This is a genomic window from Streptomyces tibetensis (assembly GCF_007655005.1).
Classification (GTDB): domain Bacteria; phylum Actinomycetota; class Actinomycetes; order Streptomycetales; family Streptomycetaceae; genus Streptomyces; species Streptomyces tibetensis.
On record NZ_SZVW01000017.1, the window covers coordinates 1 to 57,671 of the forward strand.

The following is a 57,671-nucleotide window of genomic DNA, read 5'->3' on the forward strand; positions in this document are numbered from 1 at the left end:
CCCCCGGCGGGGGATCCCCGGCCGCGACGAGGCCCGTCTCGTACGCACAGATCACGGCCTGGATCCGGTCCCTGAGGCCCAGCTTCGCGAGCACGTTGCCGACGTGCGTCTTCACCGTGTGGTCGCTGACCACCAGCTCTGCGGCGATCTCGGCGTTCGACAGGCCCCGTGCGAGCAGCAGCAGCGTCTCGTGCTCCCGGGCGGTCAGGACGTCCAGCCGGGGATCGGGCCGGCGGTTGCGGGCGGCGGCGGGCCGGGTGTACTGCTCCACCAGGCGCCGGGCGACGGAGGGGGCGAGCAGCGAGTCGCCCCGGGCGACGACCCGCACGGCGTGCACGAGGTCGTCCCGGCGGACGTCCTTCAGCAGGAAGCCGCTCGCGCCCGCGTGCAGCGCGTCGTACACGTACTCGTCGGAGTCGAAGGTCGTGAGCATCACCGTCCGGCAGTCACCGGACCCGCTGATCGTGCGGCAGGCCTCGATGCCGTCCACGCGGGGCATCCTGACGTCGAGCAGCGCCACGTCGGGTGCGAACCGCCGTACCGCGTCGACGGCCTCGCCGCCGTCGGCCGCTTCGGCGACGACCTCGATGTCCGGCTGTGCGTCCAGGATCATCGCGAAGCCGCTGCGTACGAGTTCCTGGTCGTCGGCGACGACGACACGGATCGTCATCGCCCCGCCTCCGCCGCCGCGTTGGGCACGGGAATCCGCACCCGCACCCCGAACCCCCGCCCGTCCGCGCCGGGCCCCGTGTCCGCGCTGCCCCCGTGCGCCGCCGCCCGCTCCCGCATCCCGGCGAGCCCGTGCCCGCCCCGCCGGGACACCCCTCGCGGCCCTTTCCCGTCATCGATCACTGAGACCCCTAACTCGCTTGTCATGTAGGACAATTCAACATGCACCGTCCGTGCGTCCGCATGCTTGAGGGTGTTGGTCAGGGCCTCCTGGACCACCCGGAAGACGGTGGCCCCGACGCCCTCCGGAACGGGCCGGACGTCCCCGACGGCCCGGTACGTCACGTCGAGCCCGCTCCCGCGCACCCGGTCCAGGAGGCCGGGCAGGGCGGCGAGTCCGGGCTGCGGCTCGCGCGGGGTGGCGGAACCGGGCTCGTCGGCGCCTTCCCGCAGCACACCCAGCATGTTCCGCAACTGGGCCATGGCGTCCCGCCCGGTCGCGGAGATGGCGTCGAAGGCGGCCACGGCCCGCTCGGGCGCGGCACGTACCGCCACCGGTCCGGCCTCGGCCTGCACGATCATCAGGCTCACGGCGTGGGAGAGGATGTCGTGCATCTCCCGTGCGATCCGGGCCCGTTCGCGTGCGGCGGCCTGTTCGGCCTCGACGCGGTGGGCCCGCTGCCGGGCGTCGGTCAGCCGCCCGGACACGTAGGCGGCGGCGAACACGAAGAGCGAGAAGGTCAGTTCACGGGCCGACCGGGTGTTGAGCCACACCCCCACCGGCACGGCGACCAGCAGCACGGCGCCGGCGACGAGCCGTTTGCGCGCCGAGGACAGCGCGGCGATCGTGTGGACGACGACGAGCCCGGTGTACGGCAGCGGCTGCCCGGGCCCGTCCAGGGTGAACCGGTACAGGGCGCTCGTGGCCAGCACCGCGAACAGCACGGCGACGGGCGCGCGCCGCCGCCAGACCAGGGGTACGACGGTGAGGGTGCTCAGCCCGTAGGCGCCCCAGGTCGCCGGTGGCAGCCCGGGCGCGCGCGGGACGAGGAACGGCATGGTCATCGCAGCCTGCACCAGGAGCGCGAGGCCGATGTCGACCAGAAGCGGGTGGGCCGTCGCCAGGGCCCTGCCCCGCTCCCACCACCCGCGCCATTGCCCTCGTATGCCCATGGCGGCGTACGCCTCCCCTCGCGTGCGGCCCGACTCCCGAAACCGTAACGGGGGCGATGGCCTCACGCGCCGGAAGGACAAGCCCTGTTTCAGGGCGAGTCAGGCGGTGTCCACGCCGCGACCAGGTTCACCAGCCCCGGGAAACGGGCGTTCAGGTCGTCCACCCGGACGTGGCTGCGGCGTTCCAGGCCGTACTGGCGCTGGCGGGTGACGCCGGCCTCGCGCAGCGCCTTGAAGTGGTGGGTGAGGGAGGACTTGGGGCGGTCGAGGCCGAACCAGCCGCAGGAGTGGTCGAACGCCTCCGACTCGAGCAGGAGTTTGCGCACGATCCGCAGCCGCAACGGGTCGCTCAGCGCGCCCAGCACGGTCTCCAGCCGCAGCTCCCCGACCGCCGGCTCGGGCAGCGGATCCGGCAGGTTCTCCGGCTCCGGCACCACCTTGACGACCGGCGCCCGTCGAACCGTCGCAGACATGGCCAGCTCCCTTTCACCCAGATCCTATGTACGAGTTCAATCGTACTGCATGCTAAGTTCGAATGGACTCGTACTTAGCTCGCCGGAGGGAGCACCCATGCCGCAGAGCCGGACCCTGTCCGCCGGGACGGTGGACGAACAGCAGGCCGCACCACCGGAGCCGGCCACGCCCGCGCCACCGGAGCCGCCCTCGGCCCGCGCCCCCACCTGGTGGGTGTGGCTGGCGGCCTGGCCGGTCACCGCCGTCTTCGTGCTGTCCAACGCGGCGACCCCGCTGTACGTGCTGTGGCAGCACGACATCGGGTTCTCCAAGGGCACCCTGACCGTCGTCTTCGCGTCCTACATCGTCGGACTGCTCGGCTCGCTGCTCGTGTCGGGCGTCGTCTCCGACCGGCTGGGACGCAAGTCCGTGCTGCTGCCCGCCCTCGCGCTCGCCCTGGCCGCCTGCGCGATCTTTGCGACCGCCACGACGGTCGCCGCACTGATCGTCGCCCGGCTGTTCACCGGCATCGCCGTCGGCGCGGTCGTCTCCGCCGGCATGGCCGCCGTGACGGACGTGGCGGGCCCCGAGCGCAAGCGGCTGGCCGCGCTGCTGGCCTCCTGCGCGATGGTCTTCGGCGCCGGCCTCGGCCCGCTGCTGGCCGGCCTGCTGTCCGAGACGCTCCCGGCCCCCACCGCCACCGTCTTCGTCGTCGAGGCGGTCCTGCTGTTCACGGCCGTCCTCGCCGTGCTGCGCATGCCGGTACGCCGTCCCGCCGCCCGCGGCAAGGGCGCCTGGGTGCGCGTGCCCGACGTCCCGAACGGCAACGGCATCCACCTCACCCTCGGCATCGCGGTGTTCGCCCCCGGCATCACCGCCACGTCCTTCGTGCTGTCGCTGGGCCCCACCCTGCTGACCGAACTGCTCGGCACCACCAGCCGGATCGTCGCCGGAGCCATGGCGTTCGTCATGTTCCTCGCCGCCACCGGCGTCCAGTTCGCCGTGCGGAAGCTGCCCCGGCGCACCATCCTGACCGCCGGTGCGATCAGCACCACCCTCGGCATGGCCGCGCTGATCGCCGCCGTGCACGCCTCGTCGGTCGTGCTGCTCGTCGCCTCCGCCCTGCTCGCCGGGGCCGGCCAGGGCATGGGCCAGCTCGGCGGTCTGTCCCTGCTCAACTCCACCGTTCCGGCGCAGCGCCTCGCCGAGGCCAACGCCGCGCTGAACGTGGGCGGTTACATCCCGGCCGGCCTGCTTCCGGTGTCCACGGGCTACCTCATGGACGCGGTGGGGCTACCGACCGGCGCGACCCTCTTCGGCACCGTCCTGATGGGCCTGGCCGTCGTCGGCGGCCTCGTCGTCCTCTCCGGCCACCGCCGGCTGCCCGAGCCGGCGTGACGGGTTTCGGCGACCTCGTCGCGGGCGTGCGCCCCCTCACGCCCCGGCTGCCCGGAAGGTGACCTCCCGGCGGACGGCCTCGTCGATCTCCTCGACGGTCAGCAGCGGCGTCGCCCGGGTGCGGACGGTCCCGCTGGCCTTGACGGTGAGGCTGACGGCGGCCATGGAGACGCTGTCGGGGAAGTCGACGATCATCACGACGTCGTCGTCCCCGAAGGCGAAGTACATCGCCTCGACCCGCCCCCCGAGCCCGCTGACGACCTGCTCCACGGCGGCCCGGCGCCCACTGCCTCCTTCTCCGAGCAGGCCCTTGGTGCCTTCGGTGGTGTAACCGGCCTGAATGAGGAACTTCGGCATGACCGTGTGCCGCCCATCGCTTGTCGGGTGTGCGGTATGCCTTCCCGGCGCGTCGGCGGTCGTCCTGCACGCCGGGCCCACATTCACCCGTTGGCAGCCCTCGGGACGTCCCCTCGCACCGGTCCTGCCTCATGCCCGCGGATACGGGAACCGGCCGTCGGGGAACGCACCGCTTCGCAACTGCTGGCGTGACCTCGACCGTCGGGGTTTTCAGGACGTCCATATTCCGCGAATGAATATTCGAACCGACTTCGTTTTTCCTTCCCTTCCGTCCCTGGTGGAACATCCGTTCTCGCAAGGAGCGGAAGGGCCTGTCGAAATTCCGCCCGGCTGCGCACGTGTTTATTTCAGGTCGTTGTTCTCCGGGGTATCCGGGAAACCGTTCCGGCATATCTACGATCGCTGGCTATGACCGACTTACCTCGGGACGACTCCGCCGCCCGCGCCCGCTGGCAGACCTGCCTCGAGCTGGCCCGCGAACTCCTCCTCGTCGGGCCGGACGGGGAGGACCTCAAGCTCGACTACCTGCACACCTTGATCGACACGGGCCGCCTCGGCCCCACCCGCCACCCGCGCAAGAAGATACTCGTCGTCGGTGCCGGAATCACCGGACTCGTCGCCGGGCGACTGCTCAAGGACGCCGGCCACGACGTCACGATTCTGGAGGCCAACGCCAGTCGCGTCGGCGGGCGAATAAAAACCTTTCGCACCACCGGACACCATCGGCCTTTCGACGACCCCGCCCAGTACGCCGAAGCCGGTGCGATGCGGCTGCCGGACTTCCACCCGCTCGTTCTCGCCCTGGTCGACAAACTCGGCCTCGGTCGCCGCCAGTTCTACAACGTGGACATCGATCCGGAAACCGGCAGCGGCCCCGATGTCGCGCCGCCCCCGGTGACGTACACGTCCCCCACCGGCCGGACATGGACCTACGGCGACGACAGCCCCGAATTCCGCGAGCCCGGCAAGCGCGGAAACTCCTGGATCCGCACCAACCGCGTCCAGGTCAGGCGCTCCGACTACGCGAGCAGGCCCGAGCGGATCAACGAGGGCTTCCACCTCACCGGCGACGAAGTGCGCGCCCCCGTCGTGAAGATGGTCGACGAGGCACTGGAGACCGTGCGCGACCACTACTCCGACGTCGTCGACGGCAAGCGCGTCAACAAGCCGTACGCCGAGTGGGTCCAGGGCTGGGCCCGGGTGATCCGGGACTTCGACGGCTACTCCATGGGCGGCTTCCTGCGCGACCACGCCGGCCTCAGCGACGAGGCGATCGAGGCCGTCGGGACCCTGGAGAACATGTCCTCGCGGCTGCACCTGTCGTTCTTCCACAGCTTCCTCAGCCGCAGCGACATCGACCCCGGCGTCCGCTACTGGGAGATCCCCGGCGGCAGCTGGCGCCTCCCGCACGCCCTGCACCAGGGCCTGCGCGAGGAGGTGCGGCTCGGGCACCGCATGATCCGGCTGGAGTACCACGACCCCAGCCGCGACACCGACCCGGAGGGCACCGGCGTCGTCGGACCCGACGGCTGGGGTGTGGCCGTGCAGACCGTCGCCGAGGACGATCCACAGGCCCCGCCCCGGCTGTGGACGGCGGACCTGGCGATCGTCACCGTCCCCTTCTCCGCCCTGCGCTTCGTGGAGATCGTCCCGTCGATGTCGTACAAGAAGCGCCGCGCGATCATCGAGACCCACTACGACCAGGCCACCAAGGTGCTGCTGGAGTTCAGCCACCGGTGGTGGGAGTTCACCGAGGACGACTGGCGAGAGGAGCTGGACCGGATCTCGCCGGGGCTGTACGAGTACTACCGGCAGACCGGTCCGGGTCTGACACTCGCCGAGACGGACAGCGGGCCCCTCCTCACCTTCTCCGGCGGGACCACCGAACTGCTCGGAGCCGCCGTCAAGGACGGCAGCGTCACCGGGGAGATGCGGGAGCTGAACGGCAGCCTGCCGCTGCGCGGCCCGGCCGCCCGCCCCGCCACCCACTGCTTCGGCGGAGGCTCGGCCGCCGACAACCCCAACCGGTTCATGTACTACCCGTCGCACCGGGTCGAGGGCAGTACGGGCGGTGTCCTCCTCGCCTCCTACTGCTGGTCCGACGACGCCGCCCGCTGGGACTCCATGCGCTCCTCCGAGCGCTACGTCTACGCCCTGCGCAACCTCCAGGCCCTGCACGGCCGCCGTATCGAGGTGTTCTTCACCGGGCGCGGCGCCACCAAGAGCTGGGCCCGCGACCCGTACGCCTTCGGCGAGGCCGCCATCTACACCGCGCACCAGATGACCAGCTTCCACCTGGACGTCTCCCGGCCCGAGGGCCCGGTGCACTTCGCCGGCGAGCACACCTCCCTCAAGCACGCCTGGGTCGAGGGCGCCCTGGAGAGCGCGGTCCGCGCCGCCCTCGCCGTCCACCGTGCCCCCGCCGTCACCACCCCGGGTGCGGAAAGGGAGGGGTCGTGATCGCGATCAGCCCGCCGTGCACGGTCGCCCGCTATCTCGCACTCAGGCTGGCCGAGCTGGGCATCACCCACCTGTTCGGCGTGCCCGGCAACCACCTCGGCCCGTTCCTGACGACCCTGCGGGCCGAGGGCGACATCGAGTGGGTCGGCACCCCGACGGAGGGCGGCGCGGGCCAGGCCGCCGACGCCTTCGCCCGGATCCACGGCGTGGGGGCGGTGGCCGTCACCTACAGCGTCGGGGCGTTCAACCTCCTCAACGCCTGCGGAGGCGCCTACGTCGAGCAGGTCCCGCTGATCGCCGTCAACGCCTCACCGCCCTACGAGCAGTGGCAGAACCACCGCGCCCTCGGCCTGCTCACCTCGCACATGAGCCCCCGCGCCGAGAGCAACCTGGAGGCCTACCGGCAGGTGACCGTCGACGCGCAGGTCATCTCCAACCCGGGGCTCGCCCCGGGCCAGATCGACGCGGCGCTCACCGCGTGCCTCTCCGAGCGCAGGCCCGTCTACCTGGAGGTCATGGAGGACCTCTGGGACGAGCCCTGCCCCGAACCCGAGACGCCGCTGGTGCGCCGCGACCGGCCGTTCGGCACACGCAACCAGCCCATGCTGGACAGCGCCGTCCAGGCGGTCCTCACCCTCGTCGAGGAGCATCCGGGCCCGGACGGCAGGCCCCGCCCGATCGTCTGGGCCGGCGAGGAGATCGACCGGTTCCGGCTCGCCGGACAGCTCACCGACCTGGTGGAGGCCACCGGGGTGCCGTTCTGCACCACCGTCGGCGCCAAGGCCGTCGTCGACGAGGACCTGCCGCAGTTCCACGGCGTCTACAACGGCCGTGCCAGCCACCCGGACGTGCACGGCGTCTTCATGGACTGGGCCACCTGCCGGATCGGCCTCGGCGCCTGGTCCACGTCGAAGAACCTGGGCGGAGAGCAGTCCGTGGGCGGCGACTGGGTGATGGCCGCGCACGGCGGCGTCAGCGCCGGCACCACGTACTTCCCCGACGTGCGGCTCGAACAGCTGCTGCCCGCCCTCCAGGACGCACTGGTCAAGGCATACGGCTCCGGGGGCCTGGCGGCCGACTACTACGCCGAGTCCCACGCCCACCACGGCCCGCGCGGCCACCGCCCGGCGGCCCTGGAGCACCACCGCGCCTCGCTCCGCGCCGCCCGCTCCGGCCACCGGCGCTCCGAACACCTGACCTACGACGGCGTCTTCGACCGGATCAACCACTTCCTGAACCACGAGAGCGCGGACGACTGGACGGTCGTCTCCGACGCGGCGTTCTCCCTCATCGGCTCGATGAACCTGTCCCTGCCCGCGGGCGGGTTCCTCTCCCAGGTCAGCTGGCTGTCCATCGGCTGGTCGGTCGGCGCGGCCACCGGAGCGGCCCTCGCCCCCGAGCGCGCGGACGCCCGCCCCATGGTGTTCGTCGGGGACGGCGCCTTCCAGGAGACCTGCCAGGAGCTCTCCACCCACACCCGGCTCGGGCTCCGTTCGGTGGTGTTCGTCATGGACAACGGCCACTTCTACGGCATCGAGCAGATGCTGGTGCACCCGTCGTACTACGCGGACCGGGACCGCGAACCGGACCACTACAACGTCCTCCACCCCTGGCACTACGACCGCCTCGCGGACGTCTTCACCGGCCGGGACACCCCCGCCAACGGGGTGGCCATCGCGCGCACGGCGGACCTGGACGACCTCCTGGACCGCCTCGCCGACCCGGCCGACCCGCTCAACGCCGGACCGCTGCTGGTCCGGGTCCGTCTGCACCGGCACGACTATCCGAGGGCCATGGCCTACAAGGTCCCCCACGAGAAGGAGCAGTCGCATGGCTGATCTCAACGTCCTGATCGCGTTCGACGCGGCGACGATCGTCGAGCGGAACCCGGGCGCGTCCCGCAACCCCGACGCGCCGACCCAGGTCGACCAGAGCCTGATCTACATGACGACCCGCCACGACCACATCGTCGGCACGTCCGGTGCCGAGCTGAACCTGCGGGCCGAGCCGGGCGACAGCATCCGGTGGCGCGAGACGACCCTCTCCCTCGGCAGCGACTACAAGGCCCTGCTCTACCGGTACGTCAGCAGCGACCCCCAGCACCAGCTCATCCGCACCCCGGAGATCGAGGTCGTCGACGGCGTCTACCCCCTGCCGAAGGAGGGCACGGAAGGCAGGCCGGAATTCGAGACCCAGCGCTACGCGGACCACTACTGGCGCACGACCGTCAAGAGGCCCGGCAAGGTCGTGTACCACTTCTCCTTCCAGATCCTCGACCGCCACCGGCAGTTGCGGGGCTATTTCCAGTGGGACCCCTTCATCACGATCGAAGAGGCCTGACGTCTCCGGGCGGCTGACGTCTTTGGCCGCATGACGTCTGAGGGTGCCTGACGTCTCCGGTCGTCTGACGTCTCCGGCTGCGGGGAGAGGGCAGGGGCGCAGCGGCTAGGCTTGATCCCGTGGAGCTCCTGCACCTGCGCTATTTCCTCGCCGTCGCCCAAGAGCTGAACTTCTCCACCGCGGCCCGCAAACTGCACATGGCGGCCTCCCCGTTGAGCCGGCGGATCAAGGACCTGGAGAACGAGGTCGGGCACCGGCTGTTCGACCGGGACACCCATCACGTACGGCTCACCGCGGCCGGCAACGCGCTGCTGCCGATCGCCCGCGGGGTGCTGGAACAGGTCGACTCCATCCGGTGGCGGCTGGACGAGACGGCCCGGCCGCAGCGCACCACCCTGCTGCTCGGCGTGCCCACCGGCGTCCATCCCGACCTGCGGGAACGGATGGGCGCCTTCGCCGAGCGGGTGGGCGAACGGTTCGAGATCAAGCGCTGGCCCGGCGGTACCGACCGGCTCGTCGAGGCGGTGTGCGACGGCAGACTGGCGCTGAGCCTGGCCAGGCTCCCGGTCGGCGCCGACCCGGCGCTGGAACAGCTGCCGGTGATGTCGGAGCGGCTCGGCGCGGTCGTGCCCCGGGACCGGTTCGAGGGGCGCGAGTCCGTCGCCCTCGCGGAACTGGCGGAGCTCGCCTACGCGGGCTCCCCGACGGCGGTGACCAACGCCTACTTCCGCGGCCTCGACCAGCAGCTCGCCGAACTCGGCATCAAGAAGCGCATCGAATTGGGCAGCGCCACGTTCGAGGGAATCTCCGAAATAGTGTCCAGCGGTCTGGCGTTCTCCATTTCCATGCTGGATTCCAGAAGTCCGGTCCAGAATTACCGTCTCGACAATGTCGCCATCCTTCCCTTCTCCGATTTCCACCCTCGTCTGGAGACCGGGCTGATCTGGCGCAAGGACCGGGCGGACGGCGGTGACCTGCAAGAAGTCGTGGCGGTGGCCCGCGAGGTCTTCGCCGCGCCGCTCCACTCATAACCACGCTCGTAACCACATCCATAACCACCCCAAAACCTCCACGAAAAGCGGTATGACCACTGCGGTCATACCGCTTTTCGTTATTCGGTCACACCGTTCGTTTCCATTCGGAGACCCGCCGCGCTAACTTAGTTTCTAGATACACACACATGGCGAGCGAAGGAGTGAAGAAACCGATGACGGACAGCACCGACACCGTCGCCGGCCCGCTGCAGGGCGTCCGCGTGATCGACCTCTCGACCGTGGTGATGGGCCCCTACGCCGCCCAGATCCTCGGTGACCTGGGCGCCGACGTGATCAAGATCGAGTCGCCGGCCGACACCGTACGCGTGGGCCACTACAAGACCACCCCGGGCATGACCCCGCTGAACCTCAACGTCAACCGCAACAAGCGCAGCGTCGCCCTCAACCTCAAGGACGACACCGACCGCGAGCGCGCACTGCGGCTGATCGACACCGCGGACGTGCTGATCACCAACATGCGCCCCGGCGCCCTGCACCGCCTGGGCCTGTCCTACGAGGACATCGCCGCCCGCAACCCCGGCCTCGTCTACGCACACGCCCAGGGCTTCCGCAGCGACTCGGACCGGGCCGGGAACGCCGCGTACGACGAGACCGTGCAGGCCGCCTCCGGCCTGGTCGACATCGCCGACCGGGCACTCGGCGAGCCCGTCTACCTGCCGACCATCATCGGCGACAAGGTCTCCTCGCTGACCATCGCCTACAGCGTGCTGGCCGCCCTGCTGCACCGGAACAACACCGGCCAGGGCCAGCTCATCGAGATCCCGATGACCGACACCCTGATCGCGTTCAACCTGGTCGAGCACCTCGCGGGACACACCCACGTGCCCGAGACCGGCCCCACCGGCTTCGCCCTGTCGATGCTGAAGGGCCACAAGGCCGTGCGCACCAAGGACGGCCTGGCCTGCGTCATGCCGTACAACCCGCACAACTACCGGGACTTCTTCACCGCCGCCGGACGCCCGGACCTCGCCGAGGACCCGCGCGTGAACGGCGACGCCATCGACAGCGCCGACCACGAGGACCTGGCCGAGCTGCTGGCGACCTGCGCCACGGCACTGACCACCGACGAGTGGGCCGAGGTGTGCGCCAAGCACAGCATCCCGATGGCCCCGGTGCTGGAACTCGACCGCGCCCACGACGACCCCTACGTCCGTGACGGCCACCTGCTCGACAGCGTCGAGCACCCGACCGAGGGCACGGTCCGCACCATCGGCATCCCGCTGCGCTTCTCCGCCACCCCCGGCTCGATCCGCCGCCTCGCGCCGGTCGCGGGCCAGGACACCGAGGACGTCTTCGCCGAACTCGACGCCGCCACCCGCTGATTGCCACAGGAGGACAGTCATGAGCACCCCCACACCTCCCGTCGTGCGCACCGAACGCATCGGCTCCACCCTGCTGATCACCCTCGACCGTCCCGAGGCCCGCAACGCCGTGAACGCGGCGACCGCCACCGCGCTGGCCGCCGCACTCGACGAGCTGGAGGCCGACCCCACCCTGCGGGTCGGCGTCCTGACCGGCGAGGGCGGCACGTTCAGCGCCGGCATGGACCTCAAGGCCGCCCTGCGCGGCGAGTCGCCCGAGGTCGAGGGCCGCGGATTCGGCGGCCTGACCGAATCCCGGCCGGACAAGCCCCTCATCGCCGCCGTGGAGGGCTTCGCCATGGGCGGCGGCTTCGAACTGGCCCTGGCCTGCGACCTGATCGTCGCCGCCGAGGACGCCCGGTTCGGTCTGCCCGAGGTCAAGCGCGGCCTGATCGCCGCGGGCGGCGGAGTCATCCGGCTGCCCCAGCGCATCCCGCACCACCTCGCGATGGAGTTCCTGCTGACCGGCGAGCCCGTCGACGGCCGCCGGGCCGGCGAACTGGGCCTGGCCAACCGGGTCACCGCGAAGGGGCAGGCCGTCGCCGAGGCGCTCCGGCTGGCCGAACGGGTCGCGGAGAACGCCCCGCTCGCCCTCAGGGCCGTCAAGCGCGTCGTGCGCGCCGCCGACGGAGCGTCCGACGAGGAGGCCTTCGCCTTCCAGCGCACCCAGATGAAGACCCTGATGGCCTCGGACGACGTGCGCGAGGGCATGACCGCCTTCGCCGAGCGCCGTCCCGCACAGTGGACCGGGCGGTGAGCCGGACATGAAGGCCGCAGACGTACGACAGCACGTCACCACCCCCCTCGCCGGCCCGGCGTACGCGCCGATGGTGCCGCGGTTCACCGACCGCGAGTACCTCAACGTCGTCTACCGCACCGACCCCGACGCCCTGCGGGCCGTCGTCCCCGAACCCCTGCGGATCGACGAGCCGCTGGTCCGGTTCGAGGTCATGAAGATGGGCGACGTCACCGGATACGGCCCCTACACCGAGGCCGGCCAGGCGATCCCCGTGAGCTTCGAGGGCGAGCAGGGCGAGTACCTGCACACGATGCACCTGGACAACTTCCCGGCGACCGCCTCGGGCCGCGAGGTCTCCGCCTACCCGAAGGTCATCGGCTCCCCGGCGCTCTTCGTCGACTCCGGCGCGCTCGTCGGCACCCTCGACCACGGCAGCCTGCGGGTCGCCACCGCGACCATGGGCTACAAGCACCACGAGCTGGACCGGGCCGAGGCCGAGGCGCAGATCACCGTGCCGACCTTCATGCTCAAGACGATCCCCGGCTACGACGGTCTGCCGCGTGTGCAGGAACTCGTCCGCACCCGCATCACCGACGTCACCGTCAAGGGCGCCTGGACCGGCCCCGCCCGGCTCCAGCTGTTCCAGCACGTGCTCGCCCCGCTGGCCGACCTGCCGGTGCTGGAGGTCGTCTCCGCCAGCCACATCCTCACCGACCTGACGCTGGCAGGCGTCGAGCCGGTCCACGACTACCTGAAGGGAGCCGCGTCATGACCCGCGCCTTCCGCACCGCCGCGGTGATCGGCGCCGGGACCATCGGTCTGTCCTGGGCGACGCTGTTCGCCGCGCACGGCCTGACCGTCCGGGTGAGCGACCCGCGCCCCGACCTCGCCGAGGCCGTGGACGAGGCCCTGACGACGTACGCCCCGCATCTGGCCGCCCGCGGCCTGGACGTCACCGGCCTCGCCGACCGCGTGCACATCGCCGCCGACGTCACCGAGGCCGTCCGGGACGCGGACGTCGTCCAGGAGAACGGCCCCGAGCGGGCCGAGTTCAAGAAGGACCTGTTCGCCACCCTCGCCCGTGAGGCACCCGCGCACGCCCTGCTGCTCAGCTCCTCCTCGGCGATCCCGTCGACCGCGTTCACCGGGGAGCTGTCCGACGAGGCCGCCGCCCGGGTCCTGATCGGCCACCCCTTCAACCCGCCGCACCTGGTCCCGCTCGTCGAGGTCGTCCCCGGGACACGCACCGGCGAGGACGCCGTGCTGGACGCGGTGGACTTCTACACCTCGGTCGGCCGCACTCCGGTCGTCGAGCGCAAGGAGATCCCCGGCTTCGTCGGCAACCGCCTGCAGAACGCCCTCAGCCGCGAGGCCGCGTACCTGGTCCAGGAGGGTGTCGTGACCCCCGAGGACCTCGACAGGGTCGTGATCAATTCGCTGGGCCTGCGCTGGGCGACGGTCGGGCCGTTCCTCGGCGCGCACCTGGGAGGCGGACCCGGCGGTTACCGGCACCTGGTCGAGCACATCGGCAAGTCGATGCAGCAGACGGGGGCGGGGCTCGGCACCCCGTCGCAGAACAAGGAACAAGAGGAAGCACAAGAACGGCTCATCGAAGCCGTGGAAAAGGCCTACGGCTCCTCCACGTACTCGGAACTCACCGGGACGCGCGACCGCAGGCAACTCGCTGTCCTGGCAGCCCTGGACAGCGCGGACAAGGAGGAGAACTGAGATGACCGCCACCATGGAACCGCTCGAGGACCAGCTGACCGCCGACTTCTACCACTACGAGTCGCTGCTGCCGGACGACGAGCGGGGGCTCCTGCTCAGGGCCCGCGCCCTGATGCGCGACGAGGTCAAGCCGCTGGTGAACGAGAACTGGGCCAGGGACCAGTTCCCGAAGGAGCTCCTCGGCCTGTTCCGCGACAGCGGCCTCGCGGGCCTCCCCTACGAGGGCTACGGCGAGCACCGTCCCGCCGTCAGCAATCTGCTCAGCGGCACGATGGCCATGGAGATGGCCCGCACCGACGCCTCGGTGTCCACCTTCTTCGGCGTCCACAACGGCCTTGCCATGTACTCCATCTACTCCGGCGGCGACCAGGAGCAGCGCGACCGCTGGCTGCCGGAGATGGCCGCCATGGACAAGATCGGCGCGTTCGCCATGACCGAGCCGCTCGGTGGGTCCGACGTCGCGGGCGGCATGCGCACCACCGCCAAGCGCGAGGGCGACACCTGGGTCCTGAACGGCGCCAAGAAGTGGATCGGCAACGCCACCTTCGCGGACTACGTCGTGGTGTGGGCGCGCGACCTCGACGACAACCACGTCAAGGGCTTCGTCGTGGAGAAGGGCACGCCCGGCTTCGACCCGGTGAAGATCGAGGGCAAGATCGCCTTCCGGATCGTGGAGAACGCCGAGATCACCCTGACCGACGTCCGGGTGCCGGAGGCCAACCGCCTGCAGAACATCAACTCCTTCCGCGACGTCGCCGAGATCCTTCGTGCGACCCGCGCGGGAGTGGCCTGGCAGGGGCTCGGTGTCATGATCGGCGCCTACGAAGTGGCCCTGGACTACGCCCGGGAGCGCCGCCAGTTCGGCCGCCCGATCGGCGGCTTCCAGCTGGTGCAGGATCTGCTGGTCAAGAGCCTCGGCAACATCACCGCCTCCTGGGGCATGATGGTGCAGCTCGCCCGGCTGCAGGACGCCGGCATCTTCCGCGACGAACACTCCTCCCTGGCCAAGGCGTTCGTCACCTCCCGGATGCGGGAGGTCGTGGCCTGGAGCCGTGAGATCTTCGGCGGCAACGGCATCCTGCTGGACCACGACATCGCCCGCTTCTTCGCCGACGCCGAGGCGATCTACTCCTTCGAGGGCACCCGCGAGATGAACACCCTGATCGTCGGCAAGTCGATCACGGGCCAGAGCGCCTTCGTCTGACCGCCGGCACGCACCAGGACGAATCGACCCCGGGTCTTCACCCGGGGTTTCGTCATGTCGGCCCGGATGCGGCCGGGCCCGCCACGTCGTCGAGTTCGGCGGTGAAGAGGCGGGCCGGATCGAAGCCCATCCCTGTGAAGTGGCCCGCCAGTTCCAGTGACAGGACGCCGTGCAGGCGGGTCAGGCGGGTCCAGATGGCCAGGGCCCGGTCCTCGTTCCTTGACTTGCTCCTCGGGCTGACCCGAGGTCTCGGCAGCGGGCCCGCTGCGGAAGGGGCCGGCGATCGGTGAGGGCCTCGACACCTGGCTGCGCGACCTGAAGGCCACCGCCGAAGCCCGCTCCGGCGGCCGGCCTCACTGGGACACGAGCTTCTCGAAGAAGAACTCGTGCTTGAGGAACGACGTCGCGTGCTCCGCCCCCGGATACGGCGGAATGAGCGGGGACGCCTGAAAGAGCCGCCAGCCGTCCTCCAGGGCGCCGACCCCCGTCCCGTACGGGGGCTCGTCGCTGTCGCCGGTCGTCGGGCGGGTCGCGCCCGTGCCGTCGTAGCGGGCCCAGCCGACGACCCGGGAGTCGAGGGCGGAGTTGTCGAGGTAGAGGACGAGGACCTGCTGCCGGGTGGTGGTCATGCGGTGCTCCCCTGTGCGGTGGGCGCGGCGGTTGCGGCGGTTGCGGTGGGCACGGCGGATGCGCCGGGCCGGTTGGCGATGCGGGTGGCCCAGTGCTCGATGTCGAAGCCGGGGTCGGCGGACAGGGAGCGCCACAGCAGGACCCGGTTGTGGATCTCCAGCCGCCCGGTGGCCTGCTCGTACCAGGGGAAGAAGCGCCCCAACTCCTCGCGCACGGCCGGGGAATCCAGGTCCCGGGTGTCCCACAGCCGCACCTGCGGCACCGTCGGGTTGAAGCGGATCTTGTACATGTGACGGACGGTGTCGCTGTCGTTGCGCCGACCGCCGTGCCAGATGCCGTGGTGGAGCAGGAGCACGGTCCCGGCCGGGCAGGTCAGCCGGGTCTGGCCGCGCAGGTTCTGGTAGCGGCCGGTGTCGGACTCGTTGATGCGGCGCAGATGGCTGCCCGGGACGACGAGCGTGCCGCCCATGTCGGCGGTCACCTCCTGCGGGTAGTACATGAGTTGCACGTCGAACGCGTCGGGCCGCACATCGATGAGGGCGTCGGCGTGCAGCGCCTGGGCACTGCCCTCATGGGGCATGCGGACGTGGACGAAGTGGTGGTCGATCTCCGGATCGGGCCCTACCAGACTCTCCAACGCGCCTGCCACCACCGGCAGTTCGAGGAGCCGGCGGGTGAAGGAAGCCTCGGGGAACGCCGTCGGCACCGGAGTGCCGTACGGCACGGCGGGCAGCGTCCCGGCGGCGAAGAGACCGAGCGCCTCCTCGTTCATCTCCCGGGGCACGACGCCGTCGAGGCGCAGGAAACCGTGGGCCGTGAACCGCGCCACCTCGGCGGAGCTCAGCAGCTGTTTGGTGGTTGACATGACGCAACCGTAGAAGCCTGAGGACCTGCCGTCGTGGGGTGTAATCAGCAATCACTGGTAATTTTCCACCATGCCGACCTTCGTGGAACTGCCCCTCGACCTGCCGCCCGACGTCGTGCACGCGGGCGTGGGCGTGCACGGCTCGGCCGGCCCGCACGAGGTCTTCCGCCTCCCGCACCTGTGGCAGCTCCACCTCTACGGCTACTCCGGCACCCTGGAGTTCGCCGACGCCCGGCATCCGATCCGCCCCGGCCACCTCAGCCTCGTACCGCCCGGCACGGAGGTGCACTTCCACTACGACGCCCCGCGCTGCGAGCACCTGTACGCCCACTTCCGGCTGCCGGGCGACGGGGAGCGGCGCAGGCTCCCGGCGATGCAGGACGCCGGTGCGGAAGCGGCCGGCTTGAGCGCACTGCTGCGCCAGACGATCGCGGCGAGCGCCCAGTCCCCGGCCCGGGCCTCCGCCGAACTGTGGACGGTGCTGTGGCGCGCGACGGGCCTGGCCGAGGCCGCCGTATCGCCCTCCGAGGCCCGGCACCCGGCGCTGCGGGCGGCCATGGCCCATATCGAGGAGCACCTGGCCGACCCGCTGAGCGTTCCCGGGATCGCCCGGGTCGCGGGGGTGTCGCACACGCACCTGACCCGGCTGTTCCGCGAGGGCACCGGGCGCACGGTGGTCGGTTACGTCCGGCGCCGCCGCATGGAGCGCGCCCGTCACCTGCTCGTCGCGTCGACGCTGGCGATCCCGGCCGTCGCGGCGACGGTCGGCATCCCCGACCTCCAGGCCTTCAACAAGACCTGCCGCAAGGAACTCGGCGCGTCCCCGCGGGTCGTGCGGCGGGCCGCGGGGGCATGAGGGACAGCGGGGCACGAGGGCAGCGGGGCGTGAGGGGCAGCGGCCCGTCACCGGATTGCCGGCCGTCACCTTCAGAACTGCTGCGCGATCAACAGGCGTTGGCGTGCGCTAGGATTCTTTACCGAGTCATTACGCTCGGTTGAGCGTGGCCGCGCACAGTCGTTCGGCCGGCTCGGTACGACGACACAGTGGCCGCCCGGTCTCCGGGCCGGCGTGAGGGGGGCGTGACATGAGGCGAGTGGTGCCCGTCCGCGTCCACAACGCCGCCCGTGACGGCGTCCCCGATACCGGCCGCGCCGCATAGCGGTCTTCCTGCGCGTGACGCGTGACGTCCGCCCGTGATGCCTGCCTGAGACGCCTGACCTTCACGGCGTGACATGGCATGTCACACGTACCCCCGGCCGATGACGGCCGGAGCGGAGCGGGCCGCCGATGACGGCCGAGCGGAGCGGACCGCCGACGCCGCACACCGCGTGGCCGGCCCGGGCCCCGTCACACGGCGCACGAGATCACGCCCCTCCCCCCTCTCCTCTCCCCGCCCACCGAGCCGTACCCCCGGGCGCTCACGCCCCTGGCACAGACGCCGCAGACCCGATCACCGGAGGTCAGACGCCCGTGCACGACACCACCGCCATGCTCATCGAACTCGGGGCGATCATCCTCGCCCTGGGGCTCCTGGGACGCCTCGCCGGACGGGTGGGCTTCTCACCGATACCCCTGTACCTGCTGGCCGGGCTCGCCTTCGGCCAGGGCGGCATCCTGCCGCTGCGGGCCAGCGAGGAGTTCGTCGCCACCGGAGCCGAGATAGGCGTCATACTCCTGCTGCTCCTGCTGGGCCTGGAGTACAGCGCCTCCGAACTGGTCACCACGCTGAAGACCCAATATCCCTCCGGGGTCGTCGACTTCGTCCTCAACGCCGCGCCCGGGGCCGTGATGGCGTTCCTGCTCGGCTGGGGGCCGGTGGCCGCCGTCGCCCTGGCCGGGGTCACCTGGATCTCCTCGTCCGGGGTCATCGCCAAGGTGCTGGGCGACCTGGGGCGGCTCGGCAACCGCGAGACGCCGGTCGTCCTCGGTGTGCTGGTCCTGGAGGACCTGGCCATGGCGGTCTATCTGCCGATCCTCACCGCCCTGCTGGCCGGGGCGGGCCTCGCGGGCGGCGCGGTCACGCTGCTGATCTCGCTGGGCACGGTGGGCGCCGTCCTCTACGTGGCGCTGCGGCACGGCCGTCTGGTCAGCCGCGCGGTGTCCTCGGACAGCGCCGAGATGCTGCTGCTGGCCGTCCTCGGTCTGACCCTCCTCGTCGCCGGGCTCGCCCAGCAGTTGCACGTCTCCGCCGCCGTCGGCGCGTTCCTGGTCGGCATCGCCCTGTCCGGCGAGGTCGCCGAGGGCGCCAGCAGCCTCCTCACCCCGCTGCGGGACCTGTTCGCCGCGGTGTTCTTCGTCTTCTTCGGGCTGCACACCGACCCCGCCGCCATCCCGCCCGTGCTGCTGCCCGCGCTCGCCCTGGCCGCCGTCACCACCCTGACGAAGATCGCCACCGGCTGGTGGGCCGCCCGCCGCGCCGGGATCTCGCCCCGGGGCCGCTGGCGCGCGGGCGGCACGCTGGTCGCCCGCGGCGAGTTCTCCATCGTCATCGCCGGACTCGCCGTCGGCGCCGAACCCCGCATCGGCCCCCTGGCCACCGCCTACGTCCTGATCCTGGTCGTCCTCGGCCCGCTCGCCGCCCGCTGGACCGAGCCCCTCGCCCGCCGCGTCGCCCGCCGCCCGGCCCACCGGACACCGACGGCCGAACCGGTCGCCGAGACGCCCAAGGCGACCGCGGCCGCCCGCCCTTGAGCCGGGGAGCTGGTGTCCGGACGCCAAGGCGCCCACGGTTGCACGCCTTTGAGTGGGTGAGCAGCCGTCCAGACGCCCAAGGGAACTGCGGCCGCCCGCCCTTGAGCCGGGGAGCTGGTGTCCGGACGCCAAGGCGCCCACGGTTGCACGCCTTTGAGTGGGTGAGCAGCCGTCCAGACGCCCAAGGGAACTGCGGCCGCCCGCCCTTGAGCCGGGGAGCTGGTGTCCGGACGCCAAGGCGCCCACGGTTGCACGCCTTTGAGTGGGTGAGCGGCCGTCCGGACGCCCAACGCGACCGCGGCCGCCCGCCCTTGAGCCGGGGAGCTGGTGTCCGGACGCCAAGGCGCCCACGGTTGCACGCCTTTGAGTGGGTGAGCGGCCGTCCGGACGCCCAACGCGACCGCAGCCGCCCGCCCTTGAGCCGGGAGCGGCTGTCCGGATTGGCTGTTCTCCCCAGGAGGGCTTGCTGGCACTCTGACGAGCACCCCGGGAGTCGGCAGCGGCCGCCGGGGGAGAATTCCGTCCAGGAGGACCGGAAGGAAGCGCCAGCATGATCGAGTGGAAGCCCCTGGGCACCGGAGCCCGGCCCGTACCCCAGCCCGTGGCCACACCGCTGGTCTGGGCCGGGGCCGGGGCCGGGGCACTGGTGCTGGTCGCGCTCCTCAACACCGCGGTGGGGCCGTACCGGCCCGAACTGGCCCTGCCCGCCCTGTCCGTGCTGGCCGCCCTGCTGGGGCTGTGCGCACGCTTCACGGCCGCTCCCGGAACGGCCCTGTTGTGCTGGCTGTTCCTCAACGGCTTCGCCATACCGCCCGCGGGCGTCCTCACCTGGGCAGGCCATCGCGACACCACCTGGCTGGCCTGCCTGTTCACCGCCGCCCTCATCGGCACGGGTCTGGCCCGCCTCGTCCACGCCCGCGCCGCCTACCGGCGCCTGGTCCCCGGACGCTCGCGCTCCGACTGCGCGGCGGGCGACGGACCGTACGATTCCTGACGCCGGGCCGGCAACCGAAGGGGGATCGGACGTGGGGCGGTTACTCGTCATCGGCGGTGGCGCCGCCGGTACCGCGGCGGCGCTCGCGCTGCACAAGGCCGGGTTCGAGGTCACGGTCTTCGAGGCGCATCCCGACGCGGCCGAGGACATCGGCGCGTTCCTCACCCTGGCGAGCAACGGCATGCGCGCCCTCGCGCAGATCGACGCGGCGGCGGCGGTCACCGCGCTCGGTTTCCCGCTGACCGGGATGCGGATGCTCGACGCCTCGGGCACCGAGCGGGCGTCCAGGCCGCTCGGGGAAGCGGAGGACCCGGTCCTGCGGTTCCGGTGCCTGCGGCGCGGCGACCTCAACGTCGCGCTCCAGGCCGAGGCGGCCCGCAGAGGCATCCCGATCCGGCACGGCGCCCGCCTCGTCTCCGTCCACGAAGGCCCGGACTCCGTCACCGCGCACTTCGCCGACGGCCGCACCGCCACCGGCGACCTGCTCATCGGCGCCGACGGCCTGAACTCCACCGTGCGACGCTCGATCGCCCCCACCGCCCGCCCCCGGTACGCGGGGGAGCAGGTCTTCTACGGCCGCACCGCCGACGCGCCCCGCCTCGCGGCGGACGGCCTCATCACCTTCGTCCGCGGCAAAACCGTCGCCTTCGGCCACACGGCCTCTCCCGCGGGTGAGACGTTCTGGTTCGCCCGCGTCGCCGGAGACCCGCTGTCCCCCGAGGAGTTCGCGAACGGCACACCGGCCCGCCGCCGCGACCTCCTTCTGGCGCTGCTGCGCGAGGACGCCACCCCGGCCGCCGGGATCGTCGCGGCCACGGCCGGGGATGTGCTGGTCACCAACGCCACGGAACTGCCCGGGGGAATGCGCTGGCGCTCCGCGCGCTGCCTGCTCATCGGCGACGCGGCCCACGCGGCCTCCCCGGCCACCGGCCAGGGGGCCTCCATGGCCCTGGAGGACGCCGTCGTCCTGGCCAAGTCCCTGCGCGACGCGCCGGACCGCGACACCGCCCTGACCACCTACGAGACCCTTCGCCGCCCTCGTGTGGAACACAACATCACCGTCAGCGGCGACATCTCCCGTGGCACCCACGCCCGCCCGCCCGCACCGGCGCCCCGCCCCGGTGACGAGGACCTGATCCGGCTGCTGGAGTGGGACCGGTCGCTGACCGACGCGCGCTGAGGCCGGGGGCATGACCGCTCTCCTTCGTCACCGTTGCAACCGGTGTCGACGCGAGGGTATTTCACCTCAACAGCCTTCAAAAAACGCCTCCATGGATGCTGGGCACATTGTGCATCACCCCTTTGACAGGTGACGGACTGCGTGTCACAGTCGGTCGACGCATCAGCCCGTGCACGTCACACCACGGAGGTCCATGTGATCGGCAGGCGCAGTTTCGGCAAGGTTCTGGGAGTGGGCGCGGGCGTGGTGGCCGCGGACCGGCCGGGCCGTGGAGCGCCTCCGCCGCGGCTGCGTCCGCCGCCGCCGTCCCCGGCGCACACCGCGCGTTTTCGCGGATCAGGCAGGTCAGGGCCGGTGTCCTGGACGTCGGCTACGCCGAACTGGGGCCGACCCACGGCCCCGTGGTCATCTGCCTGCACGGCTGGCCTTACGACATCCACAGCTACGTCGACGTCGCCCCGCTGCTGGCCGGGCAGGGGTACCGGGTGATCGTCCCGTACCTGCGCGGCCACGGCACGACGCGCTTCCTGTCCGCACGGACCTTCCGCAACGCCCAGCAGTCGGCGATCGCCATGGACGTCGTCGCGCTGATGGACGCCCTGAAGATCGAGCGGGCGGTGCTGGCCGGCTTCGACTGGGGCTCACGCACCGCCGACATCGTCGCCGCGCTCCGGCCCGAACGCTGCAAGGCCCTGGTGTCGGTGAGCGGCTACCTCGTCACCAACCTGGAGGCCAACCTGAAGCCGCTGGCGCCCAAGGCCGAACTCGCCTGGTGGTACCAGTACTACTTCTCCACCGAGCGGGGCCGGCTCGCCCTGGAGGACAAGGACCTGCGCCACGACCTGACCCGGCTCGTCTGGGACACGGTCTCCCCGACGTGGGACTTCGACGACGCGACCTTCGAGCGCACCGCGGCGGCCTTCGACCACCCCGACTACGCGGCCATCGTGGTCCACAACTACCGCTGGCGGCTGAGCCTCGCCGACGGGGAGCGCCGCTACGACGCACTGGAGAAGCGGCTCGCCGCCCGCCCCACGATCTCCGTCCCCACCCTCACCCTCGACGCCGAGCGGGACCCCTTCACCGCTCCGGGTGACGGCGCCTCGTACCGCGACAGGTTCACCGGCCCCTACGAGCACCGCACGCTGCCCGGCATCGGCCACAACGTGCCGCAGGAGGCGCCCGCCGCCTTCGCGCGGGCCGTCACGGACGCCGACCACCTCTGAGGCTTGCCGCTCGATGGGTCACCGGTCAGAATGGTGACGTGAATCTCGACCATGTCTTCGTCTGCGGGAACCCGGCGCTCGACTTCGCCGCCACGCTCCGAGCGCGCCGTTCGGCGCGCTTCGAGATGTTCGTGACGCCGGACCGCCTGACCGCCTGGTACGTGGAGTCCGGCCTGGTCGACGCGGTCTCGCCCGGCCGGGAGGCCGACGTCGAGCGGGCGAGGGCCGTACGGGAGGCGGTCTACCGGTTGGTCACCGCCCGCCGGCTCGGGGAGGAGTACGACGGGGCGGCGCTGACCGTCCTGAACAACGCGGCCCGTACGCCGCCCGCCGTGCCCCAGCTCACCCCGTCGGGACGCTGGACGCAGGCGACGCCGGACGAGGCCCTCTCCCTGGTGGCGCGGCACGCCGTCGAGCTCTTGAGCGGCCCGGACGTGCCCCTGCTCAAGGAGTGCGGAAACCCGGAGTGCACGCGGACCTACATCGACCGCTCGCGGGGCATGCGACGGCAGTGGTGCGGGATGGACTCCTGCGGCAACAAGATCAAGGCAGCCGCGTACCGCGCCCGCAAGAAGACCACTGCGGCCCACTGACCCGGAGGCCCGGGCACCCACCGGCGCGCCGCACGCCCCACGTCGGTCCGAACGGGCGTCAGCCGCCCACGTACCAGCTGAAGCCGCCGTTGCTGCTGGCCACGGCCAGGAGGATGAGCCACAGGACCACGTCGACGATGCCGAGGATGATGCCGGCCTTCGCCATGCCGGCACCGTTCCTGACCGACGCCTGCCGACGGGCGACGGCACCGAAGACGATGGCCAGCGGACCGAGGATGATGTTCAGGAAGAACAGGCCGATGATGCCGCAGCACAGGCTCGCGATCGCCAGGCCGTTGGTGCGCGAACCGGAGGACGCGGCAGAGGAACCGCCATAACTCGCCATGAGAACTCCCAGTTGTCGATGGCACGGACCGAACGGGCCGCACTCTCCTCACTTTCGACTTGTTTTGTTCGAATGCCCCTCTGTGGCGTTCCCATGACAACCAATTCGGGGAAGGGTCCCGTCAGTTCTCGTGCACCAGCCCGGCGACGTGCGCGGTGACCGTGTCGAGGATGCCCGTCCAGGCCGAATCGTCGCCCAGCACGAGGTAGTTGAGTGTCAGGCCGTCGGTCATGGCGGCCAGGTAGCGGGCCAGGACGGGGACGGGGACGCGCAGGCGCAGCCCCATCGACTGCCGCAGCTGCTCGATGAGTTCGGTGTACGCCTCGGCGTACAACTCGTACTGACGGCGTGCCAGGTGTTCGAAACCGGGCTGGCGCAGGGCGTACTGCGTGAGCTCGTAGGTGAGCATGTGTTCGTCGGGGTGGGCGCGGACGTGGTCGAAGTACGCCCGGAAACCGGCCCGGACGGTCTCCTCCAGGGTGGCCCTGGGCCGTATGGCCTCCTTCACCACCGTCACGTAGTGCCCGGTGATGGTGGTGATGACGGACTCGATCAGCTGCTGCTTGGAGTCGAAGCAGTAGTGGAAGACGCTCAGCGAGACGCCCGCCTCGGCGGCGATGGACCGGGTCGTCGTCCTGGGGACGCCGTCCCGGGCCATCGCCCTGATCGCCGCTTCGGTGAGCTGTCGCCGCCGCTCGGCGGACGGCAACCGTGCCATGGAGCCCCTTTCGTGGCCGTCAGCCGCTGTGGACGCCGACCTCGCGGAGGGAGTAGCCCCAGCCGGTGCCACGCTCCAGACCGTGGACGCGGACGTAACGGGCCGGGGTGCCGGCGAAGCGCGCGGTGTCCAGGCCGCCGTCACCGGCGCTCGTGGACCAGGCGGTCCGCCAGGTCGTGCCGTCGGTGGACAGCTCGATCCGGTACGCCTTCGCGTACGCCCGCTCCCAGTCGAGGGTGACCCGTCCGACGGTCCGCGGGGAGCCGAGGTCGACCTGGTACCACTGGTCGTCGCTCCAGTCGCTGGCCCAGCGGGTGCCGCGGTCGCCGTCGACGGCCCGGTGGGGCTGGTAGCTCGTGAACAGGCTCCACTCCGAGGAACTGGCCGACGCGGCCGAGTTGGCCGCGAGGTCGACTCCGGGCTCGTGCTTCTCGGAGGCCGCCCAGGTGTCGAGGTAGGACTCGGCGCCCCGGAACAGGTCGTCGACCGTGTCCTGGCCGCCGACCCGGCGGATGTCCTCGATCCAGTCCGGGACGAGGCCGTAGTGGGCGGCGCCGTCGGTGTTCAGGTCCCAGGTGCGCTCACCGGTCGTCTGACGGTCGATGACCGAACCGCCGTCGACGCTCTTGAACGGGTAGGTGACCTTGTTCGGCGCGTCCGCCCCGCGCGGTCCCGGCCAGCCGCCGACGCCGTTCATGTCGGTGCCGTAGCCGTAACCCACGCCGTACTTGTCGCGCAGGGCCTCGGTGCGCTTCGCCTCCGCGACGAAGCCCTCGGAGCCGTGCATGTACTGGGCGATGAAGCCGCCCAGGCCGTAGACCCGCTCGGTCCAGTCCATGTCCATCCAGCTGTGCGAGGAGAGCACGCCCGGGTAGGACTCGGACTCGAAGATGTCGAGCACCCGGCCGGTGGCCTTGACGCTCATGTGGTCGATCTCCAGCATCATGCCGCGCTTCATCATGCCGCGGACGGCGTACTCGCCGAGATCGGTGAGCCCCCGCACGTTGCACTGGGCGTCGGCGCTGTACGACGGGACCTCCTCGCCCGCCGGCAGCTTCTTCTCGGCCGCGGGCGCCGCCGCGTTGCCGATGGGGTTGTCGTGCTGCGGGCCGGCGCACTTCTCCGTCTTCCAGTACGTGCCGGTCGACAGGAACTGCCCGACGTTGATGGCCGTCCCGAGCGCGCCCGAGTCGAACCGCACCCCGCACAGGGCGTTGTCGAACTTGTGGCACAGGAACATGCTGCGCACACCCAGCGCGTGCAGTTCGTCGAGTCCCTTGTCGATATCGGCCTTGCCGCACTGCGCGATGTCCAGGACCTGCTTGCAGCCGAAGGGCTCGGAGGTCTCGACCCCCATGACGACCGCGAGTTTGCCCTGCTCGACGACCTTGCGGGCCTGCGCGCTGTCGGTGACGACCCGGAACCAGCCCTTGCCGGGCCCGCCGTACATCCTGTCGACGAAGGCCTGCATGTCGTACGTCAGCTTCGCCTGCAGCCGGATGGACGTCATCTCGTCGCAGGGGCGGTCCTTGAAGAAGTACACCGAGCAGATCACGCCGTTGGTGACGAGGTCGTTGACCAGCACCCGCTGGCCACCGCGCCAGGCCCGCTCGACCCAGGCGTAGTAGTTCTGCTGGTGGGTCAGCGAGTCGTGCCGCGGCCAGTCCTTGAAGGTGGGCCAGCCGTTCGGGTCGTGCTTGCCGTCGCCGCCGTTGGTGATGAAGTCGAAGATCGCGAGCGAGCCGTCGGGGTAGTGCTCGGGGCAGTCCTTGAGTGCGTCGGCCACGCCCTGCTCGGAGAACGCCTTTCCGCAGATCAGGCGGCCGCCGAAGGCCTCGTTGGCGAGGATGTGGTCGTGCGCGTCGACGAACCCGCGCACCTCGCCCCTGGCGTTCGTGCCGGTGAAGGGCTCACCCGTGACATTGATCCGGGAGTCCGGCGCGGGTCGTGCGGTGGGCTCCCACCAGTCGTTGCCGGCCGCCGCACTCGGGGTGGGGCCGAGCGCGATCGACAGCACGAGCAGGAGGAGCGACACCACGGTGGCGTTCTTGCGCCTGCGGTACGGGCATCCGGAACCGGTCACTGCCCACGTCCCTCGGTCGGCGGATCAGCGAGACCCTCTTGTCATGACCTCGCAAAGCGTGCGACGAGAATCGCCACTCCCGCGTGACGAGTCAAGGGTCCGGGACGGTTGACCTGAGGGGCAGAGGTTCACCACGGGCGGGATCCCGGGTCGGACGGGCTCCGGCACCGAGCGGCGCCACAACAAACCCCAGGTCGTCGACCTGGGGTGCAAGGAACGGGTGACGGTCCCGCTGGAGGCTTCGGGGATCAGCCGGGGCCGATTTCGGAACCGCCGGACGCCTTCTGCGCCGCACGGCGGTACTCGGCGTTGATGCGCTGGGCCTCCTCGAGCTGGTCCTCCAGGATGACGATGCGGCAGGCGGCCTCGATCGGCGTACCCCGGTCGACGAGCTCACGGGCGCGCGCGGCGATCCGCAGCTGATAGCGGGAGTACCGCCGGTGCCCGCCCTCCGAGCGCAGCGGAGTGATGAGACGGGCCTCACCGATGGCCCGGAGGAATCCCGGGGTGGTGCCGAGCATCTCGGCGGCCCTGCCCATGGTGTAGGCGGGGTAGTCGTCGTCGTCCAGCCGGTCGCTGAGCGGGGTATCTGCTTCCATGTCACCTCGTAGTACAACGCGTCGAGGGGCCCTGGTGCCGTACGGCACCAGGGCCCCGAAGGAAATTCAACACCATCAGTCGGCCCTTATGCGGTGCCGACCTTCTGTTTCCGCTACCCGGCCCGACTGCGGGAGGGGTGCGGGGATCGCGGCTGCGTGACCGGGGACCACCATCCAATCCGGGGTCTTGCGGTACCCGGACCGAGGGCTTCCCGGGCCGGGCGATCCTGATGGCGTCTGCTCCTCCGTCCTTCCTCGGTTCTGTCTGACCATGTCTACGAGAAGAAGGTTAACCACGGCGAGAAGCAAATGTCTACCCTGACAAAGACAGATTTTGGAGCCCGGTGGGTGCAGGCATGCTGTGACATCCGATGACGTGGCGATATGGCAGTGAGGGCCCTGCCGACGCGCGTCGGCAGGGCCCTCACTGGGTTCGGTGGCGGTGACCCGCCTGTGTCTCAGCTCTCCGGGAGGTCCCGGAGGCGGACCCGGTCCGTATAGGCGGGGGCGTCCCGGAGGACGGTGAGCCGGGCCAGCGTGACCAGGCCCGTGCTCTGGTCGTCCTCGTCGCAGAGGACGAGGTGATCGACCCGCGCACCCGCCATGAGGGACAGGGCCACCTCGACCGTCATGTCGTCACGGATCCGAGGGGCGTGGGCCAGGGAGTGCTGCTGCGTCAGAACCGGCGTCATGGGTGTCTCCTGCCGAGAGGGGATGGCGAGCGGGCGCAGGGCTACGCGGCCGAGCCGGAACCGGTGCGCCGCTGCCCCCTGGGGCGCGCCGCTTCCCCTGCGGGGCGGCCCTGCCCGGCGGGACGGCGTCCCCGGCGGCCCCGGGACCCGGCGGACGCGCCGCGGGGGCGTTCCGCGCGCGGCGCGGGGATGACGACCGGGATCCCGGACGGGGCCTGGGCGCCCGTGATGCGGCTCAGCTCCGCCTCGCCGGAACGCACCTGGGCGACCTGGGGCGTGATGCCCGCCGACGACATCAGCCGGCTCATGCCCCGACGCTGGCCCGGGGTCACCAGGGTGACCACGCTGCCGGACTCGCCGGCCCGCGCGGTGCGGCCGCCCCGGTGCAGGTAGTCCTTGTGGTCGCCGGGCGGGTCCACGTTGACGACCAGGTCGAGGTTGTCGACGTGGATGCCGCGGGCGGCGACGTTGGTCGCCACCAGGACCGTCACGTCCCCGCTCTTGAACTGGGCGAGGGTCCTGGTCCGCTGGGGCTGGGACTTCCCGCCGTGCAGGGCCGCGGCGCGCACGCCGCTGCTCAGCAGGTGCGTGGTCAGCCGGTCCACCGCGTGCTTGGTGTCGAGAAACATGATCACCCGGCCGTCGCGCGCCGCGATCTCGGTGGTCGTGCGGTGCTTGTCGGCGTCGTGCACATGAAGCACGTGGTGCTCCATGGTGGTGACCGCGCCCGCGGACGGGTCGACGGAGTGCACCACCGGGTCGTGCAGGTAGGTGCGGACCAGCCGGTCGACGTTGCGGTCCAGGGTGGCCGAGAACAGCATCCGCTGCCCGCCCGGGCGCACCTGGTCGAGCAGGGCGGTCACCTGCGGCATGAAGCCCATGTCGGCCATCTGGTCGGCCTCGTCCAGGACGGTGATGTCCACGTGGTCCAGACGGCAGTCGCCCCGGTCTATGAGGTCCTTGAGCCGTCCGGGTGTCGCGACGACCACCTCCGCCCCGCCGCGCAGCGCACTGGCCTGCCTGCCCAGGGACATCCCGCCGACGACGGTGGCGAGCCGCAGGCTCACGGCGCGGGCGTACGGGGTGAGGGCGTCGGTGACCTGCTGGGCCAGCTCGCGGGTGGGCACGAGGACCAGGGCGAGCGGCTGCCGCGGCTCGGCGCGCCGCCCGGCCGTCCGGGCCAGCACGGCGAGGCCGAAGGCGAGCGTCTTGCCGGAGCCGGTGCGGCCGCGGCCCAGGACGTCCCGGCCGGCCACGGAGTTCGGCAGGGTCGCCCCCTGGATCGGGAAGGGCGTGGTCACGCCCTCGTGGCCGAGGGTGGCCAACAGCCGTGCGGGCAGGTCGAGATCGGCGAACGACTCGACGGCCGGCAGCGGGGGCGTGATCGTCACCGGCGGGGCGAACTCACCCTGGGGAGCCCTGCGGGGTCCCTGGGACCAGGAGCGGCGCGGGTTACCGGAGCGGCGGTCGGCGCCGTCACTCCTCGGGAAACGGTCGCGGGTACGGGATGTGTGGGCACGCTTCATGCGGGACCTTCCTTTGCGGGCGCGTAGCAAGGAAATCCGCAGCAGAGGAGCGGCGCAGAGAATCTCGAGACGAGCCGAAGTCGATGTGGCCGGGTCGGACCGGCGGGGAAAAACAGCGAGCCGGGGCCCGCACCCCTTCAGGTGCGGGCCCCAGCTGCGAAATATGCGCGAGCGCCGATGTCAGGCGGGCACGATGTTCTCGGCCGTCGGGCCCTTCTGGCCCTGCGCGATGTCGAACGACACCTTCTGGCCTTCGAGCAGCTCGCGGAAGCCCTGGGCGGCGATGTTCGAGTAGTGGGCGAAGACGTCAGCGCCGCCGCCGTCCTGCTCGATGAAGCCGAAGCCCTTTTCAGAGTTGAACCACTTCACGGTACCGGTAGCCATTTTGTTCTCCTTCGGAGGCGGTTTCGGGAATCCACCCTGTGTGAATTCCGTGTCGCCGTGATGATTACCCCGTAGGAAATGAACCTTCTGGCAACCACACCTGCAACTGAGATCGACAGTAGCACGGTGGGTTCGGCCCCACGTCGATCGGAAATTGCGATCCGGTGGAGGGTCGAGGAATACTCGGCGGGCCCTGCTTCTATTTCTCATTTTGCGGGCACAGATATTTCCCTCCGCGGGCGCGGACCTTCCTGTCGCGCCCTCGTGCGCCGGCCCTGTGACCTCCACCGACGGGCGATGAGCCGCTGCCACCGCGATCGGTGGACGGCACGGCGGCCGACGCGCCGCCGCGCCACTCCGGCGACGAAGGTCACATCCCCCGGATGGCCGTACCCGGCGACAACTACGTGGACATGTCACCGATCGGTGACGGGGTGGTGCGGGAACGGAGACGACGGGATCCTCGCGGCTCCCAGCTCCCTCATAGTGATCAAGAAGCACCGCGAGGCCGAACCGACCACGGCCTCGAACCGATCGATGAATCAGGGGATTTCATGTCCGGCAACCGTCGCAAGGCCTTCCTCGTCTCCGCAGTCCTCGTGGGCGGCGCCCTGCTGATGACCGCATGCCAGGACACGGACGAGGCCGCGGACACCGGGGCGTCGCAGGGCTCCTCGTCCGCGTCCGGCGACGCGGCCACCCCGTCCGGCTCCTCGGCCGCGGGCAGCGGCAAGGACTCCGGCGCGGCCGGCAAGGGCTCCGGGGCGACGGGCGGAACCGAGGACGGGGCCGGCTCCGGCGCGGACACCGGCAACGGCAAGCGGGAGCCGGTCGGGCAGAGCTGCGGCGCCAACGACATCTCCTGGAACACCAGGTCCGAGACCCAGGCCGGCGGCTACATCCTGATCTCCGCGAAGGCGAAGCCGGGGATCACCTGCATCCTGCCCGCCGCGCTGCCGACCGTGGCGTTCGGATCCGACGGCACCGAGGCGGGCCCCGCGGAGCAGGCCGTGGGCGAGCAGATCACGCTGAGCGGGAACACCACCGCCTACGCCGGGGTCAACCCCAAGAGCACCGACAGCGACGGCGGCAAGGAACTGGACAGCATCATCGTCGCCATCGGTGACGACGACCCCGAACCGGTCTCCCTGAAGGTCGGCACCATCACGGTCGACAAGCCGGTCGTCACCAACTGGCACACCTCCGCGACCGACGCCGTCCCCTTCAGCTGAACGGCCCCGCGCCCCCCGCCCCCGCGTGGACTCCGCTAGCATGTTCGAACTCGCGGTGGTCCCCCCATCGCTCTCCGTCTACCCAGCCATTCGGATGAATCGGCCAGAAGATTGACAGCCAGGGCATCGCGGGCGTTTTCGCGAATCAGCGGCATGACGTCGTGGGGTGCGTGGCGCCGTCGGCGCGCGGTGCTGTGGGGTGCGGCGGCCCTGGTGGCTCTCGCGTTCCTCGTCGTGCTGGAGATCGCCGCCCGCCGCTACGGCGAGCCCGGCCCCATCACCACCCAGGTGGGGGCCCTGGTCTTCGCCCCCAAGCCGGGCCCGCTGTACGGCGGTCTGGCGCTGATGATGGTGGTGCTCACCTGGCGGCAACGGTTCATCGCGGCCGGCGCCGCGCTCGGTATCGACGCCGTCCTGCTGCTGGTGCGCCGGGCGGCCGGCGTCGAGACGGTCGAGGGCCACTCCCTGGGCACCGGTGCGTTGTGGGTGATGCTGGGCTTCGCGGTCGTCGCCGTCACGCGCCGCACCGGTGACGAACGCGTCCTGCTGCTGAAGGGCGTCGGGCTGGGCCTGTTGCTGGTGGCCGCCCGCAAGACCGGCGACGCCTGGCTGTTCATCACGGCGAAGACCCGCCCGACGGTGCTCGACCAGTACGTGGCGATGGCCGATCACGCGCTGGGCAACCCGTCCTGGGCGGCGGGCCGTCTCGTCGATGCCACCGCCCCCTTCAGCACTCATCTTCTCCAGCTGGTCTACGGCCAGCTCGCGGTGGCCGCCGTCGTCGTCGCCCTCTACCAGCTGCGCGACGTGACGGCCGAGCGCCGCTTCCCGCGCCATCACCTGGTGCGCACCTTCCTGGTGATCGGCCTCCTCGGGCCGGGCATCTACATGCTCTTCCCGGTGGTCGGACCCGTCTTCGCCTACGGCCCGGGCGCCTCCGGCACCGGCGGTGTGGAGTGGGCGACGGCCAACCTGTGGCCGCACACGTCGCTGCCGGTCAGCATCCCGGTCCCGATGACGTACGACGGCATCACACCCCGCAACTGCATGCCCAGCCTGCACACGGCATGGGCCGTCGCGATCTTCGTCCACACTCGCCGGGCCCCGCGGCTGCTGCGGTTCGCGGGCACGTTCTGGCTGGTCGTCACGCTCGCAGCGACCCTGGGATTCGGCTACCACTACGGCGTGGATCTGGTCGCCGGCGTGGTGTTCGCCCTGACCATCGAGGCGGCCCTGCGCGCACAGGAGCGCGGCTGGGACCGGCCGGGCATCCGGCTGGTCGCCTACGGCACAGCGGTCTTCGCCGCCCTCCTGGTGTCGTACCGCTACCTGCCGATGGAGATGGCCACCCTTCCCGAGGTGGCCGGGCCCCTCCTCATCCTGGCTATGACCTCGGTGATCTACGGCTACGTACGGGTCACCAGGTCGTGGGCGACCCGTCCGATCGCCTACGTTCCGAGCCCCACCGAGGCGCCGGACGACCACGAGAGCCCGGCACCGGACACCGCACGCAGGGACGCCGTCGCGGGGTGACCCCACCGGCGTCCCGCCGTCGGCTCGCCGAGATGGTCACGAGGTGGGCTGGAAGGTCCACAACAGGTCGGTGCTGGTCCCCCAGGTCCACTGCTTGGTCACGGACCCCGAGGGAACCTGTCCGCCGCCGTCCAGGACAAGTCCGGTGGACCGGTTGGCGATCGAGTACCGGCCGTTGCCGCGGTCGGTGATCTGCCACTGCTGGTCGGGACTGCCGTTCCAGGCCGCTTGCCGGGCGGCAGCGCCGTCGCCGGTCGAGCCCCAGCCGTCGGCGACCATGCCGTTGGTGCGGTTGACCCGCGATCGCCGACCAGCGTGGCTATTACAGCCGCCCGGGCCTGGTCTTCAAGCCGCTCACGGACGCCCCGGGCATCGACTACGCGTTCGTCTGGCCCACCGGCCACGAGAGGGCCCGGCTACGGGCCTTCGTCCAGGTGGCCATGGATCAGGTCCGCGGCGTGGGTGGCCCGGCGCGGGCCGTGGAAGGCCTGTGGGCGGACGGGGGCCCGGGCACCTGAGCGCCTTGCCCGGGAGCTCGGCGAAGGTCAGCGTGCGTCCTGCGGGACCATGCGTCGGGCGTCCGGGACGTCTGCGGCCGCCCCCTCGGCGGACGAACCCCCGGCGGTCGGCTTCCCAGGCATCGGCGCCCCGGGCACCGGCGCCCCGGGCACCGGCTGTTCGACCGTCCGCTTCCGCTTCTCGGCGCCCCCGGGCGTGCCTCCCTCCGCCGCCTCGTCGACCGCAACCGCCGCACCGGCCGTCGCCCCCGTCCGCCGTGTCATCCCGACGCCCGCGAGGACGACGGCCATGCCCAGCACCACCCGGACGCTCAGGTTCTCGCCCAGGACGACCGCGCCGAGGAGGACGGAGACCACCGGCAGCAGGTAGCCGACCACGGCCGCGTTGGTGGCCCCCTCGTCGTTGATGATCCGGTAGGTGAGGTGGAACGTGATCGCGGTGCACAGGACACCGAGGGCGACGGCCGCGATCACGACCGTCGGTCCCGCGCCGACCGAGTCCAGGCCACCGATCGGCATGCCGAAGGCGGTCAGTCCGCTCGCGGCGACGAGCTGGGCGGCGGACAGGGAGATGGTGGGAGTGCCCCTGCCGACCAGGGTGCGTCCCATGTAGGTGAACGCGACGGCGTAGCTGGCGGCGGCGCCGAGGATGGCAAGGGCGCCCCAGCCGGTGGCCCCGGTCGTCCGCCAGGGGGCGAAGATGAGGATCACGCCGGCGAAGCCGAGCAGCAGGCCCACGAGGCGGGCCGGGCGCATCCCGCGTTCGGAGCCGAGGGCGAGGCCGAGGGCGATCGACCAGAGCGGGGTCGTGGCGTTGAGGACTCCGGCGAGGCCCGAGTCGACGGTCTGCTGGCCCAGACTGAACAGCGCGAACGGGAGCGCGTTGCAGAAGAAGGCCGCGACGACGATGTGGCGCCAGACGGCGACACCCCGCGGGAGGCGCCGGCCCGACGCGTAGCAGGCGACGGTGAGGACGAGTGCGCCGAGGACGCAGCGGACGAACGTGACCTGGAGGGGGGAGAGTCCGCGCAGTGCGAGCTCGATCCACAGGAAGGTGGAGCCCCACAGCAGGGCGAGCACGACCACCCGCGTCGCGCCCCCCAGGCTCGGTGTACGGCTGCTCACGACGCATTCCTCCATCCGGACCGACGGCTCGTTCGATCGCCGGTCCCTCGGACCCGCCCCTTCGAACCGTTCCTCTGAACCCGCTCCCTTGAAGGTGCCTCAGCCGTCTGTTCAGGACAAGCGAATGGTTCTACTCAGCCTGTTAAGCTGCGCTACATGCTCGATGTGAGGCGACTGCAAGTCCTGCGTGCGGTGGTCACCAGTGGCACGGTCACCGCCGCCGCGGCCCACCTGGGCTACACACCGTCCGCCGTCAGCCAGCAGATCGCGGTGCTGGAGAAACAGGCCGGTACGGCACTGTTCGAACGGGTCGGTCGCAGTGTGCGGCCCACTGCCGCCGGTCTGCTGCTCACCGAGCACGCAGCCCTGATCAGCTCGGCGGTCGCCCAGGCGGAGAGCGCCCTCGCCGATCTCCGCGCCGGACGCACCGGCCGCTTGTCGGTCCGTTACTTCGCCACGTCGGGCTCCACGTTGGTGGCCCCCGCACTGGCCCGTCTCCGCGCCGAGCACCCCGGCGTCCGTGTCGACCTTCGACTCACCGACCCGGAGGACCCGCTCCAGGAGGTGGTGCGAGGCCGGGCCGACCTGGCCGTGGTCGTCCAGGCACCCGGCCGCGCCGGCGACGGTTTCCGGTTGGTCCACCTCCTTGACGACCCGTACGCCGCCGTACTGCCCCAAGGACACGCCCTCGCCGGCGAGGAGATCATCGACCTGAACGAGCTGGCCGGTGAGCAGTGGGTCGGCAGCGAGCCGCCCGGGCCGTGCCTGGAGCCGGTGATCGACTCCTGTGCGGCGGCCGGCTTCAGCCCCGACTTCGTCATCCGGAGCGAGGACTACGCCACCGCTCAGGGCTTCGTCGCGGCAGGTCTGGGAGTCGGCCTGATGCCGATGCTGGGACTGCGCACCCGGCACCCCGGTGTCGTCGTACGCCCGGTCCGGGGCCCTGAACCGTTCCGGGTGATCTCGGCGGCCGTACGGGAGACGGCCCTCGAACAGCCCGCTCTGCGCGATCTGCTGGCGGCGCTGCGGTCCGCTGCCCGCGCCGCCGGCCCCGGCGACGACCCGGACGCGGACTGAGCGCCGGACGACGAACAACCCCAGGCCGCTGACCCGGGGTTGCTCTTTCGACGGACCGTTGTTCGTGCACCGGCTTCAGGGCCGTACCACGGGGCGCCCGGACGCCTCACTTCACTGCGCCGCCGGTCTCCTCACCCGGTTCACGCATGCCGGCCCGCCTCGGTCAGTGCCCGGATGGTGGGGGTGCGGAACAGGTCGCGCAGCGGTACGGCAGGCATCCCGCGGCCGCGCAGTGCGGCGCTGATCCGCACGGCGAGCAGGGAGTTGCCGCCGAGCTCGAAGAAGTCGTCGTCGATCCCCACCGGGGTGCCGAGGATGTCGGACCAGATCTCCCGCAGCACCAACGCCGCATCGTCCGTCCCCTCGGGCGCCGGCGCGGCGGGGGCGGCCCGGACCGGGTCCGGCAGCCGCTGCGCGTCGAGCTTGCCGTTCGTGGTCAGCGGCAGGGCGTCGAGCGCCGTGACGGTCGCCGGGAGCATGTACGCGGGCAGGACGCTCGCGGCCCGCTTGCGGACCCCGGCCGTGTCCAGGTCCGCCGGGACGACGTACGCGTCGAGACGGGCGGTGGCGGGGTCGGCCGGGTCGTCCCGGCGGACCACCATGGCCGCCGCGTGCACCTCGGGGTCCTCCAGGAGCACCGAACGGATCTCGTCGAGTTCGATCCGGAAGCCGCGGATCTTGACCTGGCTGTCGATGCGCCCGAGGTGTTCCAGGGTGCCGTCCGGCCGCAGCCGTCCCAGGTCGCCGCTGTGGTACTGGCGGCCTTCCGCGTACGGGTCGGGGCTGAAACGGGCGGCCGTGAGGTCGGGCTGCCCGAGGTAGCCGAGGGCGACGCCCGCGCCTCCGACACGGATCTCACCGGTGACGCCGGGCGGGACGAGCCGGCCTCGCGCGTCCGTGACGTACAGGTGCCAGCCGGGCAGCGCGGGGCCGACGGACTTCGAGCCGGCCAGGGCCAGTTCCCGGGTCAGCGTCTGCGCGGTGACGTGCACGGTCGTCTCGGTGATGCCGAACATGTTGACCATGCGGCACTCGTCCTCCGGGTGCCGGTCGAACCAGCGCAGCAGCATGCGGGCGTCGAGCGGCTCGCCACCGAAGACGACCAGCCGCACCACGAGCGGCGCATGGTCGGTCTCCAGGAGCTGGGAGAAGGCGGAGGGCGTCTGGCTCAGGACGGTGACCCGCTCCCGGACCAGCAGATCCCGGAACTCCCCGGGCTCGCGGGAGACGAGGTAGGGCACGACCACGAGCCGTCCGCCCGTGAGCAGGCATCCCCACGTCTCCCAGACGGAGAAGTCGAACGCGCCCGAGTGGAAGAGACTCCAGACGTCGTCCGGGCCGAGGCCGTAGTCCTCGCGGGTGGCGTCGATGAGCGCGACGACGTTGCGGTGCGGTACGACGACGCCCTTGGGACGGCCGGTGGAGCCCGACGTGTAGATGACGTAGGCGGGGTCGTCCGGGGAACCGCCCGTGGGGAGTGCTCCGGCCTGCCCGGCCGCCGCGGTCAGGTCGTCGGGGGTGACGGGGGTGCCGGCGTCGGCCGGGTACTCCGCCAGCCGGGTGACCACCAGCTCCAGGCCGGCGTCCCGCGCGGTGTGGGCGAGCCGGTCGGCGGGATAGGCGGGGTCCGTGGGCACGTACGCCGCACCCGCCTTGAGGACCGCGAGCATGGTCACCACGAGTTCGGTGGTCCGCTCCAGGCAGATCCCGACCCGGTCGCCGGGCGTGATCCCCCGTGCGACCAGACCGCGTGCCACCTGTTCGGCCCGTTCGTCGAGCTCGCGGTAGGTGAGGACGGAGGTGCCGTCGCCGACCGCCGGGGCGTCCGGCGTCGCGGCGGTGACCTTCGCGAGGGCGTCGGTGATCCGCTCCGGTGCGCCGGGCGGTGTCGCGGTCGGCCGCCCGAGCAACGCGACCCGCTCGCGCTCGGCCGCGTCGAGGAGTTCGATGTCGTCGACGAGCGTGTCCGGTGTCGCGTCCGTGAACTGTCCGAGGACATGCGCCAGGTGCCGCAGGAAGGTCTCGACGGTCCCGGCCGAGAAGTGGCTGTGCCGGTACGCGGCCCACAGCCGGGTCCCCCCGGCGGGCTGCGGCAGCAGGGCCAGCGTCAGGGGGAAGGGCGGCGCGAGGCACGGCAGATACTCCGCCGGGGCGCCGACCCGGAACGTCCGGTCACCGGCGGCCGGTTCGACGAGACCGGCGAGCACCGGGCTGTCGGGCCGTACCGGGCTGCCGGTCGGCACCGGGTTGTCGGGCCGTACCGGGCTGCCGGTCGGCACCGGGTTGTCGGGCCGCACCGGGCTGCCGGTCGGTACCGGGTTGTCGGGCCGTACCGGACTGCCGGTCGGCACCGTGCTGTCGGTCGGCGTCGGCTGTGCCGGCCGGAGGGACGAGGCCGGGGCATCGGCGGGAACCTCGATCCGCAGGGCGCCGCGCCGGTCGGTGGCGACACGGACCTCACCGCTCGCCCCGTGGCCCGCGTAGCGGTGGAGGGTGAGGGCGAGCGCGGCGAGGAGACCGGTGGCGGCGGGGGAGTCGGGCAGGTCGAGTGCCCGGGTGCCCCACGAGGTGTCGCCCCGGCGGCCGCCGCCCCAGTCGGGGGCGGGAGCCGCGGAGGGCGGTGTGACGGGCGCGGCGGACGGCACCGGCAGCGGTCCCGCCGCCCCGGAGACCAGCACGTCGGTCAGCCGGTCGAGACCCTCCCGGTCGAGCACCGCGCGGTGCGCGACGACCACCAGGTCAGCGACGTCGTCCCGGTGGCGCAACAGCACACAACGGACCGACTGCGTCGGCCGGTTCAGCTCCGCGGCCCCCAGCCGCCGTGCCACCGGTTCGCCGGAGCCGACCGCCGTCTCTTCCACCCACAGCCGCCAGGGCCCCACCGCGGCGAGCCGGGCGGTCAGCTCCTCCACGGCCACCGGGCCGCTCAGCCGGACCCGCACGGCATGGCACTGTTCCCCCGCCATATGTCCACCCGCCATGTGTCCACCCACCATGTGCTCCCCCACCACGTGCTCCCCCACCATGGGGTGTCCTTCCTCTCTCACAACGGGTCACCTCTTCCGGCCCGCCCGTCAGCGCGCGGTGAACCCGCCGTCCACGGTCAGTACCGAGCCGGTCACCTGCCGGGAGTCGTCCGAGACCAGATAGACCACCGCGGCGGCGACGTCCTCCGGCTCGATCAGCGCGTTCATCGGCTGCGCCTCGGTGAACGTCTGCTCGTGCTCGCCCACCTGCACGTCCAGGGCGCGGGCGATCTCGGCGAGCATCCGGCCCTCGGCGGTCGCGTCGTCCCGCACCGATCCGGGGCACACGGCGTTGACCCGTACCTTGGTGGGCGCGTAGTCGAGCGCGGCGGCCTTGGTCAGGCCGATCAGGCCGTGCTTGGCGGCGACGTACCCGGCGAAGTGCCGGTAGCCGACGAGACCGGCCGTCGAGGAGACGTTGACGATGGAACCGGAGCGGCGGGCGCTCATCGCGCGGGCGACCGTACGCATCACCCGCCACGCTCCCGTCAGGTCGACGTCGATCATCAGCGCCCACTCGTCCTCGGCGATGTCATGCACCGGCTTGCCCGAGGGGGCCGCGATGCCCGCGTTGTTGACGACGGCGTCGATGCGGCCGAAGCGGTCCTCGGCGAGGGCCACGGCCGACTCCACAGAGGCCAGGTCGCGTACGTCGCAGGCCGCGCTGAGCACCGCGGCGCCGGCCTTGCGGCACAGCGTCGCCGTGTGCTCCAACTGCCCCTTGGTGCCCAGTGGATAGGGCACCCCGGCCAGGTCGTCGCACACGTCCAGCAGCGCGAGGGAGGCCCCCTCGGCGGCGCAGGCGAGCGCGGTGGCCCGGCCCAGGCCGCGGGCGGCACCCGTGACCAGAACGGTCTTCCCGGTCAGACGCACTGTTCCTCCGGTACCCGGTTCAGCTCCTCGGCGACGGTCCGGAGCAGTTGCGGTGCCGACCCGGTCAGGTACATGTGCCCACCGGGCAGCTCCAGGGCGCGGAAGCCCCCGACCGTGGTGCGAGCCCACGCCTCGGCCTCCGCGCGGCTGACGAGGGTGTCGTCGGCACCGCGCAGACTGGTCACGGGCACCGGCAGGGCCCGGTCGTCCGCCGGTACGTACGACTCGTGCATCTCCACGTCCGCGCGGAGCGTGGGCAGGATCAGCTCACGCATCTCGGGGTCCTGGAGGGCCTCGTCGGTGTAGCCGGCGAACTCGTTGACGCGCTCCAGGAACGCGTCGTCGTCGAGCCCGGTGGCGTGGCGGGCCCGTGGCTCGGCGGGGTGCGGCGAGCCGCTGGCGAACAGCCGGACGACCCGCACCTCGGGCACCTCGACGAGGCGACGTGTCAGCTCGTAGGCGAGGACGGCGCCCAGGCTGTGGCCGAACAGGGCGACGCGGTGCGGGCGCGGGCCGCCGTCGAGCGTGCCGAGCAGATCGGTGAGCAGCCCGGCGGCGGCGGTGCTCGCGTCCCGGTAGGGCTCCTCGTCGATGAGCCGCTCCCGCCCCGGGAGCTGGAGCGGCAGGACGTCGAAGCCGAGCGGCTCGGCCAGACGCTGCCACGGACGGTAGAAGGAGGCACCCGCGCCGGCGAAGGGCAGGCACACGAGCGAGATGCGGTCGGCCATGTCAGCGGTCCTGGGAGGTGTCGGCGGCCGGGCGGGTGCCGGCCGCGAGGCGGGCGTCGTAGGTGACGGGCAGCTTCACCAGGCCGCGGCTGGTCGAGTTGTCGAAGAGCCAGTCGATCTCGTCGGCCGGGACGGCGAGGCGCAGGCCCGGCAGACGGCGCAGCAGGGTGGTGAAGGCGATGTTGCCCTCGACCCGGGAGAGCGGGGCGCCGACGCAGAAGTGCGCGCCCTGGCCGAACGCCAGGTGCCGGTTGGCGGTGCGCGTGATGTCGAGCTCGTCCGGCTTCTCGAAGGCCTCGGGGTCCCGGTTGGCGGAGCCCATCAGCAGGTGGACGAAGCTCTCCTTGGGAATGGGGCAGCCACCCAGCTCCATGTCCTCGGCGGCGACGCGCAGGGTTCCCCGGTAGACGGGGGACTCGAAGCGCAGGAACTCCTCGACCGCGGAATCGGCCAGTTCCGGCCGGGAGCGCAGGAGTTCGAGCTGGTCGGGGTGGGTGAGCAGCGCGTGGGTGCCGCTGCCGATGAGGTTGGCGGTGGTCTTGTGGCCCGCGATGATCAGCAGGACCAGGGTGGAGACCAGTTCGTCGTTGGTGAAGCGGTCCTCCTCGTCGGCGGCCCGCACCAGGATGCTGACCAGGTCGTCACCGAGGTTCGCGCGACGGTCGGCGAGGAGGTCGAGAAGGTAGCGCTCGATGTTCTCGCTGGCGTCCTTGAGCTTCTCGTTGGACTCCGCGTCGGGATACGGTGCGCCGCTGAGCCAGTTGCCCCAGGTGTGCAGCTGCGGCCGGTCCGCGACCGGGACGCCGAGGAACTCGCAGATGACCCGCATCGGCAGCGAGAAGGCGAACTCCATCAGGTTCACCTCGCCCTGCTCGGGAAAGGCGTCGATGAGCTCGTCGGTGATCTCCTGGACGCGCGGGCGCAGCAGCTCCATCCGGCGCGGGACGAAGGCGCGGCTGACGAGCTTGCGCAGCCGGGTGTGCTCCGGCGGGTCGGCGGTCAGCATGTTGCGCACCAGGACCGGGCTGGAGTCCTTGACGAGGTCGCGGAACCACGCGGGGGCGTTGTCGACCCGCTTGGACAGCCGCGGGTCGCTGAACGCCTTGAGCACGGTCGTGTAGTCGGCGACGACGTAACCCTCGCCGCCCACCGGGTAGTTGATGGCCTGGACCGGGCAACCGCTCGCGCGCAGCTTTGCGTTGGCGGTGTGCAGGTCGTTGCCCTCGGGGGCGGTGAAGAACTCGGGGGGAAGCTGTTCCTGGGTGCGGGGCAGCTCGGTGGTCATGAGGAATCCCCTTCCTTGTGCGGGGCTGCGGGAGCCTCCTGGGAGCGGCCGCCCTCGGCGGGCGCGCCGGTGGTGGCGGTGTCCGTGTACGCCTCGGGGGGCGCGAGCCCGCGGATGCGCGGGCTGAGGGTGGGCAGGGCGGCGAGGCCGGAGATGACGGCCATGATGGTGAACACCCAGACCGGGCCGGCCTGGTCGAAGACGGTGCCGATGATGAACACACCGGCCGGGGCCGCGATCATCGACATGAACATCACCGCGCCGAGCACCCGGCCCTGCGCCTTGTCGGGGACCATCGCGGCGAGGTAGGCGAGGAACAGCGCGCTGGTGATCGGGCCGCGCAGGAACACGCAGGCGACGATGATGCCGAGCGGCACGAGGCCGGAGACGTTGGCCAGGAGGACGGCGGCGACGGGGCCGATCCAGGCGGCGGCCAGGAAGAGTTTCGCCGGTGCGACCTTCTTGATGACGGGTCCCGCGATCAGTGAGCCGGCCAGGCCGCCGAGGCCCGCGATGGACAGCAGGACGCCGGTGAACCCGGAGGAGGCACCCCGGCTTTCGGCGGTGGCGATCAGGGCGAGGAACACGCCGGAGTGGGTGAACGCCATGTTCGAACCCATGATCCAGACGATCAGCAGGCGCAGTACCGGCTGCCGGGCGAGGATGCGGAAGCCCTCGGCCGTGTTGCGCTTCTCGCCCGGGGTGAACTGCTCCACTTTCATCGGCTTGCGGATGAAGAGCAGCAACACGGTCGAGACGAGGAAGCCGATCGCCGAGCTCAGGAACGGAAACGCGCGGGCCACGCCGAACAGGAGGCCGCCGGCGGGCGGACCTCCCATGGTGGCGGCGAAGTACCGGATCTGGTTCTGGGCCGTGGCCTGGGTCAGCTGGGACGGCGGGACGAGCTGCTTGATGGCGGCGAGCCCCGTCGGGTTGGAGATGCCGAGGCAGGCGGCCGAACCGACGGCGATGGCGAACACGAGGGCGGGCTGGGTCTGGCCGGCGAAGACCAGCACACTGAACAGGCCGAGCAGGGCGACCCGGACCAGGTTGCAGATGATCATCAGCAGCCGGCGGTCCATCCGGTCGGCGAGTGTGCCGCCGGGGATGGACAACAGGCTGGTGGTGATGAGCTGGGCCGAGCCGACGGCTCCCGCGTAGAAGGCCGAACCCGTTGTGGTGAGGATGAGCAGCGGGTACGCGACCTCCGCCGTTTCCTTCGCGAGCGCGGCGAACGCCTCACTGGTCCACAGTGCCTGGAAGTCGCGATTGCGCAGCAGCGGTTTCTCGGTGTCCTCGGGCTTGTCGGTGCCCCCGCCGGCGTCGGTGTCCTGCGGCGCCGGGTCCTCGGACTCGGTGCCGGGAGGTGTCTGCGAGACGGTCAAGAGTCGTTCCTCTCCTTGTGCGGTGGCCCGGACCGGGTGTCCGGGCCGAGTGCCTCGCCGATGCGTGCGGCCAGGTCGTCGACGTACGGCGGTTTCAACATCGACCAGTGGTCGCCGCCCACCGCCGTCACCCGCAGTCCTGCCGGGTAGAGGCCCGCGAGGCGGTGGGCGAGCCGGCCGGCCGCCGGGGGGTCCGTCTCCGCCTTGAAGAGGACGGCCGGACAGGTCACCGGGCGCGGCCGGTGGGCCAGTACGGCGGCCTGGCCCGCGAGGAACCGCCGGCGCGCCTCGGGACTGCGGCGGTGCACTGCGGCCAGGGGCCCGACGCCGAGCAGCGTGTCCAGACCGGCCTTCAGCCCGCCGAGCATGAAGCGGGGGGCCGCAGCGACCGGCAGTGGGTGGGTGTCGGGCACGTATCCGTCCAGCGAGACCAGCAGGTCGACCTCATGCCCGCGCAGGGCGAGCAGCCGGGCGGTCTCATGCGCGACCACCGCGCCGAAGGACCATCCGCCGAGGGTGAACGGGCCGGTGGGCTGGGCCCGCAGCAGGTTCCTCACGTGCGTGGCGGCGAGGGAACCGACCGAGCGGCGCCCCTCCCGGTCGTCGTGGGCCGACTGCTCCAGGGCCAGGACCGGCCGGTCGCCGTCGAGTACCAGCCGCGCGGCCAGGGCCCGGTAGGGCAGGGCGTTGCCGAGGGCGTCCGCGACGAGGAAGAAGGGCCGCCCGGAGCCCTCCCGCAGCGTGGCCACGCCCGGCAGGGGGGAGGCCGGGCCGGGCCGGTCGCCGAGCCCGCGCTCCACCAGCTCGACGAGTCCGCCGAAGGTCGCCTTCCGCATGAAGTCGGTGACGGACACGTCCGCTCCCACCCGCTCGCGGACGGCGGTGGTGAGCGCGAGGGCGAGCAGCGACTCGCCTCCGAGGCCGAAGAAGTCGTCCGGGTCGGCGGCGGTGGTGACGCCGAGGGTCCGGCACCACGCCTCTTCCAGGAGCGACCGCACGGAACGCTCCGTCCGGGGGGCCGGGGGCACGGCTGTGTCCCGGGGGGCCGCGGTGGGGGCCGCGCCGGGTCGTACGGCGGCCGTTGCCCGTTCCCCCCGGGCCGCCGCCGGTTCCGGATCCGGGTCCTCTCCCAGGAACGGGTGCGCGGGCAGCGAGCAGCGCGGCGGCCGGTCACCGGGATCGCCGTGCCGGCTGTCCAGGACGGTGTCGAGGGCGCGGTCCACGCCCAGTTCCCAGAGGGCGCCGATCGCGTCGAGGAGTCCGGCCTCCTGGCCCTCCGGGCGGCCGGGGGCGAACCGGACGGTCCGGTGGGCGGGGTCCCAGCCGGGTGCGGCCCGCAGCGAGCCGGTCATCGACCCGCCGGGCCCCAGCTCCAGGTAGGTGGTGCAGCCCGAGCCGAGCAGCGTGGCCGTACAGGCGTCCAGGCGGACCGGCTCGCGCAGGTGCGCCGCCCACTGCTCCGGGCTGACCGCGGCCTGCGGATCGGCCCACTGGCCGGTGGTGTTGCTGATGTACGGCAGCCGGGGCGGACGGGCGGGCATCGACGACAGATGGTCCCGCACCGCCTCGGCTGCCGGGTTCATGGCCGGCGTGTGGAAGGCACGCCGGGTGTGGACCGGGGTGACGCGCAGCCCGTGCAGGGCGTCCCCCGCGAGCAGGAGGTCCATCTCCGCCTCGCCGCCGGCGAGAACGGCGGACCCGTTGCCGCGTACCGCGACGGTGACGCCGCAGTCCTGCGGCAGCAGGGCTTCGACGTCCTCGGGCGAGGCGTGGACGACGACCATGCGGCCGGGGGCGGCGTCGCGCATCGCGCGGGCCCGCGCATGGACGAGGCCGACCGCCTCGGGCAGCGACCACACCTCGGCGAGGGCCGCGGCGGTGTACTCGCCGATGCTGTTGCCGAGCATGGCGTGCGGGGTGATGCCCCAGGCCACGAGCTGACGGCCGAAGGAGTAGCCGAGGGCGAACAGGCCGAGCTGCTGGTGGACGGTGTCGGAGAACCAGTCGGCCGTGCCCTCGTGCGTCCCGCCCGGAGTGACCACGGGCCCCAGGTCCACGCCGCAGTCGTCGGCCGCGGTCTTGCGGATCTCCTCGAACGCGGCCCGGAACTGCGGCAGCAGACGGTGCGCGGCCTCGCCCGCCGCCTCCTTGAGAACACCCTGGCCGGGGAAGAGGAAGCCGACCTTGCCCAGCCGCCCGGGCGAGCCGAGCCGTTCGGCCGCGCCGTGCGCGGCGCGCAGCGCCTCGACGGCGTGCTCGGTGTCCCGGACGACCACGGCCTGCCGGAACCGGTGGAGGCGCCGCCCGGCCAGGGTCCGGGCGGCCCCGGCCGGATCGGGGCCGTCCACGCCGTCGCGGAAGCGTTCCTCGAGTGCCGAGCCGAGCCGGGCGAGCGCCGCCGGTGTGTGCCCCGTCAGCGGCAGTACCTGCGGGCCGGCCGTTCGCGCGGGCCGGGGGGCGGCGGGTGCCTCGGTGAGGACGACGTGCGCGTTGGTGCCGCCGACGCCGAACGAGCTGACCGCGCCGGCCCGCTCCGCCCGGCCCTCGCGCGGCGCCCACGGCTCGAGCCCGGTGGCCACCCGGAACGGCGAACCGTCCAGTTCGAGCAGCGGGTTGGGAGTCGTGTAGTGCGCCGTCGGGACGATCTCCCGGTGCTCCAGCATGAGAGCCGTCTTGATCAGACCGGTGACCCCCGCGGCCGCGCCGGTGTGACCGATGTTGCCCTTCACGGCGCCGAGCACACACCGGCCGCTCTCCCCGCGGGCCGGCCCGAACACCTCCGTCAGCGCCTGCACTTCGATGGGGTCGCCGAGCCGGGTGGCGGTCCCGTGCGCCTCCACGTGGCCCACCGCCGCGGCGGGAATCCCCGCGTCCTCCAGGGCGTCCCGGATCACCTCGCTCTGCCCGGCCGCGGAGGGCGCGGTGTACGCCATCTTGTCCGCGCCGTCGTTGTTGACGGCCGTTCCGGCGATGACGGCGGCGATCCTGTCGCCGTCGCGCACGGCGTCGGCGAGCCGCTTGAGCACGACGACACCGACGCCCTCGCTGGGCACCGTTCCGGCGGACCGTGCGTCGAACGGGCGGCAGTACCCGTCCGGGGCGAGGATCCCGCCCGGTTCGAAGAGGTAGCCCCACTCGCCGTGCGGCATCACCGTGACCCCGCCGGCGAGAGCGGCGTCGCACTCACCTCCCCGCAGTGCCCGCACCGCCAGGTGCACGGCCGTCAGGGAGGTCGAACAGGCCGTCTGCACGGTGATCGCGGGGCCGCGCAGCCCCAGTTTGTACGCCACCCGGGTGGCGACGAAGTCCTTCTCCCGCCCGATGTACCGGGCCAGTTCGCCCAGCGCGGCATCGTCCCGGCCGGGCCCCGAGCGGTCGGCACCGGCGTACACGCCGATCCGTCCCCGGAACCGGGCGGGGTCGATGCCCGCGTCGTCGACCGCCGTGGCCGCGCACTCCAGGAAGACCCGCTGCTGGGGGTCCATCGCCGCCGCCTCCGCCCGGCTGTACCGGAAGAAGGACCAGTCGAAGCGGCGGGAGTCCTCGATGACGCCCATGGCCGGTACGAAGTTCTCCCGGCCCACGTAGGCGGGATCCACCCCGCGCCGGTGCAGCTCCTCACGGGTGGGGCGGCTGATGCCGTCCCGGCCCGCCCGGATCAGCGACCGGAACGCCCGGACGTCGGGCGCGCCGGGCAGCCGGCAGGCCATGCCGACGACGGCGACGGCGTGCTCACCGGAGGGGGAGGAGGACACGGCAGGGAGGGACATGTCAGGCTTCTCCGCCCAGGTCGACGTAGAGGTGGTCGAGACCGACGTAGCTGAGGTTGGGGCCCCACACGGCGGCCTCGTCGGACAGCCGGGCCTTCGGGAACCGCCGCGCGAGGCTGCGTAGCAGGACCGCCGCCTCCATACGGGCCAGCGGGGCGCCGACGCAGTAGTGCGGCCCGTAGCCGAAGACGAGATTCCGGTCGGTGCCCTCGTCGGCGGGTGTCTCCGCGGGGGCGGACGCGCCCGTGACCGGGCACACCGCGTCCGGCGCGGCCTCGTCGAGCGGCCCCTGCCCGGTGAGGCTCACCAGGACCAGGTCGCCGGTGCGCAGCCGGGCTCCGGCGATCTCCTGGTCGTGGGCGACGACCCGCCCCAGGTGCCGCAGCGGGGGCCGGCGTACCAGCACGGACTCCACCAGGTTCTCGACCACGCCGGGCCGGTCCGCCCGTACCGCCTCCCACAGTTCCCGGTCGCCGAGCGCCGTGAGCACGGTGGAGCCGAGCAGCGAGGCGGTGGTCTCCAGGCCGCCGAAGAGGCACATCGCCCAGGTCGCGTTGGTGCGCGCCCGGTCCTCGGGCGTGTCGGTGGGGAAGTCCTCCAGGGCGCGCGCCCCGGCGAGCGCCTCGGTCATCTCCACCATGACCCGCTGTGCCGCCCGGGCGTGGTCGCGGCGGTACATGGCGCCGATGAACAGCGACAGGGTCCGCGACCATTCGTGCAGCACCGGCGGTGGTACGTCGACGCCGACCACGTGCGCCATCACCTCGCCGGAGATGCCCTCGGCCACGGCGGGCATCACGTCGCAGGGACGTGTGGCCGCGAGCCGGGTCAGGCACTGTTCCGTGATCTCCTCGACGCGGGGCGTGAGGGACCGTACGTACGAGGCGGACAGCATCCGCTGGACGGGGCGCCGCAGCGCCGTGTGCTCGGGGGCGTCGGCCTGGACGAACCAGAGCCGCAGGAACTCGGTGAGCTCGCGGTACTCGGCGCGGGTCGTGTCCGCCATGTACAGCTGGAAGGAGCGCTCGAAGGTCCCCGAGGCGAAGCCGGGGTGGTTGAGGACCTGCCGGGCCAGGCGGGGGTCGGCCACGACCCAGCACTCCAGTCCTTCGTCCCACTCCGGTGCCCGCCCGCCGTCCGTCAGGGACAGCGGCGGGACCGGCGCCGCGGTACGGGCCATCAGACCGCGGCCTTCTCGACGAGCGCGCGCAGCCCGGCGGGCGTGGGGGACAGCAGGAAGTCCCGCAGCCGGACGGACACCCCCAGCTGCTGCTTGACCTGGCGCATGAGGCGGACCGCGCCGAGGGAGTTGCCACCGATCACGAAGAAGTCGGTGTCCTCGGTGATGCCGGTGACCGGTTCCGGCGCCTCGATGACGGCGGCGAACAGTGCGGCGATGCCTTCCAGGCTGATCCCGGCCGGCGCCTCGGCCCCGGCCGTGCTTTCGGCCCCGGCCCCGGCCCCGGCCACGGTCCCGGCCTCGGTCCCGGCCACGGCTCCGGCCTCGGCCCCGGCCCCGGCCCCGGCCCCGGCCACGGTCCCGGCCTCGGTCCCGGCCACGGCTCCGGCCTCGGCCCCGGCCCCGGCCCCGGCCCCGGCCACGGTCCCGGCCTCGGTCCCGGCCACGGCTCCGGCCTCGGCCCCGGCCCCGGCCCCGGCCCCGGCCACGGTCCCGGCCTCGGTCCCGGCCACGGCTCCGGCCTCGGCCCCGGCCCCGGCCCCGGCCCCGGCCACGGTCCCGGCCTCGGTCCCGGCCACGGCTCCGGCCACGGCTCCGGCCTCGGTCCCGGCCACGGCTCCGGCCACGGTCCCGGCCTCGGCTCCGGCCACGGCTCCGGCCTCGGTCCCGGCCACGGCTCCGGCCACGGTCCTGGCCGAGGTCTCGGCCACGGCCCTCGGCTCAGCCCCGGTGACGGTCACGGCCGAGATCTGCTTCGCGGGCCCCGCGAGCGCGGCCAGTGCACGCCGGTCCACCTTGCCGTTGGCGGTGACGGGCAGCCGGTCCACCACGGCCCACAGCGCCGGGACCATGTAGGACGGCAGCCGCTCGGTGAGCAGGTCGCGCAGCCCGGCCGTGCCGACGGCCGCACCCGGCACCGGGACGACGGCGGCGACGAGCCGCTTCTCGGCGCTGTCGCCCTCGCTGACGACGACCACGGCGTCCTGCACCCCGGGATGCTCGGCGAGAACGTCGCTGATCGCACTCAGCTCGATCCGGTAACCGCGCAGCTTGACCTGGTCGTCGGCGCGGCCGAGGAAGCGCACCCGGCCCCGGCTGTCGATCCGGACCAGGTCGCCCGTGCGGTACAGCCGCTCGGGCACGTCCGGGGACAGGTGCCCGAACACGCGGGCCGTCTCCCGCTCGTCGCCCAGGTAGCCGTCGGCGAGGCCCTCACCGCCGGTGTACAACTCGCCCACGGCACCGGGCGGAAGCAGCCGGCGGCGCCCGTCCAGCACGTACACGCGCGTGCCGGGGACGGGGCGGCCGATGGGCAGCGGCCCGTCCACGTCCTCCGCACGTGCCACCGAGTGGGTGGTGGTGAAGGTGGTGTTCTCGGTGGGGCCGTAGCCGTTGGTGACGACCAGGCCGGGGTGCCGGGCCAGGACCCGCGCGGTGTGCTCGTGCGGTACCACGTCCCCACCGGTGAGGAGCTGGCGCAGGCTGCCGAGCGAGTCCGAGGCGAACTCCTCGACGAGCCGGAACAGCCCGGCGGTCAGCCATGCCACGGTGACCCCCCGCTCCCGCAGGAAGGCGCCCAGCTCGGTCGGCGAGGCCAGTCCGGCCGGGTGCACCTCCAGGGTCGCGCCGGTCAACAGCGCGCCCCACAGTTCGAGGGTGGAGGCGTCGAAGGAAAGCGGGGACAGCCGCAGCATCCGCTCGCCCTCGCCGAGCCGCACGTAACCCGCCTCGTGAACCAGGCGGATCACCGCGCGGTGCGGGACGCCGACGCCCTTGGGACGGCCGGTCGAGCCGGAGGTGAAGGCGACGTAGGCGAGGCGGGCCGGGTCCTCGGGCGGTGCGGGCACCGTCCGCGGGTCGGCGGGCCGCCAGCCGGGTTCCCAGACCGGCACGGCCGGGGCGCCGAGCTCCGCGAAGCGGCGCGCGGCCGATGAGCCGACGGGACCCGTCAGCGCGGCGCTGGGCCGGGCCCGCTCCACGATCCGCGCGAGGTGGCTGTCCGGCTGCGCCGGGTCGATCCCCACGTAGGCGGCCGACGCCCACTGCACACCGAGCACGGCGACGGTCTCGGCCACCGACCGCTCCACACCCACGAGCACCCGGTCGCCCGGCTTGACTCCGGCGGCGATCAGCAGGCGGGCCTGCTCGGCGGCGGCAGCGGCGAGTTCGCCGTAGGTGAGGGAGTGATGCGCGTCGCGGACCGCGACGGTGTCGGGGTGACGCGCCACCGTCTCGCGGAACAGCGCGTCGAGGGACGTCCGGGGGAAGTCGCGGCCGGTTTCGTTGATCTCGTCGAGCAGGTGCTGTCCCTCGGCGGAGATGCAGCGGACGTCCTCGAGGCGGGCCTCGGGGGCGGCGCTGACCCGCTCGACGGTCGCGAGGAAATCGGCGACGAAGGACTGGGCCTCGGCCTCGTGCCACACGCTGGTCGCGTATTCGAGGTGGCCGGCGAACGAGGGGTCCGCCTGGCCGATCAGCATGGTCAGGTCGAACTGCGAGCCGCCGCCGTGTCCTTCCTCGATCTGGATCCGGACCGGCCCGGCACTGAGCTCGCTCGGCACCAGCTGGTCGTGCATACCGAAGCAGACCTGGACGAGCGGGTGGCAGCCGAGGCTTCGCTCGATGCCGAGACGGGCGACGATCTCCTCGAACGGCAGGTCGCCGGCGTCGATGGCGGCACCCAGATTGCGGTGCACCCCCCGGAGGAACGCGGCGACGTCGAGGTCGTCGTCCACGTCGATCAGAAGGGGTACGAGATTGCCCGTGACGGCGACGAGCCGACGCAGCTCGGAGCTGCCGCGGCCGAGCAGCGGGACGCCGACCAGGAGCCGGCGGTTGCCGGTGCGCCGGGCCAGGCAGAGGCCGAAGGCGCCCAGGAGCAGGGAGTACGGGGTGATGCCGAGGGCCTGCGCCCGGCGGCCGACCTGGTCGGTGGTGGCCGGGCCGAGGTCGAGGCCGAGGCGGTCGCCGGCACCGTCCTGGAGGGTGGGGCGCTGCCGGTCGGCGGGGAGTTCGAGGACGCTGGGGACCCCGGCGAGGTGCTGCTTCCAGAACTCGGTCTGCTCGTCCCAGAGGCCTCGGGCGCGGGCCTCCTCCTGGTGCCGGCGGAGGGCGGAGAGCGGGCTGCCGAGGCTCTGGGCGGCTCGTTCGCACTCGGCCTTCGACTCGGCGTAGCTGTCGAATATCTCGCGCAGCAGGTAGCCCACGGCGAAGCCGTCCAGGACCATGTGGTGCGCGGTCAGTACCAGGGCGGAGCGCTCGTCGGAGGGGTCGGCCGGAGTGAAGTGGGCGAACCGGTAGGCGGGAGCGGCGGCCAGGTCGAAGGGCTCGCGGCCCAGTTCGGCACTGCGGCGCCGTACGTGGCCCTCGAAGGTCTCGGTCGGGTCGTCGTGGACGTACTCGACGACGTCCGGTGCGTGGACGGGGAGAACCTCCTGGACCACGTCGTCGCCGGTCTCGCGGAAGACGACCCGCAGTCCCTCGTGGCGTGCGGCGGTGGCCGCGAGGGCCTTGGCCAGGATGCCGGGGTCCAGCCGGCCACCCCGGCTGAAGCACCGGAACACCAGGTTGTACGGGGAGCCCCCGGCCACCTTCTCGATCAGCCACATACCGCGCTGGGCGGGAGTGAGTGCCTGCTCGGTGTCGAGGCCGGACGGGGATGCCGGTGCCGCCCCGGTCGCCGGGGCCGCGGGGGTGGCGGCGGCGAGGACCTCGGTGAGCGGGGCGTCACCGAGCAACTCCATGATCGGGACGCGCAGCCCCAGGCGCTCCTGGAGCACTCCGGCCAGGCGCATGGCACGCAGCGAGTCACCGCCGAGCGCGATGAAACTCGCGTCGCCGAACGCGTCCGGGCCGTCCGGTATCTCCATGACCTCGGCGGCCAGCGCACCGGCCGTCATCGGTTGCCACCCGTGGGCTCGGTGGCCGATGCGGCGGCGCCGGCGATGAGCTCGGCCTGGCCGCTGACGGTCGGCGAGCGGAACAGGTCCATGGTCCGGACCTCTCGGCCCGAGACCTGGCCGAGCCGCTCCACGAGGAGCACGAGAAGCAGGGAATCGCCGCCGGCCTCGAAGAAGCTGACGTCGTCGGCGAACTCGTCGGTGTCCAGGACCTCGTTCCACACGGAGCGGACGAGTTCGAGGCGGGCCGTCGGGTCGTCCAGGTCGGCGGGGGCGGCGGTGGGGCGTACGGACTCTTCGAGCACGGGTTTCTCCGGGAATGTGGCCAGGCCCGCGGCGCTGCGCCGCAGATCGTGAAGGAAGCGCGAGACATCGGTGTGGCCGAAGACGTTGACGGGGTAGTCCAGCGAGAGGGCGAGTCGCCGTCCCCCCGCCGTGTCCTCCAGCCGGACGAACATCGCCAGGTCGTACTTGACGAACATCGGGTCGAGCGGGCGGAGCCGGCCCGTGACATCCGGGGTGAGCTCCAGGGACCGCGGCGCCTCGTCGAGGTTGACGAGGACCGGCGACAGCGGCGGCCACAGGGCGTTGCGGTCGGGGTTGAGGGCGGCGGAGACGGAATCGAGGGGGACGTCGCTGTCGACGAACGCCTCCATGCCGCTGACGCGCACCCCGCTGAGCAGGTCGCGCCAGGTGTCGCCCGGGCCGACGGTGACGCGCAGCACGACCGTGGTCATGAACATCCCGATCACGTCCGCGGTGGCGGGATCGTCCCGTCCGGGCCAGGCGAAGGCGATGAGGAAGTCACGCTGCGGCCCGGTACGGGCGAGGGTGCCGGCGAGCAGGGCGACCCCGACCATGAAGGGGGTGCAGCCCTCCTGCGCGGCCACCGCCATCGCCTTCTCGGTGGTCTCCTCGTCGAGAGCCGTCGCCAGGGTGGCGCCGAGCAGGGACTCCTCGCCCTCGCACGGGGTGCGGGTGAACGGCAGCCGGACCTCGGGGGGTGCGCCGCGGAGCCGGCCGACGACGTCGGCGACCTGCTCCTCGATCTCCTCGGGGGTGCGCTCCGCCGCGACCGTCGCCGGGTGCGGCAGGTCGCTCGGTTCCGGCTCCACGCCGTCGAGTCCGGCGCGGTAGAGGGAGCGGATCTCGTCGAGGAGCATGCCGCGCGAGACCCCGTCGAAGACGATGTGGTGCACGTTGAGGACGAGGAGCGTGCGCTCCGGGCCGAGGCGGATGATCTCGGCGCGAGCGGGCGCGTCCCGGCCCAGGTCGAAGGGCGCGCCGCTCAGGGTCCGTACGCGGTCGTCGACGTCGTCCTCGCTCCATCCCTCCACGGCGGCGTCGCGCAGTGCGGGCTCGGCGGGCGGCCCGTCGGTGTGGTACTCGACCCGGCGGCGCTTGATGTCGAGCCGGAACCGGGCCCGCAGCGAGGGGTGCCGCGCGAGGGCCTTCCGGACGGACGAGACCAGCACCTCGTGGTCGACCGGGCCCGTGAACTCCACAACGGTGGGCACCAGTTGAGTGGGCCGCAGCAGCGCGTCGCGGTCCAGGACCCACATACCTTGCTGGACCCGGGTGGCCGGATACCAGGTGTGGCCGTCGGGTGACGCACCGTTCGGCGTTTCGGGCAGCACGAAGCGACCTCCGAAATCTGTGGGAAGAGGGGTGACATGCGGCGTACGGGAGCCGCCGCGTGGATCGCCGCTCCGTTGATCAGGGCAGGGCGGGCCGGCCGGCGTGCGCCGGGATCAATGCCGGTGTGCCGGGACGGGCAGGCCCGGGATCGAGCAGGGCGCCCCCGGGACGGGCAGGCCAGGGATCGAAAAGGGCGGGCCCGGGATCAGCCCCACTGCGAGTCGTCCTCGCCGACGTCCGGGGTGGGGTTGCTGCCCCACTGGGAGTCGGCCAGAACGGTCTGGTCGGCGGGGGCACGGTCGGCCGGGGCCTGGGCGGCGCCGACGCCGATGAAGGCAACGCCCGCGAGGGCAAGCGCGCCGAGTATGTGTCTGAGAACGTTCCTGTTCATCTGTCCCCCATTGTTTTGCTTCTGCGAAAGATCCGGACATCTGCGGTACAGAACCCGGCTCGGGCTCCTCCGGTGTCCGGGGCTGTGGCGGTTGTGCGGCAGAGCTGTGGTGGTTCCCCGTCGGAAGCATGCACGTATCGGCGTGCAAGGTCATCGAGGATCGAGCAGGATGATCCCGCATTGCTGAAACCAGCAGGGGGAAATATGTGCACAACCGAGGACAATGAGGCGGAGGATCGCGAGGGAGTCCTCTGCGACGAGGGGCTCCAGTACTACTCGGACGCCCTTCGCGGCCGGACCCCCGCCACCGAGTGCCCTTCATGTCTGCTGGACCTGGGCCTGGTCCAGCGGTTGCCCGACGGCAGCCTGGCCGCCATCCCGCCACGCCTGGCGGCCGGTGCCCGGCTGGACCACCTCGAAGACGTCATCGAGGAGAAGAGGACCGCTCTCGCGACGCTGCGCGCCTCGATCAACCGGGCCCAGGACGCCTACCTGGAGAGCTACGGGAAGGGCGAGTCGCACCTGATCCGTGCGGTGCGGGGACAGGAGGCGATCAGCGCCACCCTCTCGGCGGCCGTGCACGCCTGCCAGCAGGAGCTGCTGACCGCTCAGCCCGGCGGCGGCCGCCCCCAGGAACTGCTCGACAAGGCGCTCGAGAGCGATCTGGAGGCGATCGGCCGCGGGGTTGCGCAGCGCACGATCTACCAGCACACGATCCGCACCCACCAGCCCACGCTCACCTACGCCGAACGCATCTCGCAGGCGGGCGGCGAAGTGCGCACCCTGGACGAGGTGTTCGACCGGCTGATCGTCTGCGACCGGAAGATCGCGTTCATCCCCGACCCCGGCTCGGAGCGGCGTGACACGGCACTCGCGGTCGAACATCCCGGCGTGGTGCGCTACTTGGTGGGGCTCTTCGACCACGCCTGGCAGCGGGCCCAGCCGCTGCGGAAGTTCCCCAGCAGCCGGCTCCCTCCGCTCCTCACCGACGAGGTCCGGCGCACGATCCTGCGGCACATGGTCAACGGCCACACGGACGAGGCGATAGCGAGCCGCCTCGGTATGAGTCCGCGCAGCGTCTCCAACCACATGCGCTGGGCCGCCGAACTGTTCGGCAGCCGCAGCCGGGCCCAACTGGCCTACCTCATAGGCAAGAGCGGCTTCCTGGACACCGTGCCGGACTGACGGCGCCATGGAATCCGGTTCGGTCTTCACCTTCCCGCCGGTGTCATGTACGTTGTGCCGGAAGCATCTTCCAGGCCCGGCCGTCCATCGGCCGTCGCACCGCGCAGACCGGCTGGTTCCCCGTCGCGCTGTGAGGGACGACGAGCTCCGGCAGTATTCCGGAGCCGCATCCCGTTCTGCCGTGTAGCCCACCCACCGCATCCCCTCGGGTTTCCCGCTCCTGGCTTCCCGCCCGCCGCCGTACGCCGTGCCGTTCCTCGGCGCACGACGGTCCGGAGCTGCGAGGAGAGGGGCGAAGCGTGGCACACGGCACGGCGCCTTCCTGCCCATCACGGTGAAAGGAAGACGGGCCTTGACCGTCCATGCCACACCCGCCCCTGCCGGACCCTCACTCGCTCCGCCGCCGGGCTGCCCGATGCACGCGGCCGCCGCCGGACCCGCCGACGGCGTGGACCTCGTGGATCCGGCCCTCTACAGCGACGGCGACCCGCACCCCGTCTGGCGACGGATGCGCACGTTGGACACGCTGACCCGCCACGAGGTCGACGACGAGCGCTGGTTCTGGAACATCGTGCGCTTCGAGGACGCCGACCGGGTCCTGCGGGACACCGCCACCTTCACCTCCGAACGCGGCACCATGCTCGACCTGCTGGGCACGGACGACCCGGCAGGCGGCAAGCAGCTCGCGGCCACCGACCCGCCCCGCCACACCGAGATGCAGGGACGCCTCAAGAAAGCCCTGGCGATCAAGTCGGTCGACCGGCAGCGCGAGATGATCCGCGACCTGGTCGTCCCGCTCATCGAACCACTCGGCGACGGCGGCACGTTCGACTTCGCGCAGACCATGCTGGCCATGCCGATGTCGGTCACCGGCACCATGATGGGCCTGCCGACCTCCGACTGGGCCTGGCTCAGCCGGCTGACCACGGTGTGCATCGCCGCCGACGACCCCGAGTACCAGGACCCGGGCGGCCGGGACGTCACCCTGAAGGCCGCCCACCGCGACCTGTTCGCGTACTTCCAGGACCTGGTCCGGTTCCGTCGCCACAACCTCGGGGACGATCTGCTGAGCGTGCTCATCTCCACGGAGTTCGAGGGCCGGCACATGGCGTCCGAGGAGATCGTCGCCAACTGCTACAGCCTCCTGCTCGGCGCGAACGTCACCACCCCCCACCCGCCGAACTTCGTCATGGCCGAGTTCATCGACACGGGAGTGCTCCAGGACTGGGCGGCACACCCGGAGGCCGACGACACGGCCCTGAACGAAGCCCTGCGCTGGGCCTCGCCCGTCAACCACTTCCTGCGGTACGCCACCCGCGACGTGGAGATCCGCAACACCCGCATCAGCGCCGGGGACGCGGTCGTCATCTGGATCGGCTCCGCCAACCGCGACGAGACCGTCTTCACGCGCGGCCAGGAGTTCGACATCCGCCGCAGGCCCAACAAGCACCTGGCCTTCGGTATCGGCCCCCACTACTGCATCGGGCACAGCGTCGCCCGCGTCAGCCTGAAGACCCTGTTCCACGAGCTGTTCACCCGCTTCGAGGACTTCCGGCCGGCCGGCCCTCCCGAGCGGCTCCGCTCCAACTTCGTCTCCGGCTACAAGCACATCCCCATCACGGCCCGCCGAGCCCGCAGCGGCAACGGGCGTGCCAGGAGCACCGGATGACACGGCCGCACCCGAACGCCGTCCCACCCACCGGCAGCCCGTGGCTGCGCCGCTTCCACGCCGCGCCGGCCGGCTCCCCGCTCCTGCTGTGCTTCCCGCACGCCGGCGGCAGCGCCTCGTACTTCTTCCCGTTCTCGGCCCGGCTGGCCGCGCACGCCGATGTGCTGGTGGTCCAGTACCCCGGCCGGCAGGAGCGGTTCGCCGACCGGTGTGTGGAGTCCCTGCACGAGATGGCCGACCTGATCACCGAGGAGCTGCTGCAACGCCTCGTGCCGGACCGGCCGTTCAGCATCTTCGGGCACAGCATGGGCGCCTCCCTCGCCTTCGAGGTGGCCTGCCGGCTGCGGGACGCGGGCTTCCCGCCCGCCGCTCTCACCGTCTCCGGCCGCCGCGCCCCGTCGATACCCGCTCCCGGATCGGTGCACCTCGCGACCGACGACCAGCTGATCGCCGACATCAAGCTGCTCGGCGGCACCGATCAGGGGATGCTCGACAACCCGGAGCTGCTCGCCGCGATCCTGCCCTCCGTCCGCAGCGACTACGTAGCCACCGAGACGTACCGGTTCCGCGGAGCGGACCCGCTGCGGTGCCCCGTCACCGCCCTGATCGGCGACGCCGACCCGCGGGTCGACGAGCCGCAGGCGCTGGCCTGGCGGAACCACAGCACCGGCCCGTTCCGCCTGCGCGTGTACGCCGGCGGCCACTTCTACCTCGTACCCCACCTCGACGCCGTCGTGGCGGAGTTGCTCGCGGACCTGCCGGTCCGTGCCGCGGCCTCCGCCGGCACCGAGTCGGCCACCTCCCACCACTGAAGGGTTCACCATGAAGTACCGCGTCATCGGCAGCTCGCCCGACACCCGTCGCGAGGTCAGCGTCCTGAGCCTCGGCGCCATGACCTTCGGCACCACCGTCGACGAGGCGACCTCCTTCGCGATCCTCGACCGGTTCGTCGAGGCGGGCGGCACGTTCATCGACACCTCGAACAACTACGCGTTCTGGGTGCACGGCACACAGGGCGGCGAGAGCGAGCAGCTCGTCGGCCGCTGGCTGCGCAGCCGCGGCATCGGCGACGAGATCACCATCGCCACGAAGCTCGGCGCTCGCCCCAACCAGCCCACCCAGACCTTCAGCCTCGACGTGGAGGGCCTGTCCGCCAAGGTCATCCGCGAGTCGGCGGAGCGCAGCAGGGAATACCTCGGCATCGAGAAGATCCACCTGCTGTACGCGCACATCATGGACGAGCGGACCCCCCTGGAGGAGACCGTCCAGGGCTTCGCCGAGGTGGTCGCCGACGGAGTGGCCGGGCTGCTCGGCGCGAGCAACCACTGGTCCTGGCGGATCGAGCGCGCCCGCGCCCTGGCCGCCGCCGCAGGTGTCCCCGGCTACGAGGTGCTCCAGCACCACCACAGCTACCTGCGCCAGCGCACCGACATCCCGAGCATGCGTTCCCCCGACGGCAACCAGGGCCTGGTCAGCGGCGACCTCCTCAGCTACCTCCGCGCCAACCCCTCGCTCACCCAGGTCGCGTACTCCCCCCTGATCTCCGGCGCGTACGTCCGCGACGACAAGCCGCTCGGCCCCGGCTTCGACCACGCGGGCACCCAGCCCAGGCTGAAGGCGATCCGTGAGGTGGCCACCGAGACCGGCGCGACCGTCAACCAGGTGGTGCTGTCCTGGCTCATGGGCGGGGAC

The 57,671-nt window shown here is 72.0% G+C and carries 46 protein-coding genes and 3 pseudogenes (1 of these 49 running past the window's edge); 23 read left to right on the forward strand and 26 right to left on the reverse strand.

Translation table 11 applies throughout. The features are described 5' to 3' along the window. From FDO69_RS27420 to FDO69_RS27430, 3 genes are all read right to left on the reverse strand, one after another. Positions 1-670: response regulator (locus tag FDO69_RS27420; RefSeq protein WP_104782802.1), on the reverse strand; the 670-nt coding region annotated here is incomplete at its 3' end. Continuing rightward, positions 667-1,842 (reverse strand): sensor histidine kinase, encoded by a 1,176-nt coding sequence (locus FDO69_RS27425; RefSeq protein WP_104782804.1) that lies wholly within the window; start codon positions 1,840-1,842, stop codon positions 667-669. The genes FDO69_RS27420 and FDO69_RS27425, both read right to left, overlap by 4 nt. A gap of 89 nt (positions 1,843-1,931) precedes the next feature. Then, a complete protein-coding gene (locus tag FDO69_RS27430; protein ID WP_104782807.1) occupies positions 1,932-2,315 on the reverse strand; it encodes an ArsR/SmtB family transcription factor in 384 nt (127 codons plus the stop codon). Between the two features lie 97 nt (positions 2,316-2,412). Between FDO69_RS27430 and FDO69_RS27435 the strand changes: the two genes are divergently transcribed. Then, on the forward strand, positions 2,413-3,693 hold the full coding sequence (locus FDO69_RS27435) for an MFS transporter (RefSeq protein ID WP_234388138.1): 1,281 nt from the start codon (positions 2,413-2,415) through the stop codon (positions 3,691-3,693). A gap of 36 nt (positions 3,694-3,729) precedes the next feature. On the opposite strand, the gene FDO69_RS27440 is transcribed toward FDO69_RS27435, so the two are convergent. Beyond that, positions 3,730-4,050, reverse strand: coding sequence for a GYD domain-containing protein (locus FDO69_RS27440; protein ID WP_104782810.1), 321 nt, complete (start codon positions 4,048-4,050; stop codon positions 3,730-3,732). A 408-nt stretch (positions 4,051-4,458) separates the two neighbouring features. Between FDO69_RS27440 and FDO69_RS27445 the strand changes: the two genes are divergently transcribed. From FDO69_RS27445 to FDO69_RS27485, 9 genes are all read left to right on the forward strand, one after another. Next, positions 4,459-6,510 carry a flavin monoamine oxidase family protein gene (locus FDO69_RS27445; RefSeq protein ID WP_104782813.1) on the forward strand — a complete coding sequence of 684 codons (2,052 nt, stop codon included), beginning with the start codon at positions 4,459-4,461 and terminating at the stop codon, positions 6,508-6,510. Then, positions 6,507-8,348 (forward strand): thiamine pyrophosphate-binding protein, encoded by a 1,842-nt coding sequence (locus FDO69_RS27450; protein ID WP_104782816.1) that lies wholly within the window; start codon positions 6,507-6,509, stop codon positions 8,346-8,348. Before FDO69_RS27445 ends, FDO69_RS27450 begins: the two co-directional genes overlap by 4 nt. Then, positions 8,341-8,850, forward strand: coding sequence for an inclusion body family protein (locus FDO69_RS27455; RefSeq protein WP_104782819.1), 510 nt, complete (start codon positions 8,341-8,343; stop codon positions 8,848-8,850). The genes FDO69_RS27450 and FDO69_RS27455 overlap by 8 nt, the downstream gene beginning before the upstream one ends. A 119-nt stretch (positions 8,851-8,969) precedes the next feature. Next, entirely contained in the window at positions 8,970-9,881 is a 912-nt protein-coding gene (locus FDO69_RS27460; protein ID WP_104782821.1) for a LysR family transcriptional regulator, read from the forward strand. Between the two features lie 176 nt (positions 9,882-10,057). Then, entirely contained in the window at positions 10,058-11,227 is a 1,170-nt protein-coding gene (locus FDO69_RS27465; RefSeq protein WP_104782823.1) for a CaiB/BaiF CoA transferase family protein, read from the forward strand. A 19-nt stretch (positions 11,228-11,246) separates the two neighbouring features. Then, positions 11,247-12,023, forward strand: a complete 777-nt coding sequence (locus FDO69_RS27470) for a crotonase/enoyl-CoA hydratase family protein (RefSeq protein WP_104782826.1) — start codon at positions 11,247-11,249, stop codon at positions 12,021-12,023. 7 nt (positions 12,024-12,030) lie between these two features. After that, entirely contained in the window at positions 12,031-12,777 is a 747-nt protein-coding gene (locus FDO69_RS27475) for an acetoacetate decarboxylase (RefSeq protein WP_104782829.1), read from the forward strand. Further along, positions 12,774-13,733 (forward strand): 3-hydroxyacyl-CoA dehydrogenase NAD-binding domain-containing protein, encoded by a 960-nt coding sequence (locus FDO69_RS27480; RefSeq protein ID WP_104782831.1) that lies wholly within the window; start codon positions 12,774-12,776, stop codon positions 13,731-13,733. The genes FDO69_RS27475 and FDO69_RS27480 overlap by 4 nt, the downstream gene beginning before the upstream one ends. 1 nt (position 13,734) lies before the next feature. Beyond that, entirely contained in the window at positions 13,735-14,937 is a 1,203-nt protein-coding gene (locus tag FDO69_RS27485; protein WP_104782834.1) for an acyl-CoA dehydrogenase family protein, read from the forward strand. A 52-nt stretch (positions 14,938-14,989) separates the two neighbouring features. Here FDO69_RS27485 and FDO69_RS27490 read toward each other — a convergent pair. The 3 genes and pseudogenes from FDO69_RS27490 to FDO69_RS27500 all read right to left on the reverse strand — a co-directional run. Continuing rightward, positions 14,990-15,145 (reverse strand): annotated as a pseudogene (locus tag FDO69_RS27490) (TetR-like C-terminal domain-containing protein); the annotation flags it as partial. Positions 15,146-15,290: 145 nt separating this feature from the next. After that, complete coding sequence (locus tag FDO69_RS27495; RefSeq protein WP_104782837.1) at positions 15,291-15,566, reverse strand: hypothetical protein; 276 nt, start codon at positions 15,564-15,566, stop codon at positions 15,291-15,293. Next, positions 15,563-16,432: a phytanoyl-CoA dioxygenase family protein gene (locus tag FDO69_RS27500; RefSeq protein WP_170320954.1), complete on the reverse strand. Its 870-nt coding sequence runs from the start codon at positions 16,430-16,432 to the stop codon at positions 15,563-15,565. The genes FDO69_RS27495 and FDO69_RS27500 overlap by 4 nt, the downstream gene beginning before the upstream one ends. A gap of 70 nt (positions 16,433-16,502) precedes the next feature. Between FDO69_RS27500 and FDO69_RS27505 the strand changes: the two genes are divergently transcribed. The 6 genes and pseudogenes from FDO69_RS27505 to FDO69_RS27530 all read left to right on the forward strand — a co-directional run bounded on the left by FDO69_RS27505 (position 16,503) and on the right by FDO69_RS27530 (position 23,117). Further along, a complete protein-coding gene (locus FDO69_RS27505; protein WP_104782839.1) occupies positions 16,503-17,288 on the forward strand; it encodes an AraC family transcriptional regulator in 786 nt (261 codons plus the stop codon). A 615-nt stretch (positions 17,289-17,903) separates the two neighbouring features. Further along, positions 17,904-19,124: a cation:proton antiporter gene (locus FDO69_RS27510; RefSeq protein WP_234388139.1), complete on the forward strand. Its 1,221-nt coding sequence runs from the start codon at positions 17,904-17,906 to the stop codon at positions 19,122-19,124. 550 nt (positions 19,125-19,674) lie between these two features. Then, positions 19,675-20,118, forward strand: a complete 444-nt coding sequence (locus tag FDO69_RS27515) for a hypothetical protein (RefSeq protein ID WP_104782842.1) — start codon at positions 19,675-19,677, stop codon at positions 20,116-20,118. Between the two features lie 31 nt (positions 20,119-20,149). Next, complete coding sequence (locus FDO69_RS27520; RefSeq protein ID WP_104782845.1) at positions 20,150-21,298, forward strand: FAD-dependent oxidoreductase; 1,149 nt, start codon at positions 20,150-20,152, stop codon at positions 21,296-21,298. Between the two features lie 195 nt (positions 21,299-21,493). Next, positions 21,494-22,524: pseudogene (locus FDO69_RS27525) on the forward strand (alpha/beta fold hydrolase). A gap of 38 nt (positions 22,525-22,562) precedes the next feature. After that, entirely contained in the window at positions 22,563-23,117 is a 555-nt protein-coding gene (locus FDO69_RS27530; RefSeq protein ID WP_104782849.1) for a CGNR zinc finger domain-containing protein, read from the forward strand. A gap of 58 nt (positions 23,118-23,175) precedes the next feature. Here the strand turns inward: FDO69_RS27530 and FDO69_RS27535 are convergent, their stop codons facing one another. The 7 genes from FDO69_RS27535 to FDO69_RS27565 all read right to left on the reverse strand — a co-directional run bounded on the left by FDO69_RS27535 (position 23,176) and on the right by FDO69_RS27565 (position 29,465). Next, entirely contained in the window at positions 23,176-23,463 is a 288-nt protein-coding gene (locus FDO69_RS27535) for a DUF4190 domain-containing protein (protein ID WP_104782852.1), read from the reverse strand. Between the two features lie 121 nt (positions 23,464-23,584). Further along, positions 23,585-24,181: a TetR/AcrR family transcriptional regulator gene (locus FDO69_RS27540; protein ID WP_104782855.1), complete on the reverse strand. Its 597-nt coding sequence runs from the start codon at positions 24,179-24,181 to the stop codon at positions 23,585-23,587. A 19-nt stretch (positions 24,182-24,200) separates the two neighbouring features. Continuing rightward, positions 24,201-26,264: a discoidin domain-containing protein gene (locus FDO69_RS27545; protein ID WP_104782857.1), complete on the reverse strand. Its 2,064-nt coding sequence runs from the start codon at positions 26,262-26,264 to the stop codon at positions 24,201-24,203. Between the two features lie 248 nt (positions 26,265-26,512). After that, complete coding sequence (locus FDO69_RS27550; protein ID WP_104782860.1) at positions 26,513-26,863, reverse strand: MerR family transcriptional regulator; 351 nt, start codon at positions 26,861-26,863, stop codon at positions 26,513-26,515. Positions 26,864-27,321: 458 nt separating this feature from the next. Next, positions 27,322-27,555: a CBS domain-containing protein gene (locus FDO69_RS27555; protein WP_104782863.1), complete on the reverse strand. Its 234-nt coding sequence runs from the start codon at positions 27,553-27,555 to the stop codon at positions 27,322-27,324. Between the two features lie 41 nt (positions 27,556-27,596). Beyond that, positions 27,597-29,081 (reverse strand): DEAD/DEAH box helicase, encoded by a 1,485-nt coding sequence (locus FDO69_RS27560; protein WP_170320955.1) that lies wholly within the window; start codon positions 29,079-29,081, stop codon positions 27,597-27,599. A gap of 180 nt (positions 29,082-29,261) precedes the next feature. Next, positions 29,262-29,465, reverse strand: coding sequence for a cold-shock protein (locus tag FDO69_RS27565; RefSeq protein ID WP_020119326.1), 204 nt, complete (start codon positions 29,463-29,465; stop codon positions 29,262-29,264). Positions 29,466-30,019: 554 nt separating this feature from the next. Between FDO69_RS27565 and FDO69_RS27570 the strand changes: the two genes are divergently transcribed. After that, on the forward strand, positions 30,020-30,697 hold the full coding sequence (locus FDO69_RS27570) for a DUF4232 domain-containing protein (RefSeq protein ID WP_104782865.1): 678 nt from the start codon (positions 30,020-30,022) through the stop codon (positions 30,695-30,697). Positions 30,698-30,850: 153 nt separating this feature from the next. Next, on the forward strand, positions 30,851-32,230 hold the full coding sequence (locus FDO69_RS27575; RefSeq protein ID WP_104782868.1) for a phosphatase PAP2 family protein: 1,380 nt from the start codon (positions 30,851-30,853) through the stop codon (positions 32,228-32,230). Positions 32,231-32,266: 36 nt separating this feature from the next. On the opposite strand, the pseudogene FDO69_RS27580 reads toward FDO69_RS27575, so the two are convergent. Both FDO69_RS27580 and FDO69_RS27585 read right to left on the reverse strand, forming a co-directional pair. Next, positions 32,267-32,527: pseudogene (locus tag FDO69_RS27580) on the reverse strand (RICIN domain-containing protein); the annotation flags it as partial. Between the two features lie 248 nt (positions 32,528-32,775). After that, entirely contained in the window at positions 32,776-33,873 is a 1,098-nt protein-coding gene (locus tag FDO69_RS27585; protein WP_420878548.1) for a DMT family transporter, read from the reverse strand. Positions 33,874-34,029: 156 nt separating this feature from the next. On the opposite strand from FDO69_RS27585, the gene FDO69_RS27590 reads away from it, so the two are divergent. After that, on the forward strand, positions 34,030-34,950 hold the full coding sequence (locus tag FDO69_RS27590; RefSeq protein WP_104782871.1) for a LysR family transcriptional regulator: 921 nt from the start codon (positions 34,030-34,032) through the stop codon (positions 34,948-34,950). 140 nt (positions 34,951-35,090) lie between these two features. On the opposite strand, the gene FDO69_RS27595 is transcribed toward FDO69_RS27590, so the two are convergent. The 10 genes from FDO69_RS27595 to FDO69_RS27640 form a co-directional block, all read right to left on the reverse strand. Further along, a complete protein-coding gene (locus FDO69_RS27595; RefSeq protein WP_234388141.1) occupies positions 35,091-37,976 on the reverse strand; it encodes an amino acid adenylation domain-containing protein in 2,886 nt (961 codons plus the stop codon). Between the two features lie 48 nt (positions 37,977-38,024). After that, entirely contained in the window at positions 38,025-38,849 is an 825-nt protein-coding gene (locus FDO69_RS27600; protein WP_104782876.1) for an SDR family oxidoreductase, read from the reverse strand. Beyond that, complete coding sequence (locus FDO69_RS27605; protein WP_104782878.1) at positions 38,840-39,577, reverse strand: thioesterase II family protein; 738 nt, start codon at positions 39,575-39,577, stop codon at positions 38,840-38,842. The genes FDO69_RS27600 and FDO69_RS27605 overlap by 10 nt, the downstream gene beginning before the upstream one ends. A 1-nt stretch (position 39,578) precedes the next feature. Beyond that, positions 39,579-40,862, reverse strand: coding sequence for a cytochrome P450 family protein (locus FDO69_RS27610; protein WP_104782880.1), 1,284 nt, complete (start codon positions 40,860-40,862; stop codon positions 39,579-39,581). Continuing rightward, positions 40,859-42,247: an MFS transporter gene (locus FDO69_RS27615; RefSeq protein WP_104782883.1), complete on the reverse strand. Its 1,389-nt coding sequence runs from the start codon at positions 42,245-42,247 to the stop codon at positions 40,859-40,861. Before FDO69_RS27615 ends, FDO69_RS27610 begins: the two co-directional genes overlap by 4 nt. After that, positions 42,244-46,017 carry a type I polyketide synthase gene (locus FDO69_RS27620; protein ID WP_104782885.1) on the reverse strand — a complete coding sequence of 1,258 codons (3,774 nt, stop codon included), beginning with the start codon at positions 46,015-46,017 and terminating at the stop codon, positions 42,244-42,246. The genes FDO69_RS27615 and FDO69_RS27620 overlap by 4 nt, the downstream gene beginning before the upstream one ends. Position 46,018: 1 nt before the next feature. Further along, positions 46,019-47,197: a cytochrome P450 family protein gene (locus FDO69_RS27625; protein ID WP_104782887.1), complete on the reverse strand. Its 1,179-nt coding sequence runs from the start codon at positions 47,195-47,197 to the stop codon at positions 46,019-46,021. After that, the gene (locus FDO69_RS27630; RefSeq protein ID WP_104782890.1) at positions 47,197-51,096 is read right to left on the reverse strand and encodes a non-ribosomal peptide synthetase; all 3,900 of its coding nucleotides are present in this window, start codon (positions 51,094-51,096) and stop codon (positions 47,197-47,199) included. Before FDO69_RS27630 ends, FDO69_RS27625 begins: the two co-directional genes overlap by 1 nt. After that, positions 51,093-52,733, reverse strand: a complete 1,641-nt coding sequence (locus FDO69_RS27635) for a condensation domain-containing protein (RefSeq protein ID WP_234388142.1) — start codon at positions 52,731-52,733, stop codon at positions 51,093-51,095. Before FDO69_RS27635 ends, FDO69_RS27630 begins: the two co-directional genes overlap by 4 nt. A gap of 206 nt (positions 52,734-52,939) precedes the next feature. Beyond that, positions 52,940-53,125: a hypothetical protein gene (locus FDO69_RS27640; RefSeq protein ID WP_104782893.1), complete on the reverse strand. Its 186-nt coding sequence runs from the start codon at positions 53,123-53,125 to the stop codon at positions 52,940-52,942. 204 nt (positions 53,126-53,329) lie between these two features. Between FDO69_RS27640 and FDO69_RS27645 the strand changes: the two genes are divergently transcribed. From FDO69_RS27645 to FDO69_RS27660, 4 genes are all read left to right on the forward strand, one after another. Next, complete coding sequence (locus tag FDO69_RS27645; RefSeq protein ID WP_104782896.1) at positions 53,330-54,310, forward strand: LuxR C-terminal-related transcriptional regulator; 981 nt, start codon at positions 53,330-53,332, stop codon at positions 54,308-54,310. A gap of 352 nt (positions 54,311-54,662) precedes the next feature. Then, positions 54,663-55,979, forward strand: a complete 1,317-nt coding sequence (locus FDO69_RS27650) for a cytochrome P450 (RefSeq protein ID WP_234388143.1) — start codon at positions 54,663-54,665, stop codon at positions 55,977-55,979. Continuing rightward, on the forward strand, positions 55,976-56,791 hold the full coding sequence (locus tag FDO69_RS27655) for a thioesterase II family protein (RefSeq protein ID WP_104782902.1): 816 nt from the start codon (positions 55,976-55,978) through the stop codon (positions 56,789-56,791). Before FDO69_RS27650 ends, FDO69_RS27655 begins: the two co-directional genes overlap by 4 nt. A 10-nt stretch (positions 56,792-56,801) precedes the next feature. Continuing rightward, on the forward strand, positions 56,802-57,671 hold the 5' portion of the coding sequence (locus FDO69_RS27660) for an aldo/keto reductase (RefSeq protein ID WP_104782904.1). 117 nt of this gene lie beyond the right edge of the window; only the first 870 of its 987 coding nucleotides appear in the window; it begins with the start codon at positions 56,802-56,804; the stop codon falls past the right edge of the window.

Bases quoted from the DNA above. Each gene is read 5' to 3' on its own strand.
- FDO69_RS27425 (WP_104782804.1), bottom strand. From the start codon at position 1,842: ATGGGCATACGAGGGCAATGGCGCGGGTGGTGGGAGCGGGGCAGGGCC.
- FDO69_RS27430 (WP_104782807.1), bottom strand. From the start codon at position 2,315: ATGTCTGCGACGGTTCGACGGGCGCCGGTCGTCAAGGTGGTGCCGGAG.
- FDO69_RS27435 (WP_234388138.1), top strand. From the start codon at position 2,413: ATGCCGCAGAGCCGGACCCTGTCCGCCGGGACGGTGGACGAACAGCAG.
- FDO69_RS27440 (WP_104782810.1), bottom strand. From the start codon at position 4,050: ATGCCGAAGTTCCTCATTCAGGCCGGTTACACCACCGAAGGCACCAAG.
- FDO69_RS27445 (WP_104782813.1), top strand. From the start codon at position 4,459: ATGACCGACTTACCTCGGGACGACTCCGCCGCCCGCGCCCGCTGGCAG.
- FDO69_RS27455 (WP_104782819.1), top strand. From the start codon at position 8,341: ATGGCTGATCTCAACGTCCTGATCGCGTTCGACGCGGCGACGATCGTC.
- FDO69_RS27465 (WP_104782823.1), top strand. From the start codon at position 10,058: ATGACGGACAGCACCGACACCGTCGCCGGCCCGCTGCAGGGCGTCCGC.
- FDO69_RS27470 (WP_104782826.1), top strand. From the start codon at position 11,247: ATGAGCACCCCCACACCTCCCGTCGTGCGCACCGAACGCATCGGCTCC.
- FDO69_RS27475 (WP_104782829.1), top strand. From the start codon at position 12,031: ATGAAGGCCGCAGACGTACGACAGCACGTCACCACCCCCCTCGCCGGC.
- FDO69_RS27480 (WP_104782831.1), top strand. From the start codon at position 12,774: ATGACCCGCGCCTTCCGCACCGCCGCGGTGATCGGCGCCGGGACCATC.
- FDO69_RS27485 (WP_104782834.1), top strand. From the start codon at position 13,735: ATGACCGCCACCATGGAACCGCTCGAGGACCAGCTGACCGCCGACTTC.
- FDO69_RS27495 (WP_104782837.1), bottom strand. From the start codon at position 15,566: ATGACCACCACCCGGCAGCAGGTCCTCGTCCTCTACCTCGACAACTCC.
- FDO69_RS27500 (WP_170320954.1), bottom strand. From the start codon at position 16,432: ATGTCAACCACCAAACAGCTGCTGAGCTCCGCCGAGGTGGCGCGGTTC.
- FDO69_RS27505 (WP_104782839.1), top strand. From the start codon at position 16,503: ATGCCGACCTTCGTGGAACTGCCCCTCGACCTGCCGCCCGACGTCGTG.
- FDO69_RS27515 (WP_104782842.1), top strand. From the start codon at position 19,675: ATGATCGAGTGGAAGCCCCTGGGCACCGGAGCCCGGCCCGTACCCCAG.
- FDO69_RS27535 (WP_104782852.1), bottom strand. From the start codon at position 23,463: ATGGCGAGTTATGGCGGTTCCTCTGCCGCGTCCTCCGGTTCGCGCACC.
- FDO69_RS27540 (WP_104782855.1), bottom strand. From the start codon at position 24,181: ATGGCACGGTTGCCGTCCGCCGAGCGGCGGCGACAGCTCACCGAAGCG.
- FDO69_RS27550 (WP_104782860.1), bottom strand. From the start codon at position 26,863: ATGGAAGCAGATACCCCGCTCAGCGACCGGCTGGACGACGACGACTAC.
- FDO69_RS27555 (WP_104782863.1), bottom strand. From the start codon at position 27,555: ATGACGCCGGTTCTGACGCAGCAGCACTCCCTGGCCCACGCCCCTCGG.
- FDO69_RS27560 (WP_170320955.1), bottom strand. From the start codon at position 29,081: ATGAAGCGTGCCCACACATCCCGTACCCGCGACCGTTTCCCGAGGAGT.
- FDO69_RS27565 (WP_020119326.1), bottom strand. From the start codon at position 29,465: ATGGCTACCGGTACCGTGAAGTGGTTCAACTCTGAAAAGGGCTTCGGC.
- FDO69_RS27570 (WP_104782865.1), top strand. From the start codon at position 30,020: ATGTCCGGCAACCGTCGCAAGGCCTTCCTCGTCTCCGCAGTCCTCGTG.
- FDO69_RS27575 (WP_104782868.1), top strand. From the start codon at position 30,851: ATGACGTCGTGGGGTGCGTGGCGCCGTCGGCGCGCGGTGCTGTGGGGT.
- FDO69_RS27590 (WP_104782871.1), top strand. From the start codon at position 34,030: ATGCTCGATGTGAGGCGACTGCAAGTCCTGCGTGCGGTGGTCACCAGT.
- FDO69_RS27595 (WP_234388141.1), bottom strand. From the start codon at position 37,976: ATGGTGGGGGAGCACGTGGTGGGGGAGCACATGGTGGGTGGACACATG.
- FDO69_RS27605 (WP_104782878.1), bottom strand. From the start codon at position 39,577: ATGGCCGACCGCATCTCGCTCGTGTGCCTGCCCTTCGCCGGCGCGGGT.
- FDO69_RS27610 (WP_104782880.1), bottom strand. From the start codon at position 40,862: ATGACCACCGAGCTGCCCCGCACCCAGGAACAGCTTCCCCCCGAGTTC.
- FDO69_RS27620 (WP_104782885.1), bottom strand. From the start codon at position 46,017: ATGTCCCTCCCTGCCGTGTCCTCCTCCCCCTCCGGTGAGCACGCCGTC.
- FDO69_RS27625 (WP_104782887.1), bottom strand. From the start codon at position 47,197: ATGGCCCGTACCGCGGCGCCGGTCCCGCCGCTGTCCCTGACGGACGGC.
- FDO69_RS27630 (WP_104782890.1), bottom strand. From the start codon at position 51,096: ATGACGGCCGGTGCGCTGGCCGCCGAGGTCATGGAGATACCGGACGGC.
- FDO69_RS27640 (WP_104782893.1), bottom strand. From the start codon at position 53,125: ATGAACAGGAACGTTCTCAGACACATACTCGGCGCGCTTGCCCTCGCG.
- FDO69_RS27645 (WP_104782896.1), top strand. From the start codon at position 53,330: ATGTGCACAACCGAGGACAATGAGGCGGAGGATCGCGAGGGAGTCCTC.
- FDO69_RS27655 (WP_104782902.1), top strand. From the start codon at position 55,976: ATGACACGGCCGCACCCGAACGCCGTCCCACCCACCGGCAGCCCGTGG.